The 55,807-nt window shown below is 64.6% G+C and carries 58 protein-coding genes (2 of these 58 only partly in view); 23 read left to right on the top strand and 35 right to left on the bottom strand.

The window, feature by feature from the left end; translation table 11 throughout:
• Window positions 1-173, bottom strand: partial view of a DUF445 domain-containing protein gene (locus CH290_RS05435; protein ID WP_170947547.1) — the 5' portion only. The gene continues 1,081 nt to the left of window position 1, outside the view; 173 of the gene's 1,254 nt are visible here — the first part of the coding sequence; it begins with the start codon at window positions 171-173; the stop codon falls past the left edge of the window.
• Between the two features lie 127 nt (window positions 174-300).
• Here CH290_RS05435 and CH290_RS05430 point away from each other — a divergent pair, with 127 nt between their 5' ends.
• From CH290_RS05430 to CH290_RS05415, 4 genes are all read left to right on the top strand, one after another.
• On the top strand, window positions 301-1,077 hold the full coding sequence (locus CH290_RS05430) for a TetR/AcrR family transcriptional regulator (RefSeq protein WP_019666556.1): 777 nt from the start codon (window positions 301-303) through the stop codon (window positions 1,075-1,077).
• A gap of 29 nt (window positions 1,078-1,106) precedes the next feature.
• On the top strand, window positions 1,107-1,664 hold the full coding sequence (locus CH290_RS05425) for a type 1 glutamine amidotransferase domain-containing protein (RefSeq protein WP_026348051.1): 558 nt from the start codon (window positions 1,107-1,109) through the stop codon (window positions 1,662-1,664).
• An 8-nt stretch (window positions 1,665-1,672) separates the two neighbouring features.
• A complete protein-coding gene (locus tag CH290_RS05420; protein WP_019666558.1) occupies window positions 1,673-2,650 on the top strand; it encodes an iron-siderophore ABC transporter substrate-binding protein in 978 nt (325 codons plus the stop codon).
• Between the two features lie 108 nt (window positions 2,651-2,758).
• Window positions 2,759-4,045 carry an alpha/beta hydrolase gene (locus CH290_RS05415; protein WP_033188665.1) on the top strand — a complete coding sequence of 429 codons (1,287 nt, stop codon included), beginning with the start codon at window positions 2,759-2,761 and terminating at the stop codon, window positions 4,043-4,045.
• 50 nt (window positions 4,046-4,095) lie between these two features.
• Here CH290_RS05415 and CH290_RS05410 read toward each other — a convergent pair whose 3' ends face one another.
• Window positions 4,096-4,557, bottom strand: coding sequence for a PPOX class F420-dependent oxidoreductase (locus tag CH290_RS05410; RefSeq protein ID WP_019666560.1), 462 nt, complete (start codon window positions 4,555-4,557; stop codon window positions 4,096-4,098).
• A 78-nt stretch (window positions 4,558-4,635) separates the two neighbouring features.
• Between CH290_RS05410 and CH290_RS05405 the strand changes: the two genes are divergently transcribed.
• On the top strand, window positions 4,636-5,505 hold the full coding sequence (locus tag CH290_RS05405) for a polyphosphate kinase 2 family protein (protein ID WP_019666561.1): 870 nt from the start codon (window positions 4,636-4,638) through the stop codon (window positions 5,503-5,505).
• A gap of 38 nt (window positions 5,506-5,543) precedes the next feature.
• Here CH290_RS05405 and CH290_RS05400 read toward each other — a convergent pair whose 3' ends face one another.
• The 6 genes from CH290_RS05400 to CH290_RS05375 all read right to left on the bottom strand — a co-directional run bounded on the left by CH290_RS05400 (window position 5,544) and on the right by CH290_RS05375 (window position 10,598).
• Window positions 5,544-5,798 carry a hypothetical protein gene (locus tag CH290_RS05400; protein ID WP_019666562.1) on the bottom strand — a complete coding sequence of 85 codons (255 nt, stop codon included), beginning with the start codon at window positions 5,796-5,798 and terminating at the stop codon, window positions 5,544-5,546.
• 104 nt (window positions 5,799-5,902) lie between these two features.
• Window positions 5,903-6,943, bottom strand: coding sequence for an NAD(P)-dependent alcohol dehydrogenase (locus CH290_RS05395; RefSeq protein WP_020112551.1), 1,041 nt, complete (start codon window positions 6,941-6,943; stop codon window positions 5,903-5,905).
• 120 nt (window positions 6,944-7,063) lie between these two features.
• Window positions 7,064-7,339 (bottom strand): DoxX-related protein, encoded by a 276-nt coding sequence (locus CH290_RS05390; protein ID WP_020112552.1) that lies wholly within the window; start codon window positions 7,337-7,339, stop codon window positions 7,064-7,066.
• Window positions 7,340-7,432: 93 nt separating this feature from the next.
• Window positions 7,433-8,317, bottom strand: coding sequence for a 3-hydroxybutyryl-CoA dehydrogenase (locus tag CH290_RS05385; protein ID WP_019666565.1), 885 nt, complete (start codon window positions 8,315-8,317; stop codon window positions 7,433-7,435).
• A gap of 159 nt (window positions 8,318-8,476) precedes the next feature.
• The gene (aceA, locus tag CH290_RS05380) at window positions 8,477-9,766 is read right to left on the bottom strand and encodes an isocitrate lyase (protein WP_019666566.1); all 1,290 of its coding nucleotides are present in this window, start codon (window positions 9,764-9,766) and stop codon (window positions 8,477-8,479) included.
• A 433-nt stretch (window positions 9,767-10,199) separates the two neighbouring features.
• Entirely contained in the window at window positions 10,200-10,598 is a 399-nt protein-coding gene (locus tag CH290_RS05375) for an SPW repeat domain-containing protein (protein ID WP_019666567.1), read from the bottom strand.
• A gap of 174 nt (window positions 10,599-10,772) precedes the next feature.
• On the opposite strand from CH290_RS05375, the gene ramB reads away from it, so the two are divergent.
• Complete coding sequence (gene ramB, locus CH290_RS05370) at window positions 10,773-12,185, top strand: acetate metabolism transcriptional regulator RamB (RefSeq protein ID WP_020112553.1); 1,413 nt, start codon at window positions 10,773-10,775, stop codon at window positions 12,183-12,185.
• A gap of 25 nt (window positions 12,186-12,210) precedes the next feature.
• On the opposite strand, the gene CH290_RS05365 is transcribed toward ramB, so the two are convergent.
• The 6 genes from CH290_RS05365 to CH290_RS05340 are packed head-to-tail and all read right to left on the bottom strand — an operon-like array spanning window position 12,211 to window position 16,467.
• Window positions 12,211-13,341 carry an LLM class flavin-dependent oxidoreductase gene (locus CH290_RS05365; RefSeq protein ID WP_033188666.1) on the bottom strand — a complete coding sequence of 377 codons (1,131 nt, stop codon included), beginning with the start codon at window positions 13,339-13,341 and terminating at the stop codon, window positions 12,211-12,213.
• A gap of 16 nt (window positions 13,342-13,357) precedes the next feature.
• The gene (locus CH290_RS05360; RefSeq protein WP_033188667.1) at window positions 13,358-14,176 is read right to left on the bottom strand and encodes an NADPH-dependent oxidoreductase; all 819 of its coding nucleotides are present in this window, start codon (window positions 14,174-14,176) and stop codon (window positions 13,358-13,360) included.
• Between the two features lie 45 nt (window positions 14,177-14,221).
• On the bottom strand, window positions 14,222-15,211 hold the full coding sequence (locus CH290_RS05355; protein WP_033188668.1) for an MBL fold metallo-hydrolase: 990 nt from the start codon (window positions 15,209-15,211) through the stop codon (window positions 14,222-14,224).
• Window positions 15,212-15,233: 22 nt separating this feature from the next.
• A complete protein-coding gene (locus CH290_RS05350) occupies window positions 15,234-15,719 on the bottom strand; it encodes a hypothetical protein (RefSeq protein WP_019666572.1) in 486 nt (161 codons plus the stop codon).
• On the bottom strand, window positions 15,716-16,240 hold the full coding sequence (locus tag CH290_RS05345) for a hypothetical protein (RefSeq protein ID WP_020112556.1): 525 nt from the start codon (window positions 16,238-16,240) through the stop codon (window positions 15,716-15,718). The genes CH290_RS05350 and CH290_RS05345 overlap by 4 nt, the downstream gene beginning before the upstream one ends.
• 2 nt (window positions 16,241-16,242) lie before the next feature.
• Window positions 16,243-16,467 (bottom strand): helix-turn-helix transcriptional regulator, encoded by a 225-nt coding sequence (locus CH290_RS05340; RefSeq protein ID WP_019666574.1) that lies wholly within the window; start codon window positions 16,465-16,467, stop codon window positions 16,243-16,245.
• Window positions 16,468-16,655: 188 nt separating this feature from the next.
• Between CH290_RS05340 and urtA the strand changes: the two genes are divergently transcribed.
• The 6 genes from urtA (at window position 16,656) to CH290_RS05310 (ending at window position 22,211) form a co-directional block, all read left to right on the top strand.
• Window positions 16,656-17,930, top strand: a complete 1,275-nt coding sequence (urtA, locus tag CH290_RS05335; RefSeq protein ID WP_020112557.1) for an urea ABC transporter substrate-binding protein — start codon at window positions 16,656-16,658, stop codon at window positions 17,928-17,930.
• Between the two features lie 79 nt (window positions 17,931-18,009).
• On the top strand, window positions 18,010-18,894 hold the full coding sequence (gene urtB, locus CH290_RS05330; RefSeq protein WP_020112558.1) for an urea ABC transporter permease subunit UrtB: 885 nt from the start codon (window positions 18,010-18,012) through the stop codon (window positions 18,892-18,894).
• Window positions 18,891-19,979: an urea ABC transporter permease subunit UrtC gene (gene urtC, locus CH290_RS05325; RefSeq protein WP_019666577.1), complete on the top strand. Its 1,089-nt coding sequence runs from the start codon at window positions 18,891-18,893 to the stop codon at window positions 19,977-19,979. Before urtB ends, urtC begins: the two co-directional genes overlap by 4 nt.
• The gene (gene urtD / locus CH290_RS05320) at window positions 19,976-20,806 is read left to right on the top strand and encodes an urea ABC transporter ATP-binding protein UrtD (RefSeq protein WP_019666578.1); all 831 of its coding nucleotides are present in this window, start codon (window positions 19,976-19,978) and stop codon (window positions 20,804-20,806) included. Before urtC ends, urtD begins: the two co-directional genes overlap by 4 nt.
• Window positions 20,799-21,491, top strand: coding sequence for an urea ABC transporter ATP-binding subunit UrtE (gene urtE, locus CH290_RS05315; RefSeq protein ID WP_019666579.1), 693 nt, complete (start codon window positions 20,799-20,801; stop codon window positions 21,489-21,491). Before urtD ends, urtE begins: the two co-directional genes overlap by 8 nt.
• Window positions 21,492-21,506: 15 nt before the next feature.
• The gene (locus CH290_RS05310; protein ID WP_051104951.1) at window positions 21,507-22,211 is read left to right on the top strand and encodes a GntR family transcriptional regulator; all 705 of its coding nucleotides are present in this window, start codon (window positions 21,507-21,509) and stop codon (window positions 22,209-22,211) included.
• Between the two features lie 13 nt (window positions 22,212-22,224).
• Here CH290_RS05310 and CH290_RS05305 read toward each other — a convergent pair whose 3' ends face one another.
• The 3 genes from CH290_RS05305 to prpD are packed head-to-tail and all read right to left on the bottom strand — an operon-like array spanning window position 22,225 to window position 25,780.
• Window positions 22,225-23,370, bottom strand: coding sequence for a bifunctional 2-methylcitrate synthase/citrate synthase (locus tag CH290_RS05305; protein WP_020112560.1), 1,146 nt, complete (start codon window positions 23,368-23,370; stop codon window positions 22,225-22,227).
• Complete coding sequence (gene prpB, locus CH290_RS05300; protein WP_019666582.1) at window positions 23,367-24,278, bottom strand: methylisocitrate lyase; 912 nt, start codon at window positions 24,276-24,278, stop codon at window positions 23,367-23,369. The genes CH290_RS05305 and prpB overlap by 4 nt, the downstream gene beginning before the upstream one ends.
• Window positions 24,275-25,780, bottom strand: coding sequence for a 2-methylcitrate dehydratase PrpD (prpD, locus tag CH290_RS05295; RefSeq protein ID WP_033188669.1), 1,506 nt, complete (start codon window positions 25,778-25,780; stop codon window positions 24,275-24,277). Before prpD ends, prpB begins: the two co-directional genes overlap by 4 nt.
• Before the next feature lie 119 nt (window positions 25,781-25,899).
• Here prpD and CH290_RS05290 point away from each other — a divergent pair, with 119 nt between their 5' ends.
• The gene (locus CH290_RS05290) at window positions 25,900-27,402 is read left to right on the top strand and encodes a short-chain fatty acyl-CoA regulator family protein (RefSeq protein ID WP_033188670.1); all 1,503 of its coding nucleotides are present in this window, start codon (window positions 25,900-25,902) and stop codon (window positions 27,400-27,402) included.
• A gap of 6 nt (window positions 27,403-27,408) precedes the next feature.
• Here CH290_RS05290 and CH290_RS05285 read toward each other — a convergent pair whose 3' ends face one another.
• Window positions 27,409-28,350: an ABC transporter substrate-binding protein gene (locus tag CH290_RS05285; protein WP_033188671.1), complete on the bottom strand. Its 942-nt coding sequence runs from the start codon at window positions 28,348-28,350 to the stop codon at window positions 27,409-27,411.
• 132 nt (window positions 28,351-28,482) lie between these two features.
• Between CH290_RS05285 and CH290_RS05280 the strand changes: the two genes are divergently transcribed.
• Together CH290_RS05280 and CH290_RS05275 are read left to right on the top strand one after the other, a co-directional pair.
• Entirely contained in the window at window positions 28,483-29,532 is a 1,050-nt protein-coding gene (locus tag CH290_RS05280; RefSeq protein WP_033188672.1) for a M48 family metallopeptidase, read from the top strand.
• Between the two features lie 66 nt (window positions 29,533-29,598).
• The gene (locus CH290_RS05275; protein ID WP_033188673.1) at window positions 29,599-30,147 is read left to right on the top strand and encodes a carboxymuconolactone decarboxylase family protein; all 549 of its coding nucleotides are present in this window, start codon (window positions 29,599-29,601) and stop codon (window positions 30,145-30,147) included.
• An 87-nt stretch (window positions 30,148-30,234) separates the two neighbouring features.
• On the opposite strand, the gene lpdA is transcribed toward CH290_RS05275, so the two are convergent.
• Genes lpdA through CH290_RS05260 form a run of 3 tightly spaced genes read right to left on the bottom strand, consistent with a single transcriptional unit; the run spans window position 30,235 to window position 33,321 of the window.
• On the bottom strand, window positions 30,235-31,650 hold the full coding sequence (gene lpdA, locus CH290_RS05270; RefSeq protein ID WP_019666588.1) for a dihydrolipoyl dehydrogenase: 1,416 nt from the start codon (window positions 31,648-31,650) through the stop codon (window positions 30,235-30,237).
• A gap of 49 nt (window positions 31,651-31,699) precedes the next feature.
• Complete coding sequence (locus CH290_RS05265; protein WP_033188674.1) at window positions 31,700-32,680, bottom strand: dipeptidase; 981 nt, start codon at window positions 32,678-32,680, stop codon at window positions 31,700-31,702.
• Complete coding sequence (locus CH290_RS05260) at window positions 32,677-33,321, bottom strand: GAP family protein (protein ID WP_033188675.1); 645 nt, start codon at window positions 33,319-33,321, stop codon at window positions 32,677-32,679. The genes CH290_RS05265 and CH290_RS05260 overlap by 4 nt, the downstream gene beginning before the upstream one ends.
• Window positions 33,322-33,359: 38 nt before the next feature.
• Here CH290_RS05260 and CH290_RS05255 point away from each other — a divergent pair, with 38 nt between their 5' ends.
• A complete protein-coding gene (locus CH290_RS05255) occupies window positions 33,360-35,387 on the top strand; it encodes a prolyl oligopeptidase family serine peptidase (protein WP_033188676.1) in 2,028 nt (675 codons plus the stop codon).
• Here the strand turns inward: CH290_RS05255 and CH290_RS05250 are convergent.
• From CH290_RS05250 to ppk2, 4 genes are all read right to left on the bottom strand, one after another.
• Window positions 35,377-36,213, bottom strand: coding sequence for an alpha/beta hydrolase family protein (locus CH290_RS05250; RefSeq protein WP_019666592.1), 837 nt, complete (start codon window positions 36,211-36,213; stop codon window positions 35,377-35,379). The two genes, CH290_RS05255 and CH290_RS05250, sit on opposite strands and share 11 nt — an antisense overlap.
• A gap of 80 nt (window positions 36,214-36,293) precedes the next feature.
• The gene (locus CH290_RS30930; RefSeq protein WP_254924961.1) at window positions 36,294-36,416 is read right to left on the bottom strand and encodes a hypothetical protein; all 123 of its coding nucleotides are present in this window, start codon (window positions 36,414-36,416) and stop codon (window positions 36,294-36,296) included.
• A gap of 277 nt (window positions 36,417-36,693) precedes the next feature.
• Window positions 36,694-36,822 (bottom strand): hypothetical protein, encoded by a 129-nt coding sequence (locus CH290_RS30925; protein ID WP_020112566.1) that lies wholly within the window; start codon window positions 36,820-36,822, stop codon window positions 36,694-36,696.
• 489 nt (window positions 36,823-37,311) lie between these two features.
• A complete protein-coding gene (gene ppk2, locus CH290_RS05245; RefSeq protein ID WP_019666596.1) occupies window positions 37,312-38,223 on the bottom strand; it encodes a polyphosphate kinase 2 in 912 nt (303 codons plus the stop codon).
• Between the two features lie 160 nt (window positions 38,224-38,383).
• On the opposite strand from ppk2, the gene CH290_RS05240 reads away from it, so the two are divergent.
• Complete coding sequence (locus CH290_RS05240) at window positions 38,384-38,584, top strand: PspC domain-containing protein (RefSeq protein ID WP_019666597.1); 201 nt, start codon at window positions 38,384-38,386, stop codon at window positions 38,582-38,584.
• A gap of 19 nt (window positions 38,585-38,603) precedes the next feature.
• Here CH290_RS05240 and CH290_RS05235 read toward each other — a convergent pair whose 3' ends face one another.
• Window positions 38,604-40,007: a glucose-6-phosphate dehydrogenase gene (locus tag CH290_RS05235; RefSeq protein ID WP_033188677.1), complete on the bottom strand. Its 1,404-nt coding sequence runs from the start codon at window positions 40,005-40,007 to the stop codon at window positions 38,604-38,606.
• 48 nt (window positions 40,008-40,055) lie between these two features.
• On the opposite strand from CH290_RS05235, the gene CH290_RS05230 reads away from it, so the two are divergent.
• Window positions 40,056-40,658: a hypothetical protein gene (locus tag CH290_RS05230; protein ID WP_019666599.1), complete on the top strand. Its 603-nt coding sequence runs from the start codon at window positions 40,056-40,058 to the stop codon at window positions 40,656-40,658.
• Here the strand turns inward: CH290_RS05230 and CH290_RS05225 are convergent.
• On the bottom strand, window positions 40,655-41,227 hold the full coding sequence (locus tag CH290_RS05225) for an isochorismatase family protein (protein ID WP_020112571.1): 573 nt from the start codon (window positions 41,225-41,227) through the stop codon (window positions 40,655-40,657). The two genes, CH290_RS05230 and CH290_RS05225, sit on opposite strands and share 4 nt — an antisense overlap.
• Before the next feature lie 22 nt (window positions 41,228-41,249).
• On the opposite strand from CH290_RS05225, the gene CH290_RS05220 reads away from it, so the two are divergent.
• Window positions 41,250-42,077 carry an MOSC domain-containing protein gene (locus CH290_RS05220; protein WP_230620903.1) on the top strand — a complete coding sequence of 276 codons (828 nt, stop codon included), beginning with the start codon at window positions 41,250-41,252 and terminating at the stop codon, window positions 42,075-42,077.
• On the opposite strand, the gene CH290_RS05215 is transcribed toward CH290_RS05220, so the two are convergent.
• Genes CH290_RS05215 through aspA form a run of 3 tightly spaced genes read right to left on the bottom strand, consistent with a single transcriptional unit; the run spans window position 42,049 to window position 45,784 of the window.
• A complete protein-coding gene (locus CH290_RS05215; protein ID WP_019666602.1) occupies window positions 42,049-42,915 on the bottom strand; it encodes an asparaginase in 867 nt (288 codons plus the stop codon). The two genes, CH290_RS05220 and CH290_RS05215, sit on opposite strands and share 29 nt — an antisense overlap.
• Window positions 42,916-42,919: 4 nt before the next feature.
• Window positions 42,920-44,338, bottom strand: coding sequence for an amino acid permease (locus CH290_RS05210; RefSeq protein ID WP_033188679.1), 1,419 nt, complete (start codon window positions 44,336-44,338; stop codon window positions 42,920-42,922).
• A 6-nt stretch (window positions 44,339-44,344) separates the two neighbouring features.
• Window positions 44,345-45,784 (bottom strand): aspartate ammonia-lyase, encoded by a 1,440-nt coding sequence (aspA, locus tag CH290_RS05205; RefSeq protein ID WP_020112574.1) that lies wholly within the window; start codon window positions 45,782-45,784, stop codon window positions 44,345-44,347.
• A gap of 121 nt (window positions 45,785-45,905) precedes the next feature.
• Between aspA and CH290_RS05200 the strand changes: the two genes are divergently transcribed.
• Entirely contained in the window at window positions 45,906-46,601 is a 696-nt protein-coding gene (locus CH290_RS05200) for a FadR/GntR family transcriptional regulator (protein ID WP_019666605.1), read from the top strand.
• Here CH290_RS05200 and CH290_RS05195 read toward each other — a convergent pair.
• A complete protein-coding gene (locus tag CH290_RS05195) occupies window positions 46,598-47,290 on the bottom strand; it encodes a hypothetical protein (RefSeq protein ID WP_230620904.1) in 693 nt (230 codons plus the stop codon). The two genes, CH290_RS05200 and CH290_RS05195, sit on opposite strands and share 4 nt — an antisense overlap.
• Before the next feature lie 109 nt (window positions 47,291-47,399).
• Window positions 47,400-48,353, bottom strand: coding sequence for a non-homologous end-joining DNA ligase (gene ligD / locus CH290_RS05190; protein WP_020112577.1), 954 nt, complete (start codon window positions 48,351-48,353; stop codon window positions 47,400-47,402).
• 165 nt (window positions 48,354-48,518) lie between these two features.
• Here ligD and CH290_RS05185 point away from each other — a divergent pair, with 165 nt between their 5' ends.
• Window positions 48,519-49,337, top strand: coding sequence for an endonuclease domain-containing protein (locus CH290_RS05185; RefSeq protein ID WP_052083091.1), 819 nt, complete (start codon window positions 48,519-48,521; stop codon window positions 49,335-49,337).
• Window positions 49,338-49,483: 146 nt separating this feature from the next.
• Here the strand turns inward: CH290_RS05185 and groL are convergent, their stop codons facing one another.
• Window positions 49,484-51,109 (bottom strand): chaperonin GroEL, encoded by a 1,626-nt coding sequence (groL, locus tag CH290_RS05180; RefSeq protein WP_026348058.1) that lies wholly within the window; start codon window positions 51,107-51,109, stop codon window positions 49,484-49,486.
• A 432-nt stretch (window positions 51,110-51,541) separates the two neighbouring features.
• Here groL and CH290_RS05175 point away from each other — a divergent pair, with 432 nt between their 5' ends.
• Window positions 51,542-53,029, top strand: a complete 1,488-nt coding sequence (locus CH290_RS05175) for an amino acid permease (RefSeq protein ID WP_019666610.1) — start codon at window positions 51,542-51,544, stop codon at window positions 53,027-53,029.
• A 12-nt stretch (window positions 53,030-53,041) separates the two neighbouring features.
• On the opposite strand, the gene CH290_RS05170 is transcribed toward CH290_RS05175, so the two are convergent.
• Both CH290_RS05170 and CH290_RS05165 read right to left on the bottom strand, forming a co-directional pair.
• A complete protein-coding gene (locus CH290_RS05170; RefSeq protein WP_033188682.1) occupies window positions 53,042-53,938 on the bottom strand; it encodes a serine/threonine-protein kinase in 897 nt (298 codons plus the stop codon).
• Window positions 53,935-54,810 (bottom strand): DMT family transporter, encoded by an 876-nt coding sequence (locus CH290_RS05165; RefSeq protein WP_033188683.1) that lies wholly within the window; start codon window positions 54,808-54,810, stop codon window positions 53,935-53,937. Before CH290_RS05165 ends, CH290_RS05170 begins: the two co-directional genes overlap by 4 nt.
• Window positions 54,811-55,020: 210 nt before the next feature.
• Here CH290_RS05165 and CH290_RS05160 point away from each other — a divergent pair, with 210 nt between their 5' ends.
• A protein-coding gene (locus tag CH290_RS05160; RefSeq protein WP_019666613.1) for a BCCT family transporter crosses the window boundary here: on the top strand, window positions 55,021-55,807 show its beginning. It continues 1,082 nt past the right edge of the window; the window shows 787 of its 1,869 coding nt (coding positions 1-787); the start codon lies at window positions 55,021-55,023; its stop codon lies off the right edge, out of view.

The following is a 55,807-nucleotide window of genomic DNA, read 5'->3' as shown; positions in this document are numbered from 1 at the left end:
CCCACCATGCCCGCCTCGGACGCCGCCCTGACGTACCCGACCCACTCCCCCGCACCGCGGGATTCCTGCCAACGGCAGATCAGGTAGACCACCGTCGCGAACGCAAGGAATCCGGTCGCGACGACCTTCATCTTGCGCAGATCACGACGCTTGGTCGCGTCGTCCATCTTCATCAGTTCCACAGCGCCATTGTGCCCGCGCACGGGCGTTGCAAACGTGAGCCGCACCATGGACGACCTGTCCCAGCCCGGACGCCTAAGCTGATCTGCATACGAAGGCGATGGGATACGGCGGGCACACGTGGCGAGAAATGCAACATCAGCGAACAACGACGACACCGAAGCAGCAGCCAAGGACGCAGGAGCCGGTAAGGCGGAGGCCACCAAGACGGAGAAGCCGGACGGACGCAAGCGTCGCTGGCGCGACCACAAGATCGCGCGTCGGGAAGAGTTGGTCGACGGCACTCTCGCGGCGATCCGCCTGCGCGGGCGCGAGATCGGGATGGACGAGATCGCGTCGGAGATCGGTATCTCGAAGACCGTGCTGTACCGGTACTTCACCGACAAGGCGGACCTGACCAACGCGACGATGACGCGGTACGTCGAGACGACGCTCGCGCCGCGGATCTATTTCGCGATCTCGGAGGAACTGGACGAGTACCACCTCACCCGGGCGGTCATCGCGGCGTACGTGGAGACGGTTGCCACCGATCCCGAGGTCTACCTGTACGTGATGGCGAACAACGCGGGCAGCAACCGGGACGTCGTCGCGGAGTCGGAGCGCATGATCGCCGAACTGTTGGCGACGGTTCTCGGCGAGCGTCTACGCCAGCGCGAAATGGATTCCGGCGGTTCGGTGCCGTTCGCGTTCGCGATCGTCGGGGCCGTGCAACTCGCCACCCACTGGTGGATCTCGAACAAGTCGATGTCGATGGAGGACCTCATCGACTACCTCAGCATGATGACGTGGGGCGGAATTCACGGCGTCGCGATGGCCGACGGTTCCCCGGCGAAATTCAACGCGCAGCCGCATCCGCTCGTCACCCCGAAGGACGAGGAGGACCAGCGCTCGGTTTGAAACGCCGATTCGCCGGTCACCCTGGCACCATGAGCCCTTCGTTGACAGGACGCACGGTGGCCATTCTCGCTACCGACGGCGTCGAAGAAGTAGAACTGGTCCAACCTCGTGATGCGGTCCGATCCGCCGGTGGCACAACGACATTGATTTCGCTGACTCACGGGGACATTCAAGCGATGACCGGTGACGTCGACGCCTCCAACACGTTCGAGGTCGACGCTGTCGTCGCGGATGTGTCTCCCGAGGATTTCGACGCGTTGATTCTCCCCGGCGGGACCACCAACCCGGACAAGTTGAGAACCGACTCCGACGCAGTGGAATTCGTCCGCCGATTCGTGTCCTCGGGCAAGCCCGTCGCCGTCATCTGCCACGGTCCGTGGACCCTCGCGGAGGCCGACGTTCTCCAGGGCCGCACCTTGACGTCGTTCCCCAGTATCCGCACCGATCTGCGCAATGCGGGCGCGACCGTCGTCGACGAGGAAGTGGTGGTCGACGGAAATCTGATCTCGAGCCGTAACCCGGACGACCTCCCCGCCTTCTGCGCTGCACTGGTGGAACAGTTCTCGAAATCGGACACCGTAGGTTAGCGTTGCCTATGCGCACATCCCGCCTCGCTCTACTCGCCCCCGCGATCGCCGCGGTCGCGGCCCTCACGATGACCGCCTGCAGCAGCTCCGACTCGTCGGACACGGACGCCGAGGGTGCCACCGTCTCGACCATCTTCGGCGACGTCACCGTTCCCGAGAACCCGCAACGCGTGGTGGCCCTCGGTTGGTCCGACGCCGAGACCGCACTCGCGCTCGGAGTGCAGCCGGTGGGAGCCAGTGACTGGCTTGCAGTCGGCGGAGACGGACTCGGCCCGTGGGTGGAGGAGTCCTACGACACGCCACCTACCATCCTCGGCACGTACGAGGTGGACATCGAGTCCGTGGCCGCGCTCGACCCGGACCTCATCCTGTGGACCCGCAGCACCAACGACCAAGCCACATACGACCAGTTGTCCGAACTCGCGCCGACGGTCGGGGCACCCGCCGGCACCGAGATCGCGTACGGCACCACGTGGGACGGTCAGACCGAACTGGTCGCCGAGGCACTCGGCAAGGAAGCCGAAGGCCGGACGCTCATCGACGAGACCAACGCCGCGTTCGACGCCGCAACGTCGGCCAACCCCGAGTTCGACGGCAAGAACGTCGTCGTCGGCACGCTGTACAGCGGGCAGTTGGGTGCCTACGTCGACGGAGATACTCGCGTCGAGTTCATGAAGCGGCTCGGCTTCGTCAACAAGCCGGAGATCCAGGCCCAGGCGTCGGACGGGAAGTTCGCCATCGACCTGTCCGCCGAGAACGCAGCCCAACTCGACGCGGACCTGACCGTGATGTTCCCCATCGGCGAGACCGCCGACGCCATCGCGAACGACCCGTCGATCCAGGGTCTCCCGGTCGCCCGCGACGGGCGTCTGGTGGTTCTCGGTGACCTCGACCTCAGCAACGCCTTCTCGGCCGCCTCGGTTGCAGGTACCCGATACGCCCTCGAGAACGCTGTTCCGCTGTTCGCAGCTCCGCTGAAGGGCTGACGAACGACACTCCTGCGGCCTCGCCCCTCGACAGAGGGGCGGGGCCGCTCGTCGTTGCCCACCGAGAACGCTTTGGTTCCGCACTGCCGACCGTGGTTGGATCGACGCGTGTTCGGTTCTCGCGCTCCCCGGTTCCTGCCGGCGAAACCGACAGGGGGTCCGAAGGCCAGCGCGGCTGCGCTCGCCGTATGTGCAACCCTTGCGGCGGCGTGCAGCACCACCTCCGCCCAGCCGCACGCACCCTCACCCGCACACTCGGCCGCCCAGCCGCCTGCTTATTCGACGAGCATCCCCACCGCCACGGCCGAGACCGTCGCCGCGCGCGGAACCGTCGTGTCGAGTTCCACCACGACGCCGTTCGATCCAGCTCTGTTCCCGGCCGGCACCACCGCGGCGACTGTCGTGTACAACTCCGTGTCCGGCGTGGACGGCAGCCCGACCCAGGTGAGCGGCGCAGTGTTCGTCCCCGACGGCCCCGCCCCCGTCGGCGGGCGACCCATCGTGGCGTACGCGCACGGAACCGTCGGCATCTCCCCTGGGTGCGCCCCGTCCGAGAAGCGAGACCTCGCCGGCGACGCCGACGTGGTGTCACGCTTCCTCGAACGCGGATACGCCGTCGCATACACGGACTACCAGGGCTTGAGCAGCACCGTCGACTCGCCGCCACACCCGTATCTGGAACCTCGGACCGCAGCCTTCGACGTCATCGACTCCGTCCGCGCCGCCCGCAACCTCGACCCGCGCCTGTCGACACGATGGGTCGCCGTCGGCTGGTCCCAGGGCGGCCAAGCAGCGTGGGCTGCAAACGAATTCGACGACGTGTACGGGGACGGACTCGACCTGCGCGGCGCCGCAGTCCTGTCTCCAGCACTGGACATCTCGCCCGGAATCATCGAAGCCCAGAGCTCGGGAACATCAGGCGAAGCAGATGGCCAGCGGGCGGTGTACCCACTGATCGTCGAAGGCGCCGCCCGGGTCGACCCGTCCATCGACCCCGCCGACCACCTGCACGGTGCCCTCGCCGGCAACCTCGACCAACTCGTCGGATGCAACGCCGCGAGCAGCGAAGCACAAGCCGCCGCAGCCGCCGACGTCCAGCCAGGTGACACCACCGCATCGACTCCGGCAGCCGCCGCACAACTGACTCGCCGCATGCAGGAGTACTCGCTGCCACGCGCAGCATCACCCGCACCGATCCTCGCCGTCTACGGCTCCGAGGACACCGTGGTCAAACCCGCCTGGACCGAATCCGCGCTCGGGCGAGCCTGCAGCCTCGGCGACACCCTGCTGGCCGTCCGCCTCGAAGGCCAAGGTCACGACGTCGACCCCGGCACCCTCGTCGAAACCTGGGTCGACGACCGCGTCACCGGCGGCCCCGCGCCCAGCAACTGCTGAGCCGTCACATACTCCCGTGCGGGCTTGTCACATTCTTCCCGGAGGGCTTGTCACATTCTCCCGGGCGGGAAGCCACCTTCGGCGACGGGGCCCCAGGATTCGATCGTGATGCGTATCAACGACTTTCCCTGCTTCACCATTGCTTCGCGGTACTCGTCCCAATCGGAATGCTCCCCGGCGATGCTGCGAAAGTACTCGACGAGCGGTTCGACGGCGTCCGGCACGTCGAGGATTTCAGCGGTTCCGTCGATCTGGACGTAGGCGTCGTTCCATTCGTCGGAATGAACGCAGACGGTGACGGCGGAGTTCCGCCGGATGTTGGCCACCTTGGCGCGTTCGGGGTACGACGCGATGACGATGCGGCCCTCGGAGTCGACGCCGGATGTCACCGGCGAAACCTGCAGGCCACCATCACGTTTGTGCGTGATGAGCGTGGAATGATGACGTGGTCGGACGAAGTCGAGCAGTTGTTCACGTGCGACGGATTCAGCAGTTGCCAGTTTCGGAGCCATGCCTCCAGGTTAGCCGCGCCGCGCGACGCCATCTCGGTTCTCGGCGGGTGGGGTCCCCGCTGCTACTAGGGTCCAATCATGGCAAAGCATTCGAAGAAGAGCGGCAACCTGTGGTCGACACCTGCGGCCGACATCCTCCGTGCGACCGACGAGACATCCGTCGCGGACCTGGACTGCTCACTGACTCCGGGTTTCGAGGGCAGCAAGACCGACGGGCAGGCGCTGCTCGCAGAGCGCGGCGAGGTGCTGTCGGCGTTGCAGGAGAAGCTGTACGCCAACGGCCGGACCGGCGACCTGCGCTCGATCCTGCTGGTACTTCAGGGCATGGACACCGCAGGCAAGGGCGGCATGGTGCGACATGTCATCGGAATGGTCGACCCGCAGGGCGTCGACTTGGCGTCGTTCGGAGTTCCGACGCAGGAGGAGAAGCAGCATCACTACCTGTGGCGCATCCGAAACGCCCTGCCGCGCGGTGGACGGATCGGGGTCTTCGACCGCTCGCACTACGAAGATGTGCTGGTCGTCGCCGTCCACGACCTTGTTCCGCGTCAGGTCTGGGAACCGCGGTTCGACGAGATCAACGCGTTCGAGAAGGAGTTGGTCGACGGCGGCACGCACATCGTGAAGGTTGCGTTGTTCGTTTCTCCGGAAGAGCAGCGAACCAGGTTGCAGGAGAGGTTGGATCGGCCGGACAAGCACTGGAAGTACAACCCGGGCGACGTCACCGAGCGCGGCTTTCTGCCGCAGTACCGCACCGCGTATCAGCGGGTCATCGACAGGACCAACACGGACTACGCGCCGTGGCACGTCATTCAGGCCGATCGGAAATGGTACGCACGCTTGGCGGTGACCGAGCTGCTGATCGATGCACTGCAGAAGCTCGACCTCGAGTGGCCCGAAGCCGATTTCGACGTCGAGGTGGAGAAGCAGCGTCTCGCGGACAGCTAGCGACGGACCTCTCCGACGAGGTCAGGAGTCCGACTGGGTCAGGAGTCGGGGTGCCCTGTTCCGCCGACGAGACCCATCGCCGACGCCATCGCGACGACGCACACGCAACCGGCGATGACGGCGACGGTGCCGAGACCGTTGAAGGCCGACAGTGCGAACAGGACGAGCGCGAGCACACCGACAGTGACCAGTGCATACCGCGCGGCGCCGGGGTGGGCGCCGACCAGTGCGTGGCCGGCTGAGCTGTGCCCGGCTGCGGCCATCTTGCCGTGACGGCTGGAGGAAGTCTTCATGAAAGTGTCCTTTCCTTGCGGAGAACATCTTCCGACCCGACTTCGACGTTACGCCTGTGGGCGGCAGGTAGCGCCCGTCGCTACCTGCCGCCCACAGGAGTGGATCAGAAGGTGTTGGCGTCGATGACGAAGCGGTATCGAACGTCGCTCTTCAGGACGCGCTCGTAGGCTTCGTTGATCTTGTCGGCGGGGATGGTCTCGATTTCGGCGCCGATGTGGTGTTCGGCGCAGAAGTCGAGCATTTCCTGGGTCTGCGCGATGCCACCGACCATCGAGCCTGCGAGGCTGCGACGGTTCGCAGCGAGCGTGAATCCGCGAACCTTGATGGGCTCCGACGGCAGTCCGAGGATGACGAGCGAGCCGTTGATCGCGAGCAGCGACATGTGCTTGTCCATGTCGATCTCGGCGGAGACGGTGTTGATGATCAGGTCGAACTCGCCGCGCAGCTTCTTGAACGTCTCCTTGTCGGAGGTCGCGTAGTAGTGGTCGGCTCCGAGGCGCTTGCCGTCCTCTTCCTTGCTCAGGGTCTGGCTCAGCACGGTGACCTCGGCTCCGAGGGCGTGGGCGATCTTGACGCCGACGTGACCGAGTCCGCCCATTCCGATGATGGCGACCTTCTTGCCCGGGCCTGCACCCCAGTGCTTGAGCGGCGAGTACAGCGTGATGCCCGCACACAGCAGCGGTGCGGCGACATCGAGTTCGATGCCCTCGGGGATGGACAGCACGAAGCCCTCGGTCACGACGATGTGCGTCGAGTAACCGCCCTGGGTGATCGACCCGTCGGCCTGCTTGGAGTTGTAGGTCTGGGTGACGCCCTTGAAGCAGTACTGCTCCTCGCCTGCCAGGCAGGCGTCGCACTCGCCGCACGAGTCGACGAAACAGCCGACGCCGACGCGGTCGCCGACCTTGTGCTTGGTGACGCCGGAGCCGACCTCGGCAACGATGCCTGCGATTTCGTGTCCCGGGACGACCGGGTAGGTGGTGCCGCCCCACTCGTTGCGGGCGGTGTGAATGTCGGAGTGGCAGATGCCGGCGAACTTGACCTCGATGAGGACGTCCTTGGGTCCGAGCTCGCGGCGGTCGATCGTCACCTTCTCGAGGGGTGCGTCGGGGGCTGTCGCTGTGTACGCGGTAGCTGAAGTCATAACTACATTGCTACCTACGCATCGGTAGCTTGGCAAACAGCCTTGGCGCGTTCGAGCAGGTGAAGGCGCCGCGAGCAGGGAATTCCCGATCGGCGGGAGGCGTTCGCTACATTCTCGGCGTCAGCTGTTGCGAGCGATGTTGTATCCGAGCCAGCCGACGTAGGCACCGAGGCCGAGCAGGCCGATCTTGCGTGTCTTCGGGTACGCGATGGCGGCTCCAACGACCAGTTCGGTTGCACCGTTGCGCGTGATCCAGTCGCGGGTGTCCTTCGGGAACGGCAGTTTGGTGATGGGCTCGAATGCCTCGGGAACCACGAAGTGCGCTGCGCCCGTCGCGGCCAGTCCGATACCGAACGCCTTCGGCAACACTCCACCGGACTTCTTCGACTTGCTCATCGCTCTCCCCTGACGTCGTCTGGCGCGCCGTGTGCGCACCACCAAGTTACTGCGGTCGGGAGTGGAAATGTGTCCCGACACCTACATTTTCACTCACGAAGGCTCTTTCACTACCCGGCCGTTCTCGTACCGATAGAACCCTGCGCCTGTGCGTTTGCCGGTCGAACCCGATTCGACCATCCGAAGAAGCAACGGCGGGGCGGCGAAGAGTGGTTCGCCGAACTCGGCGTACATGGAATCGGCGATGGACTTGACCGTGTCGAGTCCGATCAGATCCGCGAGCGCAAGCGGCCCCATCGGATGCGCGAGACCGAGCACCGTCGCCTTGTCGATGTCTTCCTTGGAGGCAAATCCGGACTCGACCATCCGAACCGCGGAGAGCAGGTAAGGAATGAGAAGTGCATTGACCACGAACCCGGATCTGTCCGCCGAGCGGACGACCTGCTTGCCGAGTACGTCGCCGGCGAACTTCTCGGCGCGTTCGGCCACTGCGTCACTGGTTTTCACGGTGGTGACCAGCTCGACGAGAGGCAGAACCGGCACCGGATTGAAGAAGTGCAGCCCGACGACTCGGTCGGGCGAGGCCGTCGCGACACCGAGTTTCATGATCGGGATCGACGACGTGTTCGACGCGAGGACCGCGCCGGGGTCCGTCACCACTGCGTCCAGACGGGCGAAGATGTCGGACTTGATGTCCTCGTCCTCGGTGACGGCTTCCACGACGAGCTCTCGATCCGCGAAGTCGTCGAGATCGGTCGTGAAGCGTAGTGCGCACGCTGCCTGTTCGCGTTCGCGTTCGGTGATCTTGCCGCTGCTGACGCCACGGTCCAACGATCGCAGGACGCGCGTGCGTCCTGCGGTCGTCAGCTCGCGAGTGTGCTCGTAGACCAGAACGTCGAGGTGTGCCCGGGCGCAGACTTCTGCAATCCCGGCCCCCATCTGGCCGGCGCCGACAATCCCCACCCTCTCGACCGGCACGGCGGACTCCTTCGATGCGTACACGACAACAGCTGTAAGCGAGGTGGGGTAACTCCGGCCGGGTACCCCCAGGACCCGGGCGATACAGATCAGGCGGCCCGCAGCGAAACGCTGGGGCCGCCTGACTGATGTGCTGTGTATCCGGGGAGGCGGGCTAGCTCAGTGGAACTGGCCCTCTTCGGTGGATCCCTTCAGCGCTGCGGTCGAGGTGTTGGGGTCGACCGTGGTGGCGATGGAGTCGAAGTAGCCTGCGCCGACCTCACGCTGGTGCTTGATGGCGGTGAAGCCACGCTCTGCTGCAGCCTTGAACTCGCGCTCCTGCAGGTCGACGAACGCGGTCATGCCTTCGCGGGCGTAGCCGTGTGCCAGGTCGAACATGCCGTAGTTGAGCGAGTGGAAGCCCGCGAGGGTGATGAACTGGAACTTGAAGCCCATCGCTCCGAGCTCACGCTGGAACTTCGCGATGGTCGCGTCGTCCAGGTGCTGCTTCCAGTTGAAGGACGGCGAGCAGTTGTACGCCAGGAGCTGGTCCGGGAACTCGGAGCGAACCGACTCGGCGAAGTGCTTGGCGACCTCGAGGTCCGGCACGCCGGTCTCCATCCAGATGAGGTCTGCGTACGGCGCGTATGCCTTGGCACGCGCGATGCAGGGCTCGACACCGTTCTTGATGCCGTAGAAGCCTTCTGCCGTGCGGGTGCCGTCGAGGAACGGCTGATCGCGCTCGTCCACGTCGGACGTCAGAAGCGTTGCGGCCTCGGCGTCGGTGCGGGCGATGACGACGGTCGGAACGTCCGCGACGTCGGCGGCGAGGCGAGCCGAGGTCAGGGTGCGGATGTGCTGCTGGGTGGGGATGAGCACCTTGCCACCGAGGTGGCCGCACTTCTTCTCCGAGGCGAGCTGGTCTTCCCAGTGCGATCCGGCGACGCCGGCCGCGATCATGGCCTTCTGCAGCTCGTAGACGTTGAGGGCACCACCGAAGCCGGCTTCGCCGTCGGCGACGATCGGAGCGAGCCAGTTGTCGACGGTCGTGTCACCCTCGACGCGGGCGATCTCGTCGGCGCGCAGCAGTGCGTTGTTGATGCGACGAACGACCTGCGGCACCGAGTTGGCCGGGTACAGGCTCTGGTCGGGGTAGGTGTGTCCGGACAGGTTGGCGTCGCCTGCGACCTGCCAGCCGGAGAGGTAGATGGCCTTGAGGCCTGCGCGGACCTGCTGAACGGCCTGGTTACCGGTCAGTGCGCCGAGCGAGTTGATGTAGTCCTCGTTGTTGACGAGGTCCCAAAGAATTTCGGAGCCGCGGCGAGCAAGGGTTGCTTCCTCGACGACGGAGCCTTGCAGCTTGGAAACCTGCTCGGCGGTGTAGTTGCGCGTCACGCCCTTCCAGCGAGGGTTGGTGTCCCAATCCTTCTGGATTTCTTCTGTAGTTTTCGGGGTGCCGGTGGTCGACATCTCAGCTCCAGTCTCTATCGGATGTGCGATACGGCCGACTCGGTGCTCGAATTCTTCACATCGTTGCCAGGCCGTGCGGGTGTTCTTCCAAAGAGTGGCACACCCAAAAAGGGCCGTCCACCTGTTACAAGTGCCAATCTTGGTTAGGTTTCAATCAAGCCTTGCTAACTTTGCGAAGATCGCCGTCGGATCACACCCACCCGATCGGACGGCTTTGCTACTCGCCAGTAGGACGAAAGCGCAGTTCATGAACGCAATTTACGAAAACCGTCCGGCCGTTCCAACCGGACAAACGTACTGTTTTCATGAAACCGTCTGAATCGAGCCAGAAGGCAGGCACTGTGACCAGTATCACATACCACGATCGGAGCCTCGTACGACGAAAGCAGCCTCGGCACAGTGCCGAGGCTGCTTCCAGTGAGAGAGGGACGTGTCAGCTGCGCACCCGCACGCGTTCGGGCGACGACGCCACGAGCACACTCGGCCGGATGTCGCTACGACCGGTGGCCACGCCGAGAACGCCCATGGCCGCGATGACGACGCCCCCGACGAGCGCGAACAGGTCTGCCGTCACGAGTCCCGCAGGGAACGCCAAAACCACGGGCGACAGAGCGAGAGCCGCGCCGAGCACGACGTGCGCCCAGTGACTCGACCTCGAGGCCGCGGACATCGCCCACAGCGCGGTGCCTGCGGCGAGCAGACCGAGAATCAGAATGGCCCCGGACACGCCGGTGTCACCGTCGACCGGAAGCCAGATGGTCGACGCCACCAGAACGGTGCCTGCTACGAGTACGACGGCGTCGCGGACGAGTTCACGAAGATTGTCGGACATGATGGGCCTCCCTCTTAATTACTTATGCGAACCAACACCTATGGGTATACGCCTCCCAGCGCCCGGCTGTTCCGCTCGACCCCGAATTGTGATCCACAGACCATCCGGAACTGCACGTGCGCACCGATCGGTGAAGCCTGTTAACGCCATTCTTCGCAGGCGTAACCTGAGCACATGCCCAAGACGTTCGTCGGCGTGCGCCTGCGTCAACTACGCACGGAACGCAAGATGAGTCAGGTAGCTCTGGCCGGACAGCTCGAGATCTCCGCGAGCTACCTCAACCAGATCGAACACGACGTGCGGCCTCTCACCGTCCCGGTCCTGCTGCGGATTTCCGAGGTGTTCGGCGTCGACACGTCGTTCTTCTCGTCCGAGGACGACACCAGGCTGGTGGCCGAGCTGCGCGAAGTCGCGCTGGATCAGGACATGGGCATCGTCGCCGACGCGCACGAGATCGCGCAGATGGTGTCGTCCCATCCGCAGTTGGCGCGAGCGATGGTCAACATGCATCGTCGGTATCGCAACACCACCGCTCAGCTCGCCGCGGCGACCGAGGAGCGGTTCGCCGACGGTAGTGGCAGCGGGTCGATCAGCAAGCCGCACGAGGAGGTACGTGACTACTTCTATCAGCGACAGAACTATCTCCATGAATTGGACACAGCGGCAGAGGAATTGACGTCGCGGATCCGCTTCCATCGGGCCGACGTCGGTAACGAGATCGCCAAACGCCTACGCACGGTGCACGAGGTGCAGATCGTCAATCGGATCGATCTGGGCGAGAACGTTCTGCACCGGTTCGACCCGAAGACTCGGCTGCTGGAGATCTCGCCCCACCTGTCCGGCGGGCAGCGGGTCTTCAAGTTCGCGGCAGAATTGGCCTACCTGGAGTGCGCGGACCTGCTCGAGCAGATGGTCGAGGAGGGAGGCTTCACGTCCGAGGCGTCCAAGAAGCTCGCGAAGCTGGGGTTCGCCAACTACTTCGCCGCCGCGACCGTTCTGCCGTATCACCAGTTCCACGACATAGCCGAGGATTTCCGCTACGACGTGGAACGGTTGTCGGCCTTCTTCTCGGTGAGCTTCGAGACGATATGCCATCGCTTGTCGACACTGCAGCGGCCGAAGCTCCGCGGAGTCCCGTTCTCCTTCGTCCGCGTCGACCGCGCCGGGAACATGTCGAAACGGCAGTCGGCGACGGGGTTTCATTTCTCGTCGAGTGGCGGAACGTGCCCGCTGTGGAACGTGTACGAGACGTTCGCCTACCCGGGCAAGATCATGACTCAGATCGCGGAGATGCCCGACGGGCGCAGTTACCTGTGGATCGCTCGGACCGTCGAGCGGCGCGCGGCGCGGTACGGCCAACCGGGCAAGACCTTCGCCATCGGACTCGGGTGCGAACTCCGCCATGCGGGCCGATTGGTCTACGCGGACGGGCTGGATCTGCACGGGTCGTCGGTCGCCACGCCCATCGGAGCAGGCTGCCGTGTCTGCGAGCGGGCGAACTGCCCTCAACGCGCCTTCCCTCCCCTTGGCAAGGACCTGGACATAGACGAGCATCGAAGCTCCGTGTCTCCCTACCTCGTTCGCTGAGCGGCGTCGCCGCACTCGCAGCGGGTCAGGAGGCAGTGAATCCCTTGGCTCGGTCGGCGTCGAACGGACTCCACAGTGTCGTGGACAGTTCCTTCTTCACCAGAGGGATCACTTCCTCCGCGAAGCGGCGAAGCGTGTCCTTCTGCTGCTCGAAGTCCAGGACATGATTCACCGACACCGACTGCAGATCGTGCCCGTAACTGTCGTGGTAGTCGAGAATCTTCTCCGCAACCCTGTCCGGGGATCCCACCAGTGCCGGGCCGCGCTCGACAGCATCCTCGATGGTCCGGAAACTCGTCACCTTCCCCTTCGCGGCCGGGTCGTGCTTGCCACCGAGGTCACTCCGCAAGCTACGCTCCAGCCGCTTGTCCTGCTGGGCCACGAACCCTTCGTAGATCGGACGGAACTCGTCGGTCGCCTGTTCGGTGGTGTCGGCGAGGAACAGCCCACCGGAACCCGATCCGACGTAGAGCTTCTCCGGGTCGTGGCCGTGCGCGAGGTACTGCTCCCGGTATCGATCGATGAGAACCTTGTAGTTCTCTCGCGGCTGCAGAGCGTTGGCGGTGACGATGGGATCTCCCCACTTCGCGGCCAGGTCCACCGCCTCCACCGACGTCGCGGATCCGTGCCAGATTCGAAACGGCCCGTCGAACGGCCGTGGAAGGGTGGTCGCGTCGACGAGTGGGTGCCGGTGCGTCCCGTTCCAGTCGACGTGCTCTTCACGAACGAGCCGCCGAAGCAGCTCGTAGTTCTCGGTGAGGTACTCGTACTGCTTGGAGATGTCGAGGCCGAACAGTGGGTACTGCAGTGCTTCGTTGCCTTTACCGATGACGGGTTCGAATCGTCCGCGGCTGAGTTGGTCGATCGTCGCGAAGTCCTCGGCGACACGGATCGGATCGAGGACGGCGACGACGGATACTCCGGTCGACAGCAGGATCCGGTCGGTCGCGTGGGCGATGGCACCGAGAATCACCGTCGGCGACGAGGACAGGACGTCCCCGGCGTGACGTTCTCCGACGGAGAAGGAATCGAAGCCGAGTTCTTCGGCGAGAACTGCCGTTTCGACGACGCGACCCAGCCTGTCCGACGGATGGACGACCTCCCCGGTCACCGGGTGCGGTGGGTTGAAGATGATGTCCAGAATCTGAAATCGCACGTCGAATGTCTTTCTGTTATTTGGAGAGCAAGCCGCGGGTGGAGAGTGAATCCCGAATGGTGTCGCGCCCCTTCAGCGATGTCGCGTCGCGGAGCCGTGCGAGCACGGCGGTGGTCCATGCCGTCGTGCGCCCCTGTTCGCGGTTGTACTCCCCCAGTCGTTCGTCGTAGACGTCGATGCCGGAGTCGGCCGTCTCGGCGTCGTAGACGTCGTGATGGAGAACCGACGCCAGCGGCAGTCGAGGCTTGATACCGGGACCGGTGCCGTCGGTGGCGACAGCGGAGCGGCCGACGGACAGCCCGAACACCGGGAACGCCGCGGGAGGCAGGTCGAGCTCGTCGGAGATCTCTTCGGGCGCGTTGCGGACGGCTCCCACGTACACCGTCCCCCAACCGAGTGACTCCGCGGCGACGACGGCGTTCTGCGCGGCCAATGCTGCGTCGATCGCGCCCAGGAGCGTCGAGTCCAGGTAGTCGGCACCCTCCGACGGCACACCCCGGCGTTCGGCCAGGCGCCGGACACGGCCCAGGTCGGCGAGAAAAACCAGGAACACCGGAGCTTGGGCAATGAAGGCCTGGTCACCTGCCAGCGTCGCGATCCGTGCCTTGCGCTCCGGATCACGGACGGCGACGACGCTCCAGGCCTGCAGGTTGGACGACGTCGGCGCGGACTGTGCTGCTGCGACGATGGTCTCGATGGTGGCGGTGTCGATCGGGTCCGAGGTGAAACTGCGCACCGAGCGATGGGAGAGCAGCACCTCCAGCGTCTCGTTCCGGTGCGCGAGCTCGCGTAGGTCCGGGTCGCGGTAGCGCTGAAATACTGGAGCAGGAGTCACTCGGACGATGATTGCCGCGTCGGTGCAGCGTGCACAGTGTTGGACTCAGCGTGATTCTATTGCCCGCAGCAGCGCCCCTGCGTCGGCGAACGCTCGTGCGCGGCGCAGCAGGGTCGGCGGGGCTGCAGGCTCGCCCTTCCACAGGCGGTAGAGGGTGGACATGGTGAGCACGAGCCGTTCGGGCGAGCCCCACGCCTGATACGGCTGAAAGTCCCTCGACTGCATCATGTTTCGTGCCGCATGCGCATACTCGACACCGGCGTCGAAGTGTTGGCGGCCGGCGTCGTCGACCCAGGTCCAGTACTCGCGGACCGCGCGGATCTCGTCGGCACCGCACAGTGGTCCGTGACCGGGCACGTACACGGCGGCGTCGAGCGCCAGTAGATGATCGAGTGCATCGATCCAGTTGGACAAGGGGCCGTGCCACAGGATGGGCGTCGAACCGATGAACAGTAGGTCACCGCTGAACACCACACCGACGTCGGGCACGTGGGCGATCAGGTCTCCCGCCGTGTGCGCGGGCCCCAGATATCTGAGTTGTACGGCTCTGGTTCCGACGTCGATCCGTTCCGTCACGTCGAAGGTGTGATTCGGTAGCCGCGGCGAGGTACGGGGGAAGGTCGCCCCGCCCCGCACACGGTCCATGTAAGTCCCGGTTGCTCCGACCGGCCCGGGCAACCGGCCCGCCAGTGCCCCCAACGACGCGAACAGGTGCACGCCCGACGGGGGCGTCTCCTCCTTCATCGCATGCAACGACGCTGCGCTCGTGATGATTCTGGCGTTCGACGGAACCGTGTCGTTGCCCCACCAATGGTCGCCGTCCGAGTGCGTGTTGACCACGTCGGTGACCGGTGATCGTCGTGTGAGAGAGCGATTCTCGGACGCGATGGCGTCGGCCCTGCCCGTATCCCAGACGGTGTCGATCACCATCGATGCCGCACCGTCGTCGACGATCAGGCCGGTGTTCGTCTGGCCCCAGCCTCCAGGCGTCCACAGGTGGGCCCAGGTGCCGTCGGCGATCTGCTGTGCGTTCATGCACTCGACCCTAGCTACCGGGTCACTGGTCCGCCTCGGCTTCGAAGCGGGCGTTGCGACGACGCATCCACCACACCCCGAGTCCGACGACTCCGCCGCCGACGACGGCTCCGACGACACCGCCTGCCCAGGAACTCGCATCGGAGAACGTGTTCGGTTGCAACCTGATCAACGCCCCGACGTATCCGATGATCAGCACCACCGCGACGACGAGTCCGCGCACCCGGTTGATCTTGGACGCGGTGTACAGGTTGACCTTCCGCGCCGCCGAGTAACCGATGGTCAGGACGTTGATCACGGTGAGGGTGACGAGGATGCCGAGGCCGACCCATGCCCCGGTGGTGCCTGCCACCCACGGCAACACCGCGGCAGAGACGAGCGAGGCCCACTGGAAGAGCTGAAACCCTATGGCCGACGCTTCGTTCCACACATCACGCTGACGTTCGTCGTCGTAGAACTCGTCGTCCAGATCGCCGACGAATCGAAGTGCTTTCACGAACGCGTTCATATCTGCTCCTTCGTCAGTTCCTGCAGCTCGGTTGCTTCGGCAGCAGCTTCGGCCTCGCGGTCGAGTCGACGCTTGCGAACGAGGCCGTGCACCCCGCACCCGACACCGACGCACGCTCCGATGGCCATACCGACGAACACGGCTGCACCTCCTGCGCTCAGGTACTCGGAAGCCAGGGTGATCATCGCGCCGAACGCCGCGATCAGGTACACGCCGGTGCACAGGTAGATCCTTGGGCGAGCCAGTGACTGGGAGGTGTACATGTCGAGGCCTCGGGCCTTCGCGTACATCAGAACCATCGACGACACCGTGAAGAACACGGCCAGCACGCCGAGCGTGATCCAACTGCCGGTCACGCCTGCCACCCACGGGAGAACGGATCCGGCGATCAGCAGAGTCCAGACGAACAGCTGAAACCCTATGGCCGAGGCCTCGTTCCACACATCGCGCTGACGTTCGTCGTCGTAGAATTCGTCGTCGAGATCGCCGATGTACTGCATCGCCGCTGTGAAGGTGCTCATCTCTACTCTGTTTCGAAGAGTGTTTCGACGGTCGTTCCCAGTGCTCGCGCCAGCTTGATCGCGAGGTAGACGCTCGGGGCGTAATCGCCGCCCTCGACCGAAACGATGCTCTGCCTGCTGACTCCGCAGATCTTGCCCAGCTCGGCCTGGGTGAGCCGCGCCGCTTTGCGGTGCTCGCGCACCGAGTTGATCTTCAGCGCGTCGGTGGTCTTCGCCGCGTCTCTCATAGGTAAAAGTCAAGCGGACTTGTCACTGGATGTCAACCCTGCTTGTCATTTCGATCGACGGCCGGTTGTTTACACCCGCGTAATCCGTGCAACGAACTCGTCACCGCGGAACATATCAACGCAATACTTCCCCTTTACTGTCTGCAATCGCGAATACAACTCCGTATACAAGCGAAAGGGCTTCCGCGATGCCTGCTCTTCCTTCCAGCAAGTTCGCCACCAAGGCACTGGTGCTCCCCGCAGCGCTGGCGATGGTCGGACTGACCCTCACCGCGTGCGGCAGCAGGGCCGGTGACACGGCGTCGGGCGAGGGTGGCGGGGCCACCGAATCCTGCGTCGACACCTCGGGCGACACCGTCAAGGTCGGTTCGTTGAACTCCCTGTCCGGCACGATGGCGATCAGTGAAGTGACGGTTCGTGATTCGATCGCCCTGGCCGTGGAGGAGATCAACGCGTCGGGAGGCGTCAACGGAAAGCAGATCGAGGTGGTCGCCGAGGACGGTGCGTCCGAGCCGACCGTGTTCGCGGAGAAGGCCGAGAAGCTCATCAGCAGTGACTGTGTCGCAGCGGTATTCGGCGGGTGGACGTCGTCGTCGCGCAAGGCCATGCTTCCGGTCTTCGAGGACAACGACGCACTCCTGTACTACCCGGTGCAGTACGAAGGCCTCGAAGCGTCGGACAACATCTTCTACACCGGCGCCACGACCAATCAACAGATCATCCCCGCGCTGGATTACCTGAAGGAGCAGGGGGTCACCTCGCTCTACCTGGTCGGTAGCGACTACGTCTTCCCGCAGACCGCCAACCGCGAGATCAAGGCGTACGCCGCGGCCAACGGCATCGAGATCAAGGGCGAGGACTACACGCCGCTCGGGTCCACCGACTTCTCCACCATCGTCAACAAGGTTCGATCCGCCGACGCGGACGCCGTGTTCAACACGCTCAACGGCGACTCCAACGTCGCGTTCTTCCGTGAGTACACCAATGCCGGCCTCAATGCCGCTGACATGCCGGTTATTTCGGTGTCCATCGCCGAGGAAGAGGTCGCGGGCATCGGTGCACAGAACATCGCGGGCCAGTTGACGGCGTGGAACTACTACCAGACGGTCGACACACCGGAGAACTCGAAGTTCGTCGCCGACTACAAGGCCAAGTACGGCGCCGACAAGCCGACCTCCGATCCGATGGAAGCCGCGTACACCTCGGTGTACCTGTGGAAGAACACCGTCGAGAAGGCAGATTCGTTCGCAGTCGCCGACATTCAGGCCGCGGCGGACGGCGTGAGCTTCGCAGCCCCCGAGGGTGAAGTGGTCATCAACGGCGACAACCACCACATCTCCAAGACCGCGCGCATCGGTGAAATCCGTCCCGACGGCCTGATCTACACGGTCTGGGAGTCGCCGGCACCGATCGAGCCCGACCCGTTCCTGGAGACCTACGACTGGGCCGCCGACCTCAACTGACCCCGGTCCCCGCTGTGCGCGCACATGTAGGCCAGGGTCGGCATGTGCGCGCACGGAGGGGCCTGTAAAGGAGCCTTACATGGATGTCGTAGTCGGGCAGCTGTTCACCGGCCTGAGTATCGGATCGATTCTCTTGCTCGCCGCTCTGGGACTCTCGCTGACGTTCGGTCAGATGGGCGTCATCAACATGGCTCATGGTGAGTTCATCATGGCCGGTTCGTACACCGCGTACGTCGTGCAGCAGATCGTCTCCACCGGCGGAGCGTCGCTGTTCATCTCACTGATCGTCGGATTCCTCGTCGGCGGCGCCATGGGCGTCCTGCTCGAGGTCACGCTCATCCAGCGCATGTATCACCGGCCGTTGGACACACTGCTCGTCACCTTCGGTGTCGGTCTGGTTCTCCAGCAGCTCGCCCGCGACATCTTCGGCGCTCCGGCCGTCAACGTCGTCTCCCCCGGTTGGTTGTCCGGCGGTGTCGACATCCTCGGAGCCGTCGTCCCCAAGACGAGGATCTTCATTCTCGTTCTCGCCGTACTCTGCGTTCTCGCACTGTCGTTCGCGCTCAAGACGACACCGATGGGTCGACGCATCCGCGCGGTCGTGCAGAACCGCGATCTCGCCGAAACGTCGGGCATCTCGTCCCGTAGGACCGACATCTCGACGTTCTTCATCGGGTCCGGCCTCGCCGGCGTCGCCGGCGTGGCGTTGACGCTGATCGGCTCCACCAGTTCCACCGTCGGGCAGAGCTATCTGATCGACGCGTTCCTGGTGGTCGTCGTCGGCGGCCTCGGCCAGATCAAGGGCGCGGTGATCGCCGCGTTCACACTCGGCATCGTCAACTCGTTCATCGAGTACAACACGACGGCGTCCATTGCCAAGGTCATTCTGTTCGTCCTCATCGTGATCTTCCTCCAAGCCCGCCCGCAGGGTCTGTTCGCGGTCAAGACAAGGAGTTTGGTGTGAAAACCTTCGTCGCGAAACGTGGAGCATGGCTCGGTTTCGCCATCGCCGCGATCCTCCTGTTCGCCGTCGCACCGGCTGTTCTCAGTGAGTTCAGGCTCAATCTTCTCGGCAAGTTCATCTGCTACGCCATCGTTGCGGTAGGCATCGGATTGGCCTGGGGCCGAGGCGGAATGCTCACGCTCGGCCAGGGTGTGTTCTTCGGGCTCGGTGCGTACATCATGGCGATGCACCTCAAGATCTCCGACGCCGACATCCGCGGCGACGCGGTCCCGGACTTCATGTCCATCGCCGGTATTCGCGAGCTACCGTCGTACTGGGTTCCGTTCCAGTCTCCGCTCGTCACGATCCTCGGGATCCTGTTCATCCCGGCTTTCGTCGCACTCGTCCTCGGTCTCGGCGTCTTCAAGCGTCGGGTCAAGGGTGCGTACTTCGCCATCCTCAGTCAGGCGCTGGCCGCTGCGTTCGCCATCCTGCTGATCGGTCAGCAGAGCACCGGTGGATCCAACGGACTCAACCGATTCCGGACGTTCTTCGGGTTCAACCTGAACGACCCGGCCAACAAGCAGATGCTGTTCTTCATCGCGGCCGGTGTTCTGCTCGCGGTCGTCGCCATCACTCGCCAGCTGATGTACTCGCGGTACGGAGAGCTGCTCGTCGCCGTTCGCGACCAGGAGGAGCGCGTCCGCTTCCTCGGATACGATCCCGCGAACGTCAAGATCGTCGCCTACGTCGCCGCTGCGTTCTTCGCCGGCCTCGCCGGAGCCCTGTTCGTGCCCATCGTCGGGATCGTCTCGCCGAACGACGTCGGCATCGTCCCGTCCATCGCCTTCCTGATCGGCGTTGCGATCGGCGGACGCACCACACTTCTGGGGCCGGTGCTGGGCGCGCTCGGCGTCGCGTGGGCCCAGACCACACTCTCGGAGCAGTTCCCATCCGGGTGGACCTACGCACAGGGGTTGCTGTTCATCGTCGTCGTCGGATTCTTCCCCGCGGGTGTGGCCGGTCTGTTCGCACTCCGGAAACGAAAGAAGGCAGGTGACGACGTGGTCACCGTCGACGCCGTGGAGAAGGAGCTCGTCAAATGATCCACGTGGAGGGGCATCAGCCCACGTTCGGTGGCAATGCAGGCATGTCGAGCCAGTACCTGGAAGTCCGCGGTCTCACCGTCAGTTTCGACGGCTTCAAGGCGAACACCGACGTCGATCTCACTCTCATGCAGGGCGATCTCCGATTTCTCATCGGACCGAACGGTGCAGGCAAGACGACGCTGATCGACGCCATCACCGGACTCGTCCCAGCAACGGGATCGGTCACCAAGTCCGGCGTCGAACTGCTCGGCAAGAAGGTGCACCAGATCGCACGGCTCGGCGTCGGTCGAACGTTCCAGACTGCCAGCATCTTCGAGCAGCTCACCGTGTTGCAGAACCTCGACATCGCAGCGGGGTCGAAACGCACGTGGTCGACGATGCTCCGCAAACGCAAGACGGTGTCGGACGAGATCGAGGAGGCGCTCGAGACGATCGGCCTGAAGGCGCACCGGGACAAGCCGGCGGGCATTCTCGCGCACGGCCAGAAGCAGTGGCTCGAGATCGGAATGTTGCTGGTGCAGAACGCCGATGTGCTTCTGCTCGACGAGCCCGTTGCCGGTATGAGTCACGAGGAGCGGGAGGAGACAGGTGAACTGCTGCGCCGCATCGGCGGTGAGCGCACGGTCGTCGTCGTCGAGCACGACATGGACTTCATGCGCGCGTTCGCGACGTCGGTGACGGTCCTCGCCGGAGGCCGAATCCTGTCGGAGGGCACCGTCGCCGAGGTCCAGGCCGACCCGAAGGTCCAGGAGGTGTATCTCGGTACCGCAGCGGCGGGCGAGGAACTCGATCAGATCGCAGAAGAAGGAGACAGTCATGCTTGAGCTGATCGACGTACGCACCGGGTACGGCCGGAGCGAAGTCATCCACGGTGCGTCGCTGACCGTTCCGGCCGACGGCGTCGCGGCCGTCATGGGACACAACGGTGCGGGGAAGACGACGCTGCTCCGTGCCGCCGTCGGACTGTTGAAGGTCACCTCGGGCAAGGTCATGTTCGACGGTGAGGACGTCAGCGCGTTGCGGCCGAGCGCGCGCGTCGCTCGTGGTCTCGCCTACGTACCGCAGGGCCAACAGTCCTTCGGGCAGTTGACGACGGCCGAGAACCTGCAGGTCGTCGCCGACGGCCGTAAACGCGGAAAAGCGCTGATCGACGAGGCCCTCGACCTCTTCCCCGCGTTGAAGGAGCTCCTCACCCGTCGTGCCGGACTGCTGTCCGGCGGGCAGCGTCAGCAGTTGGCGATCGCCCGGGCACTCATCACCGAACCGAAGATGCTGATTCTCGACGAGCCCACCGAGGGCATCCAACCGTCGGTCGTCGCCGAGATCGAGCGCACCATCCTGGATCTGACCCGGCGCGGCGGTCTCGGTGTCCTGTTGGTGGAGCAGCACATCGGCTTCGCTCTGGAGTCCGCACAGAACTACTACATTCTCGAGGCCGGGCGAATCACGTCGAGCGGCAACGGCGGGGCCGATTCGGAAGCCGACGTTCGTGCAGCGATGGCGATCTGAGCGGCGACCACGAACATGACAGATGTGCCCTACACCGCGATCAGCGGCGGAGGACCTCTGCGCGAACAGGTGTACGTCGCGCTCCGTCAGGATCTGATGGCGGGGGTGTTCGACCCGACGACACGCCTCGGCGAGGAGAAACTCGCCGAGGCGTACGGGGTGTCGCGCACGCCCGTCCGAGAAGCGATGGCGCGTCTTCTCGCCGACGGGTTGGTGCAGCGACTCGACGCGGGCCTCTTTCCGTACCGGCCACGTCTCGACGATCTGGCCGACCTCTACGAACTCCGAACGACTTTGGAGCTCCGAGGTATCGACCGGGTCGACACCGAGCCGCACGACGCCACCGCGGTCCGCGAGGTCCTGAACGACTGGACGCAGGCGAGGTCGTCACTTCCGCACCCGGACGCGGAGTTCGTCGCGCGGGACGAATCGTTCCACGTGACGCTGCTGGCGGCGTCGGGCAATCCTGCGTTGGCCGAGGCGCTTCGTGCGGTGAACGCACGGATACGACCGGTGCGGATGTTCGATTCCCTGACTCGGGAGCGCATCGCGTCCACTGTCGACGAACACGTTGCCATCTGTGCGGCCGTCGTGGAGGGGGATCTCGCGGCGGCACGAGCGTCGCTGCTGGCGCACATCGACCTCGCGCAGCGGATCGTCATCGACCGTGCGACTCAGGCTCTGTCGATGGCGAAGATAGCACTGGCAGTGCAGAATTGAAGCTCGGACGGCGTCATGCACCGACGGCGCGCTGCGGAACGCCTGAGTAGTCGCTGAGCGGACGGATGAGCGCATTGGATGCACCCTGCTCGATGATGTGGGCCGTCCAACCGGTGATTCGGCTCATCACGAAGATCGGGGTGAAGACGTCGATGTCGAAGCCCATCAGGTAGTACGTCGGCCCGGTGGGGAAGTCGAGGTTCGGCTCGATCGAGGTCTCCTCGTTCATCGTGCGTTCGAGTACGTCGTACATCCGTACCCATTTGCGGCCGTTCGTTGCTTCGGCCACGTCCTGGAAGGCTGCTCGCATCGTCGGCACCCGGGAGTCGCCGTTCTTGTAGACACGGTGCCCGAAGCCCATCACTTTCTCCTTGGCCGCGAGCTTGTCCAGGAGCCACTGCCTCGCCAAGTGCGGTTCGCCGATGTCGAGCATGGCGTGCATGACCGCTTCGTTGGCCCCGCCGTGCAACGTTCCCTTCAGTGCGCCTATCGCCGCGGTGACGGCACTGTAGATGTCCGACAGTGTCGAGGTCACGACTCGGGCTGCGAACGTCGACGCATTGAAGCTGTGCTCCGCGTACAGGATCAGTGACACCTCGAACGCCTCGACGATCTTCGGGTCGGGCACGCTCCCGAAGCACATGTTCAGGAAGTTCTCGGCGAACCCCAGGTGGGTGTGCGGTGCGATCGGATCGAGGCCGCGTCGACGACGGTGATCCGCGGCGACGATGGTCGGTAGGACGGCGGTCATCCGAAGCGCCTTGTTCAGGTTCGCCGACGCCGAATTGTCCTCTTCCGCCGGGTCTTCCGCGCCCAGATAACTGATCGCGGTGCGCACGACGTCCATCGGGTGGCAGTTGTCCGGCATCTTCGCCACCAGCGACAACAACGATCGGTCGGCGCGGCGGTGAGCCCGCTCTCGCTGCGAGAACAGCTCGAGTTGCGGGTTCGTCGGTAGCTCGCCGTTCCACAGCAGGTACGCCACTTCCTCGAAGCTGCAGTGCTCCGCGAGGTCCTGCACGGCGTACCCGCGGTAGGTCAGGGAGTTGGTCTCCGGGACCACCTTGGAGATGGCCGTCGTGTCGACGACCACTCCGGCCAGGCCTTTGTGGATCGTCTTCGTCTCGGCCAGGGCAGCTCTCGTTGTCGGATAGGTCATCTCGCGTCCCTCGTGTAGGTGAAGATCCCTCGATCGAATCGGTTGTACTGGTCGTACTCGAGCAGTTCGTAGAGGCGGCTGCGGTGTTGCATGCGGTCCAGGTCGGCGGCTTGTGTTCCGGTGGAGGCGATCTCACGTAGCCCGTTCTCGACGGCGAACATCGCCAGCCGCAGCGTCGTGACCGGGTAGATGACCGCGTTGTACCCCAGGTCCTGGAGTACGTGTGCCGGTATCAGCTCGGATTTGCCGAATTCGGTCATGTTGGCGAGCAACGGCGTGGTGACGGCACCGCGGAACGCGGCGAACTCGGCCTCGTCGGCCAATGCTTCGGTGAAGATGAGGTCGGCCCCGGCGTCGGCGTATGCCTTCGCCCGCGTGATCGCGGCGTCGATTCCCTCGATCGCGCGCGCGTCGGTGCGCGCGCAGATCACGAAGTTCGGGTCGCGCCGCGCGGACACCGCGGCCCGGATGCGCTGCACCATCGTCTCGGTGTCGACGACGGCTTTGCCGTCCAGGTGGCCACAGCGCTTGGGATTGACCTGGTCCTCGAGGTGGCAGCCGGCGATGCCTGCATCCTCGAGCATCGTGACGGTGCGTGCGGCGCTCATCGGTTCACCGAAGCCCGTGTCGGCGTCGATCAATACCGGCAGGTCGGTCACGCGTGCGATCTGCTGTCCTCGGCCCGCGACCTCGCTCAGTGTCGTCAGTCCGATGTCGGGCAGTCCGAGGTCCGCGGACAGCACTGCACCGGAGACGTACACACCCTCGAACCCGATTTCCTGCACCAGTTTCGCGACGAGAGGCGAGAAGGCACCGGGCAACCGCTGGATCGTGCCCGAGGCGAGACCGGCGCGAAACGCCGCCCGCTTGTCCGACGCCGACGTCGATGCGGCAATGAGGCCGGTCATCGGAAGATGCCCTTCGGGGTCTTCGGCGCCCGGGCCAGCACGTCGCCGCCGACCGTGAACGTGAGTCGGTCGAGCTCCCCGGCCGCCAGCGTCGGCGCGTTCTGCGCAGCGGTGAGGAAGCGGTCCTGCTCGTCGGGAGACACGATCCCGTCGGCGAGTGTCCTGAACTTGTCGATGTACTGCTCCCGGGCGAACGGCCGGGCGCCCAGCGGATGGGCGTCGGCGACCGCGAGTTCGTCGACGATGACGGTCCCGTCCTTCAGCGTGATCTCGGCACGAGCGCCGAAAGCCTTCTCGTCCGGGTCGGTCGAGTGGTACCGGCGGGTCCACTCCGGATCCTCCGCCGTCGAGATCTTGTTCCACAGTTCGATGGTCGCCGGTCGCTGCGCACGCTCGGGAGCGTAGGACCGCTCGTGGTGCCACTCGCCGTCTTCGAGCGCCACGGCGAAGATGTACATCACCGAGTGGTCGAGCGTCTCCCGGGATGCTGTGGGATCGAACTTCTGCGGATCGTTCGACCCGGTGCCGATGACGTAGTGCGTGTGGTGGCTGGTGTGCAGCACGATCGTCTCGATCCGGTCGAGATCGTCGATGCGGGAGCGCATTCGGCGGGCCAGGTCGATCGGCGCCTGACTCTGGTACTCGGCCGAGTGCTCCTTGGTGTAGCTGTCGAGAATTGCGCGCTTGGCTTCGCCAGGTCCGGGCAACGGCACCTGGTATTCGGCGTCGGGTCCACCGAGAAGCCATGCGATGACGCCGTCCTCGCCCTCCCAGATCGGCGACGGTGCCCCCTCGCCGCGCAGCGCCCGGTCGACGGCTTCGACGGCGACCTTTCCGGCCAGAGCCGGCGCGTACGCCTTCCAACTCGAGATTGCGCCCTTGCGTGACTGACGGGTGGCGGTCGTGGTGTGCAGTGCCTGGCCGACGGCTTGGTAGATGGTCTCGGTGTCGAGTCCGAGGAGCGTTCCGATACCCGCTGCTGCCGACGGCCCGAGGTGGGCGACGTGATCGATCTTGTGTTCGTGCAACGAGATCGCTCGTACGAGGTCGATCTGGATCTCGTAGCCGGTGGCGAGTCCGCGGATCAGGTCTCGGCCGGAGCACCCGGAATGCTGGGCGACGGCGAGGATCGGCGGAATGTTGTCGCCGGGGTGCGAGTACTCCGCCGCGAGGAACGTGTCGTGGAAGTCGAGTTCACGCACGGCGACGCCGTTGGCCCAGGCCGCCCACTCCGGTGAGAACGTGCCGGGTACGCCGAACACGGTCGCACCGGGGCTGTACGGATGCGCCTGCGCTTGGGTGCGCGCAATCGTGACCGGTCGACGCACCAGGGAGGCCGCGGCCACCGACGCGTTGTCGATGATGCGGTTCACGATCATGTCGGTCGTGTCCTCGGGTACCGGGACGGCATCGGCCGCCACCTCCGCGACTTTCCACGCCAGGTGCTCGGACCGGGGGAAGTCCTCGGCGGATCGACGGGTACGTACCAGATGGGTCTTCACTGACTGGTCCTCTTCTGCTGTGCGGTTACGCTTCTTTTGCAAACGTACGCACCTGGCCCTCACCTGCGAAAGGTGTGGCCCGTGCCTATTTTTGCGATGCGCAGGGTGCAAATTTGCGAATGTTGCGAATGCCCGTCGGATACTCTCTCCAGCACGAGGAGGTCGCAGTGCAGAAGATCTACGCCGGCAGTCGCCTGCGACGGTTGCGCGCCGACCGCGGGTTGACTCAGCTCGCCCTGGCCAGGACGCTCGAGCTGTCGCCGAGTTATCTGAATCAGCTCGAGAACGATCAGCGTCCACTCACCGTGCCGGTCCTGCTGCGCCTGAACAGCACGTTCGACCTGGATCCCACGTTCTTCGCCACCGACACCGACGCCAGGTTGGTCGCCGATCTGCACGACGTGCTCGCCGAGACCTCGGACGACGGTGAAGTCTCCATGTCGGAAGTGCAGGAGTTGGTGTCGCGGATGCCGGACATCGGCCGCACGCTCGTCGGTCTGCATCGGCGGTTGCACGCCACGACGGATCGATTGGAACGTCTCACCGCGGGTGTCGACGGCCGGGGCACCGATCTGCCCGTCGACGGTTCGCCGATGCCCTACGAGGAGGTGCGCGATTTCTTCTACGATCGGCGCAATCACATACCGGAGCTGGACCTCGCGGCCGAGGAATTGTTCGCACGCGAGGGCTTGACCATCGGTGCTCTCGATCTGCAGCTGGCCCGTGTCATCGAGGCGAACTACGGCGTCACCGTCGACATCGAGGACGACGGCGATGGACGGCTGGGCCCCAAGGGACGGCTGGGACCCAAAGAACAGCTGGGCCCCAAGCGCATCTACTCGCAGGGAAGGCTCACTCTCGCCAGGCGATTGACCGCGGGCCAGCGGGCGTACCAGATCGCCACTCAACTGGCGTTTCTGTCGCAGGCCACGATGATCGATGCTCTCGTCGACGCCGATTCGTCGTTGAGCGCACCCGCACGCGAGCTCGCCCGAGTGGGTCTCGCCCATTACTTCGCAGGTGCGCTCCTGCTCCCCTACGGGACTTTTCTGGACGCGGCGGAGTCGGTGCGCTACGACATCGAGTTGCTGTCGCTGACGTTCGAAGTGGGATTCGAGACCGTCTGCCATCGACTCTCGACTCTGCAACGACGCGGCGCCAAAGGCGTCCCGTTCTTCTTCGTCCGCACCGATCGCGCCGGGAACATCTCGAAGCGCCAGTCCGCTACCGCATTTCACTTCTCCCGGGTCGGCGGAAGCTGCCCGCTGTGGGTGGTTCACGACGCGTTCGCGGCGTCCGGAAGAATTCTCACCCAGGTCGCGACGATGCCCGACGACCGCAGTTATCTGTGGATCGCCCGCACCACCGAGAGCGGTGGGCTCGGGTTTCGCTCACCCCGCAAGCACTTCGCCATCGGGCTCGGCTGCGACATCGCGTACGCGAGCCGAGTCGTCTACGCGGACGGGTTGCCGCTGGACTCCGGCGCCGCCGCGGTGCCCATCGGCCCGGGATGCAAGGTGTGCGAACGCACCTCGTGCGCGCAGCGGGCATTCCCACAGCTGGGGCGGCAGGTCCACGTCGACGAGAACGTCGACACCGACCTGCCGTACCCCTACACGTGATACGTCTCAGTTCGGCTGCGAGAGAATGCGTTCGATGTCGTCGAGGACTGCTTGTCCGCCCTTCGGTCCGACGCCGGTGATCCAGTAGGACTGATCGACGGCCTGCGGGTTCGGCAGTGCTCCTGGGTTCGCCGTGATCGCGGCGGGGATCGCCGCCGGGTCGGACGGATCGGTCGCGGTGACGACGATGACGTCGGCGCGCGCCTCGGTGACGAGTTCGGGAGACAGGTCGACGGAGATCTCGTCGGCCCAGTCCGGCCGCGGCGGTGTGGTGAAGCCTGCGCATTCCAGCGTGCTGCCGGCGAAGGACAGCGGACCGTACAGCGTGAGCACGTCGTCCCGAGGCCGGATCAGTTGCGCGGTGCGACCTTCGGTGTCGAATCGAGTTGCGATGTCGGAGCAGCGGTCTCGATATTCGCCGAGCAGGGCCTGCGCGTCGTCCTCCCTGCCCAGCGTACGACCGACGAAGTCGACGTTGTCCTGCCACGGATCGGACTGCGAGGCCATGAACACCGTCGGTGCGATGCCCGCGAGTTGGTCATAGTACTCGGCATGCCTCGTCTCGGTCCCGAGGATGAGATCCGGCTTCAACGCAGCGATGGATTCGATCCTCGGCTCGGCGACGGTCCCGACCGTCGCGATCGACGCGGCCTCGTCGCCCAGATACGCCGGGACACCGGTCGCTTCGCTGAGAACAGCGGTGCCGACCGGGACGACACCGAGAGCGACGGACGTATCCAACTCGACCGGCTCGAGCGTCACGATGCGCATCGGACTGTCCGGAACCTCGACGTCGCCGCGAACGGTCTCGACGGTCCGCGTGCCCTGTTCGTCGGCGCTGCCGTCGGACTCGCTCGCCGATCCCCCGCCGCCCGACGAGCACGCCACGAGACCGAAAGCCAATATTCCGACCGCTACCGCCACGCCGCGGTGATCAGACCTCGACATCGTGCATTCCTCCGTACCTCGATGAGTGAAAGTTCAATGAAGGTTAGCCTGTCTTTCGTCGCCGATGGGCAGACCGTGGAGCCCGTTTTACTGATACTTTGGACTGCGAATCTTCGACGCTGGGAGAACCGCTTGACTGCCGCACCGGACCGCACCCGTATCGAGTTTCCGGACATCAGCTCGCGAGCATGGGAACACCCCTCGGACAGAGCCGCGCTCGTGACCCTGCGCAGCTTGAAGGGGTTCGACACCGTGCTCCGCACCCTCTCCGGCTTGCTCAGGGAACGCCAGCACCGGCTGATGTACCTCGCCACGGCCGTACGCGTCGACGACAAGCAGTTCAAGGACCTGAACGATCTTCGCTCCGACTGCGTGAGCATTCTCGGTGCGGATCAGACGCCCGAGCTGTTCGTCATGCAGTCACCCGTGGTCAACGCGTTCACGATCGGAATGGACCGCCCGTTCATCGTCGTGACCACCGGCCTGCTGGACATCATGACGTACGAAGAACAGAGATTCGTCGTCGGTCACGAGCTGGGGCACGCACTGTCCGGGCACGCGGTCTACCGGACCGTTCTGATGCACCTCATGCGTCTCGCCGGAACCATCGGCTGGGTACCCGTCGGCGGCTGGGCACTGCGGGCGATCATCGCAGGCTTGATGGAATGGCAACGCAAATCGGAACTTTCGGGTGACCGCGCCGGTCTGCTCTGCGGCCAGGACGTCCACACCGCCATCCGCGTGCAACTCAAGCTGGCAGGCGGTGCCCGCATCAGCGAAATCGACGTCGACGCGTTCCTCGCGCAGGCCGCCGAGTACGAGTCCAGCGGCGACCTACGCGACGGCGTCCTCAAACTCCTCAACATCGAACTGCTGTCCCACCCGTTCTCGGTACTACGCGCAGCGGAGCTGAAGAAGTGGGTGGACAGCGGGGAGTATGCCGCCGTGCTCCGCGGCGAGTACCCGCTGAAATCTCAGGACCACCGAGCCAAGGCGTCGGAGGAATTCAAGAACGCCGCCAGAACCTACAAGCAGAACTTCGACGAGTCGGAAGACCCCTTGATCAAGACGATCCGCGATCTCGGCGGCGGTTTCACCGGTGCCGTCGACGCCGTCGGAAACGGAATCGGCGACGTGGCGTCGGACATCAAGGAACGCTTCGACCATTGGCGGAAGTCCTGACTCGTTCCACGCCGACGACTCGCGTTACCTGGTGCGGGGTGGGGGTCGGGCGGTAGCGTCGGTCCGGTGACGACACCCCGCCTCTCCACACCTCGAATTCCGACAGGCACGTTCAAGGAGCTGGGCCCGATCAACTGGGCGTTGTGTCGGATTCTCTCCAAAGTCGCAGGCACACCCGACGCTCACCTGTTCAGCACCCTCGGCCGCAACAGAGGCCTGTTCCGGGGATGGCTGTTCTTCAGCGGGCGCTTGATGCCGGGCGGCCGCATCTCCAAGAAGGAAACCGAACTGGTCATCAACCGCGTCGCTCACCTACGGGACTGCGGCTACGAGATGGACCACCACAGCCGCATCGGACGCCGATTCGGTGTGACGAAAGAGCTTCTCGCACAGGTGAAAGAGGGGCCGGAGTCGCCGGGATTGACTCCTCGGTACCGAACCATCCTCACGGCAACCGACGAACTCCTGAAAACCAAGAACCTGTCCGACCAGACCTGGACCCTTCTGGCCCAGGAATTCGACGAACGCCAACTCATCGAATTCCTGTTGCTCGTAAGCCAATACGACGGCCTGGCCACCACTATCGGCACCCTTCGCATCGAGCGCGATTTCTGAGCCTTCGTCCGAGGAGCTCCGACCGAAGAAACGAGAACATCCGCCCACGGCCGAGGCTGTGGGCGGATGTTCTTCGGTGAAGCTGGATCAGAAGTTGATCATGTGCCCGGCGAGGCCGTGGATGGCTTCCTGCAGCGCTTCCGACAGGGTCGGGTGCGTGTGCACGTTGCGAGCCAACTCGTTGACCGTCAGGTCCCACTTCTGCGCGAGCGTCAGTTCCGGCAGCAGCTCGGAAACGTCGGGGCCGATGAGGTGGCCACCGAGCAGTTCGCCGTGCTCGGTGTCGGCGATGAGCTTGACGAAGCCGGTGGCGTCGCCGAGTCCGTGTGCCTTGCCGTTGGCTGCGAACGGGAAGTTCGCGACCTTGATGTCCGAGCCACGAGCCTGAGCCTCTTCGCGGGCCTGGTCTTCGGTGAGACCGAAGCTGGCGACCTGAGGCTGGCAGAACGTCGCGCGCGGCATCATGCGGTAATCGTCGATCGGGAGTGTCTCGGCACCGCCGATGGTCTCCGCAGCGACGACAGCCTGAGCCTCGGCGACGTGCGCGAGCTGCAGCTTCGCGGTCACGTCGCCGATGGCGTAGATGTGCGGGACGTTGGTCTGCATCGTGTTGGTGATGCCGATGGCGCCGCGGTCGGTGAGCTCGACGCCGGTCTTCTCGAGGCCGAAGCCTTCGACGCGGGGTGCGAACCCGACGGACTGCATGACCTTGTCGACGGTGAAGGTTTCGCTCTCACCGGACTTGTTGTGCTTGATCTCGACGGTGACCTTGGAGCCGTCGTCGTCGATGCTCTGCACGCCTGCGCCGGTGATGACCTTGACGCCCAGCTTCTTGTACTGCTTCTCGATTTCCTTCGAGACGTCCTTGTCCTCGTTCGGCAGCGCGCGATCGAGGTACTCGACGATGGTGACGTCGACACCGTAGTTCTTGAGGACGTAGCCGAACTCCATGCCGATGGCGCCCGCGCCGACGATGAGGATGGAGCCCGGGAGCTCCTTCGTCATGATCTGCTCTTCGTACGTCACGACGTTCTTGCTCAGCTCGGTACCGGGCAGCAACTTGGTGGTGCTGCCGGTCGAGATGATGGCGTTGTCGAACGTGATGGTCTCGGTGCCGCCCTTGGTGAGCTCGACCTCGATGGTGTTGGCGTCGGTGAACGTGCCCTTGCCGTCGTACTCGGGGATCTTGTTCTTCTTCATCAAGAAGTGGATTCCCTTGACGCGGCCCTCGGCAACCTTGCGGCTGCGATCGAACGCTGCGCCGAAGTCGAAGGACGCTTCACCGGAGATGCCGAACAGCTTCGCCTCTTTGGTGAAGAGGTGCGCCAGCTCGGCGTTGCGGAGAAGAGCCTTCGAGGGGATGCAGCCGACGTTCAGGCAGACACCGCCCCAGTACTTCTGCTCGATGATGGCAGTGCTCAGTCCGAGTTGTGCCGCGCGGATAGCAGCGACGTACCCACCGGGACCGGCTCCGAGGACAACGACGTCATAGTGTGAGGTCACGATTCCCCAGGATAGTCCCGTCGTGTATCACTGTCTCCAGACGGTCCGGTTACCGGCCGGTAGCACGGCTCCGGGCGGCGACCCGCGCGAAGTTTCCTCCGTACACGGCGGCGATCGACGCCTCGTCGAACCCTCGATCACGCAGCACAGCAGGCAGCGTCACGACGTCCTCCGGCGGCACCCACTGCAGCATCCCGTACTTGGTGTACTCCTCCGAGAACGCCTCGGGATGCGTCGCGAGTTCCAGATTGAAATCCTCGTGATCGAACGAGTAGTCCGAGCCGATTCCGATGTGGTCGATACCGAGCAGGTCGACGCCGTACTCGATGTGGTCGGCCATGGCCTGGACTCGCTGCGCACCCTCGTCCCGTCCGTTCGGCCCGAGAAAGATGCCGACGCCGTTGATGCCGACGACTCCTCCGGTCCGAGCGCATTCGACTGCCTGTTCGTCGGTGATGTTGCGCGGATGCTCGCAGAGCGCGGAAAAGTTCGAATGGCTGTAGATCATCGGAACCTGCGTCGCCGACGCCAGGTCGAGGCCGGTTCGCGTCGAACAGTGCGAGCCGTCGACCATCATGCCGACACGGTTCATCTCCGCGACGAGGTCGCGTCCGTAGCCGGTGAGGCCGGTGTCGTCGGTGTCGAGGCATCCGCAGCCTGCCGCGTTGGCCCAGTTGTACGACGGAAGCATCGATCGGACACCGAGGCGGTGGAAGTGCGCGACGTTGTCGAGGTCGCCTTCCAGCGGACCGGAATCCTCCAGGTCGAAGGCGAGCGTGATCAGGTTGCCGTCGGGCACCTCGTCGACCATTCGAAATCGACCGTCCGACAGCGCTTTACGACGGAAATCCTCGGCCAACGCCGTCGCGACGGCGAACGAATGCGGCGAGAACCCGACGTTCACCGACACGTACGAACCGAGCGGATACCGTGCGACCTCCGCGATGTCTGCGCCAGTTCCATCCGACGACGCCGAGACGAGCGGAAGGCAACAGTGCTGCTCCCACAGAATCATTTCCCGCGAAGTCATACGGATGCTCCCCCTTTCACGATCAACACCACCGATACCAGACCGAGGACCAGGCACACGATCGCAGCACTGTGCTGCACGAGCCATTCTCGCCAGGATTGCTGGACGGCAGCGGAGTTGCGGCCCGACCTCGCCAGCACCACCAGAGGAGTGACGACCCCGAGCGTCGCGACCACGACCCACACCCCCGCAGCGGCGACGGCTTCTGCGCCGTGCAATTCCCACAGCGACAGTTCGGCCACCGCCACCGTCACCAGCATGTAATTGGGCACCCACAAGCCCAGCACGAACGCCGCGATCACCGACAGCCGATCGAGTCCTCTCAGCCACTTCGGTGTCTGCCCCGCCGTGCGCCGCCCACGGATCCACAGAATCAGGACGAACAACGCCAGAACGAGGCCGACGGCGAGCTCGAACCAGGAAAGGGCGTGAGACGTCGACTTCGCCCGCGGCCCCGGCGGCAGCAGAGTTGCCGCAAGAACCATCACGAGGGCGAGGGCCAGGACGTACCCGAGGACGTACGCGACAAGCTTTCTCGGACCGTTGTCGGTGGCCGCGAGCAGAAACGCGGGTACCACCGACCACGGCCACACCATGACGACGAGACCCACGAGTGCGAACGTCAGCGCATGGCCGGCCATGACCTACGGACAGTACTCGCAGACGGTAGAAATAGGGCATGAGCAACGCGATCGATCCGTACCTCTGGCTCGAAGAAGTCACCGCCGACGAGGCCCTCGACTGGGTCCGCACCCGCAACGCCGCGACCACCGCAGCACTCGCCGGAGACGAGTTCGACGCCACCGAAGCACGGATCCTCGAGGTCCTGGACACCGACGCGCGGATTCCGTACGCACGCCGACGCGGTGAGTACCTCTACAACTTCTGGCGCGACGCATCCCACGTCCGAGGTATCTGGCGTCGCACGACGATGGACGAATATCGCAAGGACGAGCCCGCGTGGGACGTTCTCCTCGATCTCGACGCCGTGGCCGCCGCGGAGAGCGAGAACTGGGTGTGGAGCGGCGCACAGGTTCTGCGTCCCGATCAGAAGATCGCGCTGGTGACGATGTCCCGGGGCGGCGCCGACGCCACCGTCGTGCGCGAGTTCGATCTGGAGTCGAGGACTTTTCGCGACGACGGGTTCTTCGTTCCGGAAGCCAAGACCGACGTCGGGTACATGGACGCGGACACCGTCTACGTCGGAACCGATTTCGGCGACGGTTCCCTGACCGACTCGGGCTATCCGCGGATCGCCAAGCGCTGGCACCGTGGCACTCCCCTGGCCGAGGCGACGACGGTCTTCGAGGGCGAGGCGTCGGACATCTCGATCTCGGCGTGGCACGACAGGACGCCCGGTTTCGAACGCGACTTCGTTCAGCGAGCCACCGACTTCTACAACGCGGAGCTGTACCTCCTCGTGGGGGACGCACTCACGCTCGTCGAGACCCCGACCGACGCAACCACTTCGGTGCACAAGCAGTGGCTTCTGATCCGCACGATGACCGAGTGGACCGTCGGCGACGTGACGTACCCGTCGGGCGCCCTGCTCGCGACGAACTTCGACGACTTCGTCGGTGGCAGCCGCGACATCACGGTCCTCTTCCGGCCCGACGCCCATCGGTCGCTGCACCAGTGGGCGTGGACCGAGAACCACCTGCTCGTCGTCACCCTCGTCGACGTCGCCACCGAAATCGGCATCTACACCCCGAGCGCCGACGGATGGAGCGACACGCCACTCACCGGCCTGCCGGAACTGACGTCGATCGAGATCGTCGGCACCGACGGCGAAGAGAACGGCGACGAGTTCTTCCTGTCGTCGAGCGGATATCTCACTCCCGCCACGCTGCTGTTCGGAACGGTCGGCGGCGGCGTCGAGGCACTCAAGCAAGCGCCGTCGTTCTTCGACACCGAAGGACTCACCGTCGCACAGCATTTCGCGACCTCACTCGACGGGACCGCGATCCCGTACTTCGTCGTCCGGAAGGAGCCCGCCGACGGCTCCCCGGCCCCGACCCTGCTCTACGGCTACGGCGGCTTCGAGATCTCGCTGACCCCGTCGTACAGCGGAGCGACCGGGTCGGCCTGGCTGGAGAAGGGCGGCACCTACGTCGTCGCCAACATCCGTGGCGGCGGTGAGTACGGGCCGGACTGGCACACACAGGTTCTCCGCGCGGGGCGCCACAAGGTGCACGAGGACTTCGCCGCCGTGGCCCGCGACCTCGTCGACCGGGGAATCACGACGCCGAGTCAGCTGGGTGCACAGGGCGGAAGCAACGGCGGCCTGCTGATGGGCATCATGGTCACCAAGTACCCCGAGTTGTTCGGTGCGATCGTCTGCCAGGTTCCGCTTCTCGACATGAAGCGCTACCACCTGCTGCTGGCCGGGGCGTCGTGGGTCGCGGAGTACGGAAACCCCGACGACCCGGACGAGTGGGCGTTCATCTCCGAGTACTCGCCGTACCAGAACGTCGTCGGGCCTGCAGAGAAAACGTACCCGCCCATCCTGATCGCGACCTCCACCCGCGACGACCGAGTCCATCCGGGTCATGCTCGCAAGATGGCGGCTCGGCTCGAAGAAACAGGGCACACCGTCCGCTACTTCGAGAACATCGAAGGCGGGCACGGCGGCGCAGCCGACAACGCGCAACTCGCATTCAAGACCGCGCTGACGTACCGATTCCTGTGGAACACCCTCAGCGACTGAACCAAGCCTCGATCTCCGCGACGACGGTCGCCGGCTGCCGGATCCATTCGTTGTGTCCGCGCGGCGACGAGAGGTGCCGCGTGGTGACCTCCGCGCGCGGAAACTTCTTCAACAGGTTGGCCATGGACGCGCGCGGTGCAAGATCGTCGCCGGCGAGCGTCACCGCGAGGATGGGAAGCGTCAACCGGGCAATGCGTTCCTCGTAGTCGATGTCCGCGCCGGTCGGTTCGATCCGACCGGTGCGGGCGAACCTCGACCAGTCCTCGATGAGCACCTTCGACTGGCGCCCGAACCCGCCGACGTCGATGCGATCACCCGGCCAGAACCCGGCGATGTTGCTGGTCAACGACATCGCCGCTGCCCCGAGGAACAGCGACGCCCCGCGGGCCACACCGAACCCGCGATGGAACGGCGATCCGGATGCAACGAGGATCAACCCACCGAGCCGCCCCCGGATTCTCGACGCATAGAGGGAGCTGAGCTGGCCACCCATGCTGTGACCGAGCGCGTACGGCGTGGCGTCGGGAAACCGTTCCCGAACCACCTCGAAGATTGCGGGAAAATCCACCGAGACGAGTTCCTGATAGCCGTACGTGCTGACTCCGCTCGGCTTCGGTCGGCTGTCCCCCTGGCCGCGAAGGTCGGCCGTCGCCACATGGAAACCCCGCTCCGTCAGAGCCTGCGCGAACAGCGCGTAGTACCCGCCCGGAATGCCGAGGCCGGGCAGCACGACGATGACCGGCAGGTCGGACCTCGGAGTCTCGGCCTCGAACAAGCGAACCGGGACGCTCGTCCCGTCGGGCATCTGAATCGGCACTGTCTCCACGCCGACACCTTAGGCCCCGGACAGTCGAACAGCCGGCTCGCGTGACGCGAGCCGGCTGTTCGTGTACCTCGACGCGTGGGTCAGCCGCCCAGCAGTCCTCCGAGCAGTCCACCGATCACCGTGAGCAGCCCACCGTCGGTGTCGGCGCCTTCGGAGCTTCCGGCGCTACCGGTGGCGAGGAGGGAAAGAAGTGCAGCAAGCATGAGGATCTCCTTGAGGGGGAAGGCCATGCCACGAATGGGCGGGCTGAGGAAAGTTCTATCAACCAGGATGGCCGTGAGGAAAGCGAAGAGATCGCAATTGCGTCGTTCGAATGAATGTTTACCGGATCAAATAATTCGAACGACACTCGAAACCTTCATCAGGACTTTTATGCACGGAAGGCGAGGCCGGGAAGGCCGAAAAAGACGTCAGCCCGAACCGGGTCACGGTTCGGGCTGACGTCGAGGTTCGCGTGGACCGCGGTGTGCGGTCGGTGGATCAGCTGACGGGAGGCGTGCCAGGAATGGTTGCCTCGCTCGATCCGCTGTCCGAGCTGCCCGTGGAGAGGAGGGCCAGGAGGCCGAGAAGTTCGGAAAGTTCGATCTTGTTCGACGGCTTGATGGACATCCTTTGAGCTCCTTCGATTCGAGGTCAGGTACTCGGAATGTGAAAGTTACGAAACGATCACTTCCGAATACATTCCTACCAACCGAATATCGAATTGGCTACAGCCGCAACGATAAAAAACCGAATGTATTCAAATCGACAGTAAACAGGAATCTTGTTTTCACTGATAACTATCGAATCACCGCGGCCCCCGACACCGCGTGTGATTCAACCGATCAGGCTGCGCTGCCCGAGGTCAGAACGCCGACGATCTGATCGACGATGGCGTCGACGATGCCGTCGTACACGCCGCTGACGATGTCACCGATGAAGCCTGCTGCAGAACCCATGAGATCTCCTTGAATTTGGAAACGAGCCGATCGATCACGACCCATGTACGTTTTTACCGCATTAACGGGCGGTCTCGGCTCCGACCCCGTTAAATCCAGAAACAAACTTGGTAACGCCTCGGCACCGTAACAGCTCGATTACTTGTTTGACCTGGCGCTTTCACTCGCCGATCACGTCGCGAGCCCGGCCGACGAGCAAGGGGTCGGTTTCGCCGACGATTTCGGGATCCTTGTTGGCGTAGTCGTATTTGTTGAGGATGAACCGCATCGCGTTGATCCGAGCGCGCTTCTTGTCGTTGCTCTTGACGACGGTCCACGGTGCGACGTCGGTGTCGGTGGCCCTGAAGTTCTCTTCCTTCGCAGCGGTGTACGCATCCCATTTGTCCAACGACGCGAGATCCATCGGCGAGAGCTTCCACTGGCGAACGGGATCGACCTGACGGATGGCGAACCGAGTGCGCTGCTCGAGCTGCGACACAGAGAACCAGAACTTGGTGAGACTGACCCCGTCGTCGACGAGCATCTGCTCGAACAGCGGTGCCTGACGGACGAATCGAGCGTGCTGGTCCTCGGTGCAGAAGCCCATGACGCGCTCGACGCCTGCACGGTTGTACCAGGACCGGTCGAACATCACGATCTCGCCCGCGGCAGGCAGATGCTGAATGTACCTCTGGAAGTACCACTCCGTGGACTCGCGAACCGACGGCTTCTCCAGCGCAACGACGCGTGCGCCTCGGGGATTCATGTGCTCCATGAATCGCTTGATGGTGCCGCCCTTGCCCGCGGCGTCGCGTCCCTCGAAGACGATGACGTGACGCTGGCCGGTGTCCTTGATCCACATCTGCAGCTTCAGCAGCTCGATCTGCAACAACCGCTTCTGGAGGTCGTACTCGGCCCGCGTCATCCGCTCCGAGTACGGGTAGTCCTCACGCCAGGTATCGACGATCCGACCGTCGGGGACGGTCAGAAGAACGGGATCGTCGTCGTCGTTGTCGTCCACGACGAACCCGGAGGTGTCCGTCAGGTCGACCGCCGTGGCCAGGTCGCCGAGGAGGCTGAAATCTTGCGTCATGACCGCAGAAGCTAGCCGGATACGGAAACGAACCGGTGACACTTCGGTGAACGACAGACGCGGTTCACCCCGAGAACGGCGGGCATGCGCTACGAATCAGGGTCGAGATGGGGGTTGTTCCCGATGCGCCGGGGCCCTGACGTCGCGCAGACTTCGTGTCATGACTTACACCAACGCCCCCAAGGAATTCGTTCGCTCCGACTCGCAGAAGATGATCGCCGGTGTGTGCGGCGGTGTCGCCGAATACTTCGAGATCGACCCGAACCTCGTCCGAGTACTCACCGTCATCGGTGCGTTCGTCTCCGCCGGCACCGTCGCCCTCGTGTACCTCGCAGCGTGGATGCTGATGCCCCAGCGCTGACCCCTCAGCGGTACCGAGGTCAGTGCACCAGCCAGCCGCACGGCGCGGCGAGTTCGTCGGCCTCGTCAGGCCCCATCGAGCCCGGTGCGTACGACTTGACCTCGGGAGGATCGTTCAGCAGCGGCGCCGCGACCTCCCACACGTGAGCCAAGCCGTCGGGCCGGGTGAACAGCGACCGGTCTCCGTTCAGCACGTCGAGGATCAGACGTGAGTAGGGGGACAACGGTTCGGCATCGGGCACCGACGGCAGCGGCAGGGACAGGTGGCCGACGGACAGGTCGAAGTCCGGGCCCGGCTCCTTCACCGTCATCGCGACGTCGATCGCGCCGTTGCCGGACAGGTCGAAGGACAACACCGCACCGTCGCGGGGCAGATCTTTCAGCGGGCTGTTCGACGGAGTCCTGAACACCAGCGACACACGCTGTGCGCCGACCCCGAGCATCTTTCCAGTGCGGAGCAGGAACGGAACACCGCGCCATCGGTCGGTGTCCACCCACAGCGTCGCGGCGACGAACGTGTCCACGACGGAATCCTCGGCCACGCCCTCCACATCGCGGTACCCGTCGTACTGGCCGAGAACCACTTCGGACGTGTCGATCGGCCTGAAACACCCGATGACGGATTCACGCGCGGACTGCAGGTCCTCCGCGTCGAGCGTCGCGGGGGGCTCCATCGCGACCTCCGCAGCAACCTGGAACAAGTGCGTCACCAGCATGTCCAACACGGCACCGGTGCTGTCGTAGAACTCGGCGCGGTCGTCGATGTTCAGCGTCTCCGGTACGTCGATCTGAACCTGCTCGACGTGCTCGGAGTTCCAGATCCCGTCGATCATGCCGTTCGCGAATCTCAGCACGTGCAGGTTCTGCGTCGCTTCCTTGCCCAGGAAGTGATCGATCCGGTAGATCTGCTTCTCGTCCAATACGTCGTGCACGGCCTTGTCGAGCTGCTCGAATGCCTTCTGCGACGTGCCGAACGGCTTCTCGTACACCACCCGTGCGCCGTCGGCGAGGCCGTGCGCACCCAGCGCGGCCGTGTAGTCCTCGAACGTGCTCGGCGGCAGTGCGATGTAGTGCACCAGCTGCGCGTCGCCGATGTCCTCACGAGCCTTCGCGACGACGTCGACGAGATCTCCCGGATCGTCCACGGTGAACCCGTTGCCTGCGAACCGGATTCGCTCGGAGAACGAATCCCAGTCGTCCGCCCCGGAGCCGAACTCCTCGAGCGCACTGCGCACGTGATCCCGGAACTCGTCGTCGGACGTGTCGTGCCTGCCGTTGCCGACGAGAAGCCACTCCTCCGGGAGCAGTCCTTCGACATGGAGTTGATGGAACGACGGCAGAACCATGCGCTTGGCAAGGTCGCCTGTCGCACCGAACAGGACGAAGATCGTGGGTTGCTGCGAATCGGAACGCGTGGACGCCATGAATCCATCATGCACCCAGAACAACGCCGCAGGGTTACAGTCGGTGTGATGGGAAGATCACGGTTTCACGGTGAGATATTCGGAGTAGGTACCTCGTCGGGCGTACGCATCGTCGTCGGGCACTGGACCCGATCTCCGCTCGGAGAATTCACCGACGTCATGATCCAGTTCTCCGGCGGCCACCGCCTTCTGCTCGCACCGGACGAAGATGTGCGCGAATTCGTCACCGCGACATACACGTTCGACGACGTATCAATGACCCCGGTCGGCTTCACACGAGTCGGCGACACGGTGAGCGTGAACACCGACGACCTTCGACTCACTCTGAGAACGGGACGCTCCACCGCACTCGGCACCCTCCTCGCGATGGTCCCGTCCACGATCTCTACGGCACCGTGGTTCTGCCGCATCTCCGATCCCATCGCACGGGTGGTCCTCCGAGGTGTACGCACCCGCGGCAGTGCAGGGAACGACAGGCGCGAGTACTACGGCGCGAAGCACCAACACCGAATTCTCAGCGCCACCGCATCCTGGCGCGGCGAAGACCTCGGCCACCTCACACCCGTCACGCCCCCGGTCACCTTCGGGTTCGGCAGTACCCCGGCGGCACCGTCGGTCACCTCGATCACGACGACCATCGACACGCCCTAGGCCAGCACGGCACCGGCGTCGGACAGTTCTTTCAGGGCGGTCTCGGAGGACTCCGGCGCGACCCCTGCAACGAACTCGGTCAGAATCCGAACAGCCAATCCATGGTGGATCGCGTCCAGGGCGGATGCCCGCACGCAGTAGTCGGTCGCGATCCCGACGACGTCGATGTCGGTGACCTCGTTGGCATCCAGCACGTCCCGCAGCGCAGTGCCGTCCTCGGTGCTGCCCTCGAACGCGGAGTAGGACGGCTCGCCCTGCCCCTTCAGAACATGCACGTCGACCGAGTCCGTCGCGAACTCCGGGTGATACGCGGCGCCGGCGGTGCCCGCAACACAGTGCACCGGCCACGTCGTCACGAAGTCGGGCTGCTCGTCGGTGGCGAAGTGGCCGCCGTTGTCACTGTCCGCGTCGTGCCAGTCCCGCGATGCGACGATGACGTCGTACGCGTCGCCCTGCCGCGCGAGAAGCCCGCTGATCCGACGCGCGACATCGGCACCGCCCACGACTCCCAGAGCACCGCCTTCGGTGAAATCGTTCTGAACATCGACTACCAACAATGCACGTGTCATGGCCCCCAGTATCCTCGCCGGTGTGAGTGCCACAGGTCGGAGTGCCACAGTGTCCGAATTGGTCTGCTACCCGGTCAAGGGTTGTGCCGGGCAGTCACTCGACACCGCACGAATGACGGTTCGCGGGATCGACCACGATCGAGAATTCATGATCGTCGACGACGACTTCTCGTTCCGCAGCCAACGCAGCGACCCCGTCCTCGCCGTGGTGACGCCGTCGATCGACGGTGACGAACTGACGCTCACGCACGAAGAATTCGGGTCGGTCACCTGCACGATCGATCGACGGTCACAGCCGATCGACGTCACCATGTTCCGTGCGCCGTTCCTCGGCATCGATCAGGGCGACGACGTCGCGTCGTGGTTGAGCGACGTCGTCGGCGAGGCGTCGCGGCTGGTTGCCGTCCCCTCCGACTTTCACCGCGTCACCGACGGAATCACCCCAGGGACAGCGGCATTCGCGGACAGCTCCGCCGTTCACATCCTCTCGGAGTCCACCCTGGACGGATTGAACACCCGGATGGACGCGCCGCTTCCGATGAATCGATTCCGGCCGAACATCGTCGTCACCGGCTGGGACGACCCCCACACCGAAGATCTTGTCCGCGACATCTCGATCGGAGAGACAGAGCTCGCCTACACCAAACTCGCGATCCGCTGCCCCGTCACCACCGTCGACCAGGCGCGCGGAGTGCGAGACGGACGCGAACCACTGAAAACCCTCGGCACGTACCGCAAGGCACGGCAGAAGGGCGTTGCCTTCGGCGCGAAATTCAGCGTGGTCGACGGCGGCACACTGTCCGTCGGAGACACCGTGAACGTCACGACCTGGGGCGAGTCGGAGCTGTAGCGATCTGTACCGCGAGCACCACCCGCGCCTGGCCTGCGCGTAGCAACGGCGAGAACACGGCCCCGGCGTCCACGAGATCCGCTCCGCCGCCGCCACCGCCGTACGTGGGCTCGATGGTCCCGACGGGCACGCGAGTGGTGACGACGACCGGTACACCCGCGCTCTTCACCGCCGCCACGACGGACGGATTGGTGTTCCCGGACCCGGTGGCCTCGAGCACGATGCCCTGAGCGCCCGCGGAGACGAAGGCGTCGATGGCCACTGCGTCGGCGCCGGGGTACAGCGCCACGATGTCCACGCGGACACCGGAGATCGGAGTCCGAGGCACGACATCGCGCGGCTCACCGGAGCTGACGAATGCGTCGAGTTCCGTTGTGTGCCACTTGGACAGTCCCCGCGCAGGCAGCGTCCGTCCACCGAACACGACGAGTACACCGCGGCCACGGTTCGCCTCGTCGAGAACGGCGTCGACGGCCGCGGCGACGTTGCCCGGACCGTCCGCGTCCGCGTGGTCGGACGTGCGCTGTGCACCGGTGAACACCACGGGCCTCGGGTCCCCGTGGAACAGATCCACCAACAGCGAGGACTCTTCCATCGTGTCCGTGCCGTGCAGCACCACCACACCCAGGCAGGCCGGGTCGTCGAGCTCGTCGAACACGGCGTCGACGATGCGGTCCAGGTCCGCGAAGTCGAACGCCGAGCTGTCCTTGGACATCAGGGTGCGGACCCGTACTTCGCCCGGCAGGTCGAAACCCACGGAGCCGGGCCTCGAGATGCCGTCCTCGTCGCGGCTGCTCCCGATGGTTCCGCCTGTTGTCAGCAGGGCAATGTGAGACAAGCCGTCATCCCTCTCGTTCTTCGGCCACTGCGGCAATCTGGTTGCGGCACAGAAACCATCCGCCGACGAGCAGCGGTGCGATGATCAGGATCGACGCGATGGTCCAGGTACCGACCGGCTTGTCGAACGCCATCAGAATCAACACGGCGAGGAGGAAGACCAACGTCGCGATACCGGTGTAGGGAGCGCCGAACATCCGGAACTTCGGCCGGGCGAGGTCTCCCGAGCGAGAGCGCGACCACAGCTTCAGTTGACACAGAATGATCACCGCCCATGCGCTGATGATACCGAGGGCCGCGAAGTTCAACACGATCTCGAACGCCTGTGCCGGTACTGCAGCGTTGAGTCCGACGCCGGCGAGCGCCACCAACGCTGTCAGAGCGATTCCGCCGTAGGGAACTCCGGCCTTGTTCATCCGAGCCGCGAACTTCGGTGCGGATCCGGCGACGGCCATCGAGTGGAGGATGCGGCCCGTCGAATACAGCCCGGCGTTCAGCGAGGACAGTGCTGCGGTGAGCACCACGAGGTTCATGATGGCGTCGGCGCCCTGCACGTCGATCGCGCCGAAGAACGTGACGAACGGACTTTCCCCTGCGTGATATGCGCTGTACGGCAACAGAAGCGACAGCAGTAGCACCGAACCCACGTAGAACACCAGGATCCGAACGATCACCGTGTTGATCGCCTTGGGTATGACCTTCTCCGGGTTCGCGGTCTCTCCCGCCGCGGTGCCGACGAGCTCGATCGACGCATACGCGAACACGACGCCCTGCACCACGACGATCGCGGGCAGCAGCCCGTTGGGGATCAGTCCGCCGTTGTCGGTGATGACCGACAAGCCGGGAGCCTGACCGTCGATGGGAGTTCCGAAGATGACGTAGTACACGCCGACGACCAGGAAGGTGACCAAGGCGAGAACCTTGATGAGCGCGAACCAGAACTCGAGCTCTCCGAAGACCTTGACCGACACCAGATTCAGACCGAGTACGAGAACCAGGCCGATCAGCGCGAAGACCCACTGGTCCACATCTCCGAGTGGCGCCCAGTACTTCTTGAAGAAATTCATGTACAGCGCAACCGCTGTCACGTCGACCACGGCCGTCATGGCCCAGTTCATCCAGTACAGCCAGCCGGCCGCGAACGCCATCTTCTCCCCGAAGAATTCGCGTGCGTAGGACACGAAGCTTCCCGACGACGGTCGGTGCATCACCAGTTCGCCGAGCGCGCGGAGGATCAGGAAAGCGAAGAACCCGCAGAGAGCGTAGACGAGCACCAGGGCCGGACCGGAGTCGTGCAACCGTCCGCCTGCGCCCATGAAGAGGCCGGTTCCGATCGCACCTCCGATGGCGATCATCTGAATCTGTCTCGGTACCAGAGCTTTACGGTATCCGAGGTCTTCCGAATGTCGAGTGTCGACTGTCATGTGCGGCTACCTTGTCGAAGTTTCGGGGGCATCGGCGTGCGGTGCAGGCGCGACGCGGAGATTGGCGAGATGTTGCGGGCTGAGCAGACGATCCAGTTCTTCACGGGCCAGTAGCTTCTTCTCGAGCACGAGGTCGACGACATTGCGGCCACTGACCAACGCCTCCTGGGCGATCGTCGTGGACTCGGCGTAGCCGAGGTACGGGCTCAGTGCGGTGACGAGGCCGATGGAGTTCTCCACACGCTCACGGAGCAGATCGGCGTTGGCGGTGATGCCGTCCACGCATCGGGTCGCGACGGTACGGCAGGCTGCGCCGAGATGGGCCATGCCTTCGGACAGCGACTTCACGATGATCGGTTCGAAGGCGTTGAGCTGCAGTTGCCCTGCCTCGGCGGCCATGGTGATGGTGACGTCGTGGCCGATCACCTCGTAGGCCACTTGGTTGAGCACCTCGGGAATCACCGGGTTGACCTTGCCCGGCATGATCGACGAACCCGCCTGCATCGGAGGCAGATTGATCTCGTTCAGGCCGGCCCGAGGACCCGAGGACAGCAGCCGCAGGTCGTTGCAGATCTTGGACAGCTTCACCGCGATCCGCTTGAGCACACCCGACAGGTGCACGAACTGACCCACGTCCTGCGTCGCCTCGATCAGATCGGTCGCCGTGACCAGCGGAAGTCCTGTCTTGGTGCGCAGATGCTCGCACGCAGCCGCGGTGTATCCGTCGGGCGCGTTGAGACCGGTACCGATGGCCGTTGCACCGAGATTGATCTCGTGCACCAGCAGCGCGGCTTCCTCCAGCCGCGAGCAGTCCTCGTCGATCATGATCGCGTACGTTCCGAACTCCTGACCGAGAGTCATCGGCACCGCGTCCTGCAACTGCGTACGTCCCATCTTCACGACGGTGGCGAACTCGGATGCCTTGCGGCGGAACGCGTCGCGCAGGAATTTCATGGACTCGATCAGCTCGTGCGCCGCGTAGATCGTCGCGATGTTCACGGCCGTCGGGTACACGTCGTTGGTGGACTGACTTGCGTTGACGTGCTCGTTGGGGTGCAGGTGGCTGTAGTCACCGTGCGCATGACCGAGGATCTCGAGCGCACGGTTGGCGATCACCTCGTTGGCGTTCATGTTGGTCGAGGTGCCCGCGCCGCCCTGAACGACATCCACGACGAACTCGTCGTGCCACTGCCCGCCCAGAATCTCGTCGCATGCCCGACGGATCGCGTCGCTTCGGGTGGCGTCGAGAATCCCCAGATCCTCGTTGGCAGAGGCCGCGGCCCACTTCACGGCGGCCAGGCCGCGAATCAGATGAGCGTTGGTACCGATCGAACGGCCCGTGATGGGGAAGTTCTCCAGGGCGCGCAGGGTGTGTATGCCCCAGTACGCCTCCGCGGGTATCTCGCGTTCACCGAGAAGGTCCTTCTCGATTCGAGTCTCCACCACGTCCTGCTCCTTCTGATGTCCGGCTGTCCGGCTGTCTGACAGGTTAGAGTGTGAACCAAGACACGTCCGCCCGTCAACCGTCACCTTGACTCGCCCGCCGCAGGAAGAGGACTATTCAGACATGAACCTGTCGGACAGCTGGGCGGTCAGTCAGCCGACCGCAACGAGACTGAGCGCGGCAGAAGCCGTCTTCGCCGACATCCGCGACGCAATCGTCGCCGGCCACATCGCCATCGGCGAACGACTCCCCGCCGAGAGCGCATTGGCCACCCGATACGCCGTCAGCCGATCCGTGATCCGCGAGGCACTTCGATCGTGCAATGCACTCGGACTCACCGAAACCAAAACGGGTCGAGGCACTTTCGTCACCCGAGATCGCGTCACCGGCGATCTCGACATCGGCAACTACGACGCCCGCGAACTGATGGAAGCCCGCCCCCACGTCGAAATCCCGTCGGCCGGCTGGGCAGCCGAGCGCCGAACCGACGAAGACCTGGCCGTCCTCGAAGGGCTCACCGACGAAATGCGAAGCGAGGACGACCACCACGCCTGGGTACTGCTCGACGGCCAATTCCACACCGCCATCGCCCGAGCCAGCAAGAACCGCGTCTTCGAAGCGATCATCGTCGACATCCGCGGCGCGCTCACCCGTCAGTCCGAGACCCTCAACCTCGTCGCCCGACGCCAGCAGAAATCCAACGTCGAGCACGACCTCATCGTCGAGGGCATCCGATCGGGCAGCTACGAGGAAGCCGCCGAAGCCATGGCCGCGCACCTCGACGCCGTCCGGGGCGCTGTGGAATCGCTCCGCCGTTAGCTCCAGCTCTCGTTCCAGTCACGCGCGAACATGAACGCGCCCTCGGTTCCCCAGCACGTGATGCCGAACATCTCGTCGGACTCGCACACCACACCGACCGCGGACAACACCTGACCGTACTCGAGCACTCGAGGTTCGTCGGCCGTGTAGATCCCTTGCGTCGTGCAGATGTGTTGCGTCCCGCCGTCGTTCACTCGCACTGCGTACTTGTCGTTCTCGGCATTGGTGCATGTGCGGCCTTCGAACGGCGCGACACTCGTCTTGGCCTGACAACCGACCTGGCCTGCGGGTGATCCCCCGGCCCAGATCCCGCACTGAATATTTCCCGACGGGGTGGTGAAGTTGTACCGGCCGAGATCGGTCGCGAACAGTGCCGGGTCGACATTGCCGGAATCCAGGCTCGGTCGGGGCTGATTCCACGGGAACAGATCCGACGCTTCCTCCGGAGCAGGCGCCGTGGGAACGATGACGATCTCCTGCTCGGGCTGCGCAGGTCCGGACGGCGGCTGCTCGGACGTCGGCTGGTCGGACGTCGGCTGGTCGGACGTCGGCTGTTCCGACGTCGACTGGGGCGCTACGCTCGTCGTTTCCGACGCTGCAGCGCCATCCGGCTCCTCGCTACTGCAGCCGCTCACGGCTAGAACAGCAGCCACAGCGGCAACGACGACGGCAGACCGTGCGGCGATCATGAACACTCCTCGTCCCAAGACAACCGGGCGCCGTCTCGTCTACCCGTCCTATCGGTCTGCTTTACGAAGCCATTAACCGATCACGGATAACGATGACGACTCGAATCGGTTACTCCTCGGGTTCCGTCAGCCCTTCCCGCTCGTCCCGCTCCGCCCATTCCAGCAACGGATCGAGCGAGAACACCGCCTCGTCGATGCCGTCGTGCAGGTCGCCGAGTTTCGCGAACCTGTCCGGCACAGTGAAGATCGTGAAGTCACGCGGATCGACGTCCGGAACTTCGTTCCAGGAAATCGGCGTCGACACCGTCGCTTGCTGATTGCCTCGCACCGAGTAGGCGCTGGCAATGGTGTGGTCCCGCGCGTTCTGGTTGTAGTCGACGAACAGCTTCGTCGGATCGCGGTCCTTGCGCCACCACACCGTCGTCACGTCGTCGGGGGCGCGGCGTTCCACCTCACGGGCGAACGCGAGCGCAGCGCGTCGAACATCCTTGAATCCGTACTCCGGCGCGATCCGCACGTAGATGTGAAGCCCATGTCCGCCAGATGTTTTCGGCCAGCCCGTCGCACCCAGGTCTTCGAGGACCTCGGCGGCGACGCCGGCGACTCGGCGAACCCGATCGAACGGGCAGTCCGGCATGGGATCGAGATCGATGCGCCACTCGTCGGGCATCTCCACGTCCGCGCGCCTGGAGTTCCAGGGGTGGAACTCCACCGTCGACATCTGCACAGCCCACACGACGTGCGCCAACTCGGTGACGCACAGTTCGTCGGCGGTTCGGTTGTAGCGCGGGAACGTCACGCGCACGGTCTCGAGCCAGTCCGGGGCGCCGTTCGGCACACGCTTCTGGTGAACCTTGTCCCCCGCCAGACCCTTCGGGAACCGATGCATCATGCACGGCCGCTCCCGTAGAGCACGGACGATGCCATCGCCGACGCCGAGGTAGTAGTTCACCAGATCGAGCTTGGTGGCCCCGCTCTCGGGGAAATACACCCGGTCGGGGTTGGAGACACGCACGATGCGCTCCCCCACCTCGAGTTCGATCGCCTCCGACGCTGCTGCCATTCCACGAGCCTAGACATCCAGGGCCGGACTGCACACAAACCGCCGCCCGACGCCACATCCGGCCCTGCGAACCCGATCTGTGTGCACTCGGGTCCGTCACTCCGGTTGTCCACAGCATGTGGACAACCCGAAATCCGAATCGGATTTTTTTGCAACGGTATTCGGATGACTATTCGAACACGGGGGCAATGGTCGGCAGTCGGGTACAGCAAACGTCGAATTTCGCAGATGCACCGGGTACTTCCCACGGTCTACTCGTCGGCGGCGCCCACTTACCTCGACAGGTGTACGGCCGTCGCCCTGTGGAAGCCCACTGCGATCCTCAGCCATTCGTCCGCAGCCTGGCTGTGGGGGCTCCTGCCGACCGAGCCGCCGATCGTCGAGGCAACGGTGCCCATGTCCGCCCAGGTCAGAGCACCGAGCTGGGTGACGCTGCATCGACGTGTCGTCCGGCCGAGCACACGACACGGCCTGTCGGTGGTCGGGATCGAACAGGCGATGCTGGATGTGGCGGTCGACATGGCCCGACCCGAACTGGAGGCGCTGTTCGACTCCGCCATCGGCACGCGCGTGCACTGGAAACGTCTTGCGCTTCTCGTCGAGCATTCGCGTGGGCGTCATGGGGTCGTCGCAGTCCGGGAGCAGCTCCGCACGTGCTGTCCGCTCACCAGATCCGAACCCGAGCGGATGGTGGCTCGCGCCCTGGTCGCGCGCGGATTTCGTCTCGAGATCAACACTCGAATCGGGAGGTACTACGGCGATCTCGTGTGCAGACGGGGACGTGTCGTCATCGAGATCGACGGTCGCGAATTCCACATCGCAGCCGAGGTGTTCACCAACGATCGCATCCGTCAGAACTGGATGATCGACGACGACTGGCGGGTACTCCGGTACTCCGCGGCCTACGTCAACGCTCACCTGGACGAGGTAGTGGACGAGATCATCGGAGTGGTCGGACGCCGCAGGCGAAGCCGCCGTGCCTGAGTGCACACAAACCGCCGCCCGACGCCACATCCGGCCCTGCGAACCCGATTTGTGTGCATCCAGGGCACACGTACACCCGGGCCACCGCGAGCACGAAAAAGCCCGACCCCACCGAAGTGGAGTCGGGCCTGTTCGAGAGAGACAGACTAGAAGTCCATGCCGCCCATGCCACCGGTCGGGTCGCCTGCGGGCGCTCCGGCCTTCTCGGGCTTGTCGGCGACGACGGCCTCGGTCGTCAGGAACAGAGCCGCGATGGACGCTGCGTTCTGCAGTGCCGAGCGGGTGACCTTGACCGGGTCGTTGATGCCTGCAGCGAGCAGGTCCTCGTACTCGTTGGTCGAGGCGTTGAGGCCGTGACCGGACGGGAGGTTGCGGACCTTCTCTGCGACGACGCCGGGCTCGAGGCCTGCGTTGAACGCGATCTGCTTGAGCGGTGCTTCGAGGGCGACGCGGACGATGTTCACGCCGGTTGCCTCGTCGCCGTCGAGCTTCAGGTTGTCGAGTGCGGGCGAAGCCTGCAGCAGCGCGACGCCACCACCGGCGACGATGCCCTCTTCGACGGCAGCCTTGGCGTTACGCACTGCATCTTCGATGCGGTGCTTGCGCTCCTTGAGCTCGACCTCGGTCGCTGCTCCGGCCTTGATGACTGCAACGCCACCGGCCAGCTTGGCCAGGCGCTCCTGCAGCTTCTCGCGGTCGTAGTCGGAATCGGAGTTCTCGATCTCGGCGCGGATCTGGCTGACGCGTCCGGCGATGGCGTCGGAGTCGCCCGAGCCCTCGACGATGGTGGTCTCGTCCTTGGTGATGACGACCTTGCGTGCCTGACCGAGGAGCTCGAGGCCTGCGGTCTCCAGCGAGAGGCCGACCTCTTCGCTGATGACCTCGCCACCGGTGAGGATGGCGATGTCGGCGAGCTGAGCCTTGCGGCGGTCACCGAAGCCGGGAGCCTTGACGGCAACGGACTTGAAGGTGCCACGGATCTTGTTCACGACGAGGGTGGAGAGAGCTTCGCCCTCGACGTCCTCGGCGATGATGACGAGCGGCTTGCCCGACTGGATGACCTTCTCGAGCAGCGGCAGCAGGTCCTTGACCGTGGAGATCTTGGAGCTGACGAGCAGGATGTACGCGTCTTCGAGGACGGCTTCCTGGCGCTCTGCATCGGTGGCGAAGTACGCCGAGATGTAGCCCTTGTCGAAGCGCATGCCCTCGGTGAGCTCGAGCTGCAGGCCGAAGGTGTTGGACTCCTCGACCGTGATGACGCCTTCCTTGCCGACCTTGTCCATGGCCTCGGCGATGAGCTCGCCGATGGACGGGTCGCCTGCGGAGATACCAGCGGTAGCAGCGATCTGCTCCTTGGTGTCGATCTCCTTGGCGGAAGCGAGCAGCGACTCGGTTACGGCTGCGACAGCCTTCTCGATGCCGCGCTTCAGGCCGAGCGGGTTCGCGCCGGCCGCGACGTTGCGCAGGCCTTCACGAACGAGTGCCTGGGCGAGAACGGTAGCGGTGGTGGTGCCGTCGCCTGCGACGTCGTCGGTCTTCTTGGCGACCTCTTTGACGAGCTCGGCGCCGATCTTCTCGTAGGGATCCTCGAGCTCGATCTCCTTGGCGATGGAGACGCCGTCGTTGGTGATCGTGGGGGCGCCCCACTTCTTCTCGAGCACGACGTTGCGACCCTTGGGGCCCAACGTCACCTTTACTGCGTCGGCGAGGGCGTTGAGGCCTCGCTCGAGGCCACGGCGTGCCTCTTCGTCGAACGCGATGATCTTGGCCATTGCGAAGTGATCCTCCGGATTGGGGGTGACACGCAGAGCGACCGTGTTCAGTCGCTCTTCTGCACTTGCTCGGCCGAGTTCGGTGCCCGCGACGGACGACCAGGGGTGTCGATGATTCCCAGCCTCACCGTCCCGACCTGGCACTCACAAGGCGCGAGTGCCAACTGCATTTCTAGCACTCGACCATGGCGAGTGCAAGGTCGTCACCGAAGTGTTCGCCTACGGCGCAGAAGACCGGCCGAGTCCGACGCCTGGGCAAAGCTCGAGCAGATGCTCACCCTTTCACGCACTGTTTACATGCAGGCGCGTTGTTTACATTGCACGCCTTTCGGCTCGATGCGATCCGGAAATAACGTTCGGAGACAGCAACATTCGCCACTAGCTCATTTCGGACAAAACACCCATACACGCATCGACAGCAAGGATCGTCACATGTCCGATTCGGTCGACACGAAGTACGACAACTCCGCCATGGACCACGAGGAGGAGGGCTACCACAAGGGTCTCAAACCTCGCCAGCTCCAGATGATCGCCATCGGTGGCGCCATCGGCACCGGGCTGTTCCTCGGCGCGGGTGGACGACTCGCCAGCGCAGGCCCCGGCCTGTTCCTCGCCTACGCCCTGTGCGGCATCTTCGTCTTCTTCATCCTCCGCGCCCTCGGCGAACTGGTGCTGCACCGCCCGTCGTCGGGATCGTTCGTCTCGTACGCCCGTGAGTTCTTCGGCGAGAAAGCCGCATTCGTCGCAGGCTGGATGTACTTCCTCAACTGGGCCATGACGGCCATCGTCGACGTGACGGCCATCGCCACCTACATGCACTACTGGGGATCGTTCGAGGTGATCCCGCAGTGGGTCATCGCACTGATCGCGCTCGTGCTGGTCATGAGCCTCAACCTGGTCTCGGTGAAGTGGTTCGGCGAGATGGAGTTCTGGGCCGCGATGATCAAGGTCGTCGCACTCGTGACGTTCCTGATCGTCGGCATCGTCTTCCTCGCCGGACGCATCCCCGTCGGCAGCGAGATGCCCGGCATCAGCCTCATCACCGACAACGGCGGGCTGTTCCCGTCGGGCGCGTGGCCGCTGGTCATCGTCATCTCCGGCGTCGTGTTCGCGTACGCCGCCGTCGAGCTGGTCGGCACCGCCGCCGGTGAGACCGAGAACCCGGCGAAGATCATGCCGCGCGCGATCAACTCGGTGATCGCACGTATCGCGCTGTTCTACGTCGGCTCGCTCGTCCTGCTGGCGCTATTGCTCCCCTACACGGCATACGCAGCAGGAACATCGCCTTTCGTGACGTTCTTCTCGAGCATCGGTCTCGGCGGCGCGGGCACGATCATGAACATCGTCGTGCTCACTGCTGCTCTGTCCTCACTGAATGCCGGCCTCTACTCGACGGGTCGCATCCTGCGCTCGATGGCCATGAACGGCAGCGCTCCCGAGTTCACCAAGAAGATGACCAAGGGCGGCGTTCCGTTCGGCGGCATTCTGCTCACCTGCTTCATCACGCTGTTCGGCGTCGCACTCAACGCCATCGCCCCGGGTGAGGCCTTCGAGATCGTGCTGAACATGTCCGCCCTCGGCATCATCGCGAGCTGGGCGACGATCGTGCTGTGCCAGATCCAGCTCTACCGCTGGTCCAAGAAGGGCATCCTCGAACGTCCGAAATTCCGTCTGTTCGGCGCCCCGTACACGAGCTACGCGACGCTGGTGTTCCTCTTCGGGGTGCTGGTTCTGATGGCCTTCGACGCCCCGATCGGGTCGTGGACGATCGCCACCCTCGTCGTCATCATCCCAGCACTGATCGGCGGATGGTTCCTGGTGCGGACGAAGGTCCTCGCCGTCGCCGAGGAACGTCTCGGCTACACCGGGCAGTACCCCGTCGTCGCCAACAGACCACTCGACGACGATCCGGACAACTGACGGGCCGGACAATCAGAACCTCCGACGCCACCCCGCCCCGAAGGGCGACTTTCGGGGCGGGGGCTCCGGAGCGGGAGCAGCAAGGGCGTCGGCGACGGCGTTGCTGAGTTCCGTGCACGTCGCGAATCGATCTTCCGGCTTCTTGGCCAGCGCGGTCGCGACGACGCCGTCGAGACCCTTCCGTAGGTCTCGTCGGCGCGCGGTCACCGACGGAGGCGACGCGTTCAGCTGAGCGTCCGTGATCGCGAGCGGCGTCGCGAGGGGATACGGGGGCTTGCCGGTGAGCAATTCCACGAGCGTTGCGCCCAACGCGTAGACATCGGTTCGAGCGGACAGGCGCTCACCACGAAGAAGTTCCGGTGCGGCGTACTGAATGGACGCGAAGACCGACCCACCTCGCGCCACCGGCCCGGCGTCGAGGAATCGCGCGATCCCCCAGTCCGACACCATCACCTGCTCGAAACCGCCACGCGGTTCGGTACTGATCAGGATGTTCGACGGTTTCACGTCGCGGTGCAGTACGCCCTGAGTGTGGGCGTAGTCCAGACCTTTCGCCACTTCGCTGACGATGCGGGCAGCTCGGTCGACGTCGAGGGCGATCTGGCCGCGTGCGACGAGCCGCGCTGCGCTGTATCCCTCGACGTAGTGCATCGTCATCCACAGTCGACCGCCGAACTCACCGTGGGCGTGCACGGACACGATGTTCGGATGGTGCAGCCGCGCCGCGATCTTCGCCTCCATGACGAATTTCGCCCGGAGCTGCTCGTCTCCCGAGGCGTCCTCGTCGAGAATCTTGAGGGTCTCGCGCCCTTCGACGAGGTAGACCTCACTCATCCCACCCACCCCGAGCAGCCGCTCGACCGTGTACCCGGCGAACGTCCGTCCCGGCGACAGGCGGCCGGGGGTCATGGCGAGATCGGCACCGACGGCTCGTCTCGCGCCGATGACCGGGCGAGTGCAACAGTGGCCGCGACCATCGCGACGAGAGCGACCACGAGGACCACACTGCCGCCTCTTCCGGTGGCGAGGTACTCGCCGAGGACCACGAACCCGAGAGCCGACGCCACCACCGGTTCCATCACCGTGGTGGCGGGAAGCGAGGCCTGCAGAGCGCCGGCTTGAAATGCGGACTGCTGCAGGGTGATCGCCGCGACCGCCACGGCTATCAGCGCGTACAACTCGACGGAGGTCAACAGAGGAACGACTCCGCGGCTCACGAGGTGGACCACGCCCTTGGTCAGCACGGCGGCGACGCCGAACAATGCACCCCCGGAGATGCCGAGCAGCAATGCTTTTCGAGGACCGCTCGCCTTACGTGACGCAAGGACGCACAGCGCGACGAACGGTAGTCCGATCAGGCAGACGACGATCCAGTGCCGAGCCTCGGCCCTCTCCACTCCGGGCTTCGGGTCCCCGACCACGACGAGAATCGCCACCGAGGCGGTCAGAGCTGCGGCCCACATCCACTCGGTGGCGGAGATCGTCCGATGTGCAAACCGTGCGCCGAGCGGAAGCGCGAACAGCAACGACAGCACCAGCAGAGGCTGGACCAGGAGCAGCGATCCCATCCCGAGCGCGGCCGCCTGGAGCGCGTAGCCGAGGATTCCGACGACGGTCCCCACCCACCAGATCGGCTGCTTGACCAGCGACCCGATGGGCCCCAGTGCACCGTTGGACTCCACCGGGACCTGCGCTGCCGTGCGCTGCCGAACCACTGTCCCGACTGCGATGCACAGCGCTGCACCGAGTGCGAGGACCACCACCGTCGTTGTTTGCGGCACGACGAAACATTAACGGCAGATCGCCACGTCAGCGAGTTCTCGGTCGAACGCCGAATTCGCTCGAGTCGAACAGGTCGGTTATCGTGTTTACCGGCACTTGACCAATAGAACGCATAAGTAAGAGAAACGACATGTGGTCGGCCCGGTCTCGACTGCATCGGTAGCCGCCCATGATTCGGATACGAAAATCGTGAGGACGGAAGACTCGACGTGAATCTGGACAAGAAGCCCAACGCGGTGAAGGAAGCGTGGGACGGGCTTCGAAAGCCCGTGTTCATCCCCGCCTCCATCGTCATCTTCGTGATGATCGCCTTCGCCGTGATCTACTCCAGCACTGCTGCCGACGCGTTCTCGACGCTGAATTCGGCGATCACCGACGGCGTCGGCTGGTGGTACATACTCGCGACGACAGGATTCGTCGTCTTCGCCGTGTACTGCGGTGTCAGCCGCGTCGGAAACATCCGACTCGGACGCGACGACGAGAAGCCCGAGTTCGGGGTGCTGTCCTGGTTCGCGATGCTGTTCAGCGCGGGCATGGGCATCGGCCTCGTCTTCTACGGTGTCGCCGAGCCCCTGTCGCACTACGTCGTTCCACCGGAGGCCGGTGGAGTCGCCGGGTCGACGGACGCCGCAGCGAATCAGGCCATGGAACTGACACTGTTCCACTGGGGCCTGCACGCGTGGGCGATCTACGTGGTCGTCGGCCTCGGCCTGGCGTACATGACGTACCGCAAGGGCCGGCCGTTGTCGGTGCGTTGGCTACTCGAGCCGTTGCTCGGGCGTAAGCGGATCGAAGGCGGTATCGGCCATGCCATCGACGCGGTCGCGATCATCGGAACACTGTTCGGCGTCGCGACGTCCCTCGGCTTCGGTGTCCAACAGATCTCGGCCGGCCTCGAGTACCTGGGCTGGGTCGACACCAGCAACTGGGTCACCGTCCTGCTCATCGCAGGCATCACCGGCATCGCCACGTACTCGGTGGTCTCCGGCGTCAAGC

Source organism: Rhodococcus sp. 06-156-4 (assembly GCF_002259345.1).
Taxonomy (GTDB): Bacteria; Actinomycetota; Actinomycetes; order Mycobacteriales; family Mycobacteriaceae; genus Rhodococcoides; species Rhodococcoides fascians_E.
This window is presented reverse-complemented; position numbering and strand designations above follow the sequence as displayed.

Bases quoted from the DNA above. Each gene is read 5' to 3' on its own strand.
- CH290_RS05425 (WP_026348051.1), top strand. From the start codon at position 1,107: ATGAGCCCTTCGTTGACAGGACGCACGGTGGCCATTCTCGCTACCGAC.
- CH290_RS05420 (WP_019666558.1), top strand. From the start codon at position 1,673: ATGCGCACATCCCGCCTCGCTCTACTCGCCCCCGCGATCGCCGCGGTC.
- CH290_RS05410 (WP_019666560.1), bottom strand. From the start codon at position 4,557: ATGGCTCCGAAACTGGCAACTGCTGAATCCGTCGCACGTGAACAACTG.
- CH290_RS05405 (WP_019666561.1), top strand. From the start codon at position 4,636: ATGGCAAAGCATTCGAAGAAGAGCGGCAACCTGTGGTCGACACCTGCG.
- CH290_RS05400 (WP_019666562.1), bottom strand. From the start codon at position 5,798: ATGAAGACTTCCTCCAGCCGTCACGGCAAGATGGCCGCAGCCGGGCAC.
- CH290_RS05395 (WP_020112551.1), bottom strand. From the start codon at position 6,943: ATGACTTCAGCTACCGCGTACACAGCGACAGCCCCCGACGCACCCCTC.
- CH290_RS05390 (WP_020112552.1), bottom strand. From the start codon at position 7,339: ATGAGCAAGTCGAAGAAGTCCGGTGGAGTGTTGCCGAAGGCGTTCGGT.
- aceA (WP_019666566.1), bottom strand. From the start codon at position 9,766: ATGTCGACCACCGGCACCCCGAAAACTACAGAAGAAATCCAGAAGGAT.
- CH290_RS05375 (WP_019666567.1), bottom strand. From the start codon at position 10,598: ATGTCCGACAATCTTCGTGAACTCGTCCGCGACGCCGTCGTACTCGTA.
- ramB (WP_020112553.1), top strand. From the start codon at position 10,773: ATGCCCAAGACGTTCGTCGGCGTGCGCCTGCGTCAACTACGCACGGAA.
- CH290_RS05355 (WP_033188668.1), bottom strand. From the start codon at position 15,211: ATGAACGCACAGCAGATCGCCGACGGCACCTGGGCCCACCTGTGGACG.
- CH290_RS05350 (WP_019666572.1), bottom strand. From the start codon at position 15,719: ATGAACGCGTTCGTGAAAGCACTTCGATTCGTCGGCGATCTGGACGAC.
- CH290_RS05345 (WP_020112556.1), bottom strand. From the start codon at position 16,240: ATGAGCACCTTCACAGCGGCGATGCAGTACATCGGCGATCTCGACGAC.
- CH290_RS05340 (WP_019666574.1), bottom strand. From the start codon at position 16,467: ATGAGAGACGCGGCGAAGACCACCGACGCGCTGAAGATCAACTCGGTG.
- urtA (WP_020112557.1), top strand. From the start codon at position 16,656: ATGCCTGCTCTTCCTTCCAGCAAGTTCGCCACCAAGGCACTGGTGCTC.
- urtB (WP_020112558.1), top strand. From the start codon at position 18,010: ATGGATGTCGTAGTCGGGCAGCTGTTCACCGGCCTGAGTATCGGATCG.
- urtD (WP_019666578.1), top strand. From the start codon at position 19,976: ATGATCCACGTGGAGGGGCATCAGCCCACGTTCGGTGGCAATGCAGGC.
- urtE (WP_019666579.1), top strand. From the start codon at position 20,799: ATGCTTGAGCTGATCGACGTACGCACCGGGTACGGCCGGAGCGAAGTC.
- CH290_RS05310 (WP_051104951.1), top strand. From the start codon at position 21,507: ATGACAGATGTGCCCTACACCGCGATCAGCGGCGGAGGACCTCTGCGC.
- CH290_RS05305 (WP_020112560.1), bottom strand. From the start codon at position 23,370: ATGACCTATCCGACAACGAGAGCTGCCCTGGCCGAGACGAAGACGATC.
- prpB (WP_019666582.1), bottom strand. From the start codon at position 24,278: ATGACCGGCCTCATTGCCGCATCGACGTCGGCGTCGGACAAGCGGGCG.
- CH290_RS05290 (WP_033188670.1), top strand. From the start codon at position 25,900: ATGTTGCGAATGCCCGTCGGATACTCTCTCCAGCACGAGGAGGTCGCA.
- CH290_RS05285 (WP_033188671.1), bottom strand. From the start codon at position 28,350: ATGTCGAGGTCTGATCACCGCGGCGTGGCGGTAGCGGTCGGAATATTG.
- CH290_RS05265 (WP_033188674.1), bottom strand. From the start codon at position 32,680: ATGACTTCGCGGGAAATGATTCTGTGGGAGCAGCACTGTTGCCTTCCG.
- CH290_RS05260 (WP_033188675.1), bottom strand. From the start codon at position 33,321: ATGGCCGGCCATGCGCTGACGTTCGCACTCGTGGGTCTCGTCGTCATG.
- CH290_RS05255 (WP_033188676.1), top strand. From the start codon at position 33,360: ATGAGCAACGCGATCGATCCGTACCTCTGGCTCGAAGAAGTCACCGCC.
- CH290_RS30930 (WP_254924961.1), bottom strand. From the start codon at position 36,416: ATGCTTGCTGCACTTCTTTCCCTCCTCGCCACCGGTAGCGCCGGAAGC.
- CH290_RS30925 (WP_020112566.1), bottom strand. From the start codon at position 36,822: ATGTCCATCAAGCCGTCGAACAAGATCGAACTTTCCGAACTTCTCGGC.
- ppk2 (WP_019666596.1), bottom strand. From the start codon at position 38,223: ATGACGCAAGATTTCAGCCTCCTCGGCGACCTGGCCACGGCGGTCGAC.
- CH290_RS05240 (WP_019666597.1), top strand. From the start codon at position 38,384: ATGACTTACACCAACGCCCCCAAGGAATTCGTTCGCTCCGACTCGCAG.
- CH290_RS05235 (WP_033188677.1), bottom strand. From the start codon at position 40,007: ATGGCGTCCACGCGTTCCGATTCGCAGCAACCCACGATCTTCGTCCTG.
- CH290_RS05230 (WP_019666599.1), top strand. From the start codon at position 40,056: ATGGGAAGATCACGGTTTCACGGTGAGATATTCGGAGTAGGTACCTCG.
- CH290_RS05225 (WP_020112571.1), bottom strand. From the start codon at position 41,227: ATGACACGTGCATTGTTGGTAGTCGATGTTCAGAACGATTTCACCGAA.
- CH290_RS05210 (WP_033188679.1), bottom strand. From the start codon at position 44,338: ATGACAGTCGACACTCGACATTCGGAAGACCTCGGATACCGTAAAGCT.
- CH290_RS05200 (WP_019666605.1), top strand. From the start codon at position 45,906: ATGAACCTGTCGGACAGCTGGGCGGTCAGTCAGCCGACCGCAACGAGA.
- CH290_RS05195 (WP_230620904.1), bottom strand. From the start codon at position 47,290: ATGATCGCCGCACGGTCTGCCGTCGTCGTTGCCGCTGTGGCTGCTGTT.
- ligD (WP_020112577.1), bottom strand. From the start codon at position 48,353: ATGGCAGCAGCGTCGGAGGCGATCGAACTCGAGGTGGGGGAGCGCATC.
- CH290_RS05185 (WP_052083091.1), top strand. From the start codon at position 48,519: ATGACTATTCGAACACGGGGGCAATGGTCGGCAGTCGGGTACAGCAAA.
- groL (WP_026348058.1), bottom strand. From the start codon at position 51,109: ATGGCCAAGATCATCGCGTTCGACGAAGAGGCACGCCGTGGCCTCGAG.
- CH290_RS05175 (WP_019666610.1), top strand. From the start codon at position 51,542: ATGTCCGATTCGGTCGACACGAAGTACGACAACTCCGCCATGGACCAC.
- CH290_RS05170 (WP_033188682.1), bottom strand. From the start codon at position 53,938: ATGACCCCCGGCCGCCTGTCGCCGGGACGGACGTTCGCCGGGTACACG.